This is a genomic window from Micromonospora solifontis (genome assembly GCF_003725545.1).
GTDB lineage: Bacteria > Actinomycetota > Actinomycetes > Mycobacteriales > Micromonosporaceae > Micromonospora > Micromonospora solifontis.
Map to the genome: position 1 here is coordinate 55,634 of NZ_RJLN01000005.1, position 55,244 is coordinate 110,877.

At 73.4% G+C, this 55,244-nt stretch carries 56 protein-coding genes and 2 pseudogenes (2 of these 58 running past the window's edge); 23 read left to right on the forward strand and 35 right to left on the reverse strand.

The genetic code is table 11. The annotated features are described in order from the left end of the window. A pseudogene (locus EFE23_RS03130) lies at window positions 1-341 on the reverse strand (helix-turn-helix domain-containing protein); it reaches 785 nt to the left of the window's first position. A 404-nt stretch (window positions 342-745) separates the two neighbouring features. Between EFE23_RS03130 and EFE23_RS29690 the strand changes: the two are divergent. The 4 genes from EFE23_RS29690 to mraY all read left to right on the forward strand — a co-directional run bounded on the left by EFE23_RS29690 (window position 746) and on the right by mraY (window position 4,138). After that, window positions 746-925, forward strand: coding sequence for a hypothetical protein (locus EFE23_RS29690; protein WP_233600839.1), 180 nt, complete (start codon window positions 746-748; stop codon window positions 923-925). Next, entirely contained in the window at window positions 922-1,230 is a 309-nt protein-coding gene (locus tag EFE23_RS29505) for a hypothetical protein (protein ID WP_123239352.1), read from the forward strand. The genes EFE23_RS29690 and EFE23_RS29505 overlap by 4 nt, the downstream gene beginning before the upstream one ends. A gap of 490 nt (window positions 1,231-1,720) precedes the next feature. After that, window positions 1,721-2,638: an NADP-dependent oxidoreductase gene (locus tag EFE23_RS03145; RefSeq protein ID WP_123239353.1), complete on the forward strand. Its 918-nt coding sequence runs from the start codon at window positions 1,721-1,723 to the stop codon at window positions 2,636-2,638. Between the two features lie 396 nt (window positions 2,639-3,034). Continuing rightward, window positions 3,035-4,138, forward strand: a complete 1,104-nt coding sequence (mraY, locus tag EFE23_RS03155; protein ID WP_123239354.1) for a phospho-N-acetylmuramoyl-pentapeptide-transferase — start codon at window positions 3,035-3,037, stop codon at window positions 4,136-4,138. A gap of 203 nt (window positions 4,139-4,341) precedes the next feature. Here mraY and EFE23_RS28380 read toward each other — a convergent pair whose 3' ends face one another. Beyond that, entirely contained in the window at window positions 4,342-4,509 is a 168-nt protein-coding gene (locus EFE23_RS28380) for a hypothetical protein (RefSeq protein ID WP_233600840.1), read from the reverse strand. A 369-nt stretch (window positions 4,510-4,878) separates the two neighbouring features. Between EFE23_RS28380 and EFE23_RS03165 the strand changes: the two genes are divergently transcribed. Next, window positions 4,879-6,084, forward strand: a complete 1,206-nt coding sequence (locus EFE23_RS03165) for a cellulose binding domain-containing protein (protein WP_123239355.1) — start codon at window positions 4,879-4,881, stop codon at window positions 6,082-6,084. A gap of 372 nt (window positions 6,085-6,456) precedes the next feature. Here the strand turns inward: EFE23_RS03165 and EFE23_RS03170 are convergent, their stop codons facing one another. Both EFE23_RS03170 and fdxA read right to left on the reverse strand, forming a co-directional pair. Then, window positions 6,457-7,212 carry a DsbA family oxidoreductase gene (locus EFE23_RS03170; protein ID WP_123239356.1) on the reverse strand — a complete coding sequence of 252 codons (756 nt, stop codon included), beginning with the start codon at window positions 7,210-7,212 and terminating at the stop codon, window positions 6,457-6,459. 31 nt (window positions 7,213-7,243) lie between these two features. After that, window positions 7,244-7,606 (reverse strand): ferredoxin, encoded by a 363-nt coding sequence (fdxA, locus tag EFE23_RS03175; RefSeq protein WP_123239357.1) that lies wholly within the window; start codon window positions 7,604-7,606, stop codon window positions 7,244-7,246. Between the two features lie 195 nt (window positions 7,607-7,801). Between fdxA and EFE23_RS03180 the strand changes: the two genes are divergently transcribed. Beyond that, a complete protein-coding gene (locus EFE23_RS03180) occupies window positions 7,802-9,427 on the forward strand; it encodes an FAD-binding oxidoreductase (RefSeq protein ID WP_123239358.1) in 1,626 nt (541 codons plus the stop codon). A gap of 53 nt (window positions 9,428-9,480) precedes the next feature. On the opposite strand, the gene EFE23_RS03185 is transcribed toward EFE23_RS03180, so the two are convergent. Further along, a complete protein-coding gene (locus tag EFE23_RS03185; protein ID WP_123239359.1) occupies window positions 9,481-9,822 on the reverse strand; it encodes an ArsR/SmtB family transcription factor in 342 nt (113 codons plus the stop codon). A gap of 209 nt (window positions 9,823-10,031) precedes the next feature. Further along, entirely contained in the window at window positions 10,032-10,952 is a 921-nt protein-coding gene (locus tag EFE23_RS03190; RefSeq protein WP_123239360.1) for a LysR family transcriptional regulator, read from the reverse strand. Window positions 10,953-11,055: 103 nt separating this feature from the next. On the opposite strand from EFE23_RS03190, the gene EFE23_RS03195 reads away from it, so the two are divergent. Then, on the forward strand, window positions 11,056-11,409 hold the full coding sequence (locus EFE23_RS03195; RefSeq protein ID WP_123239361.1) for a DoxX family protein: 354 nt from the start codon (window positions 11,056-11,058) through the stop codon (window positions 11,407-11,409). A 31-nt stretch (window positions 11,410-11,440) separates the two neighbouring features. Here the strand turns inward: EFE23_RS03195 and EFE23_RS03200 are convergent, their stop codons facing one another. Beyond that, window positions 11,441-11,938 carry a YcxB family protein gene (locus tag EFE23_RS03200; RefSeq protein ID WP_123239362.1) on the reverse strand — a complete coding sequence of 166 codons (498 nt, stop codon included), beginning with the start codon at window positions 11,936-11,938 and terminating at the stop codon, window positions 11,441-11,443. A 122-nt stretch (window positions 11,939-12,060) separates the two neighbouring features. Between EFE23_RS03200 and EFE23_RS03205 the strand changes: the two genes are divergently transcribed. Beyond that, window positions 12,061-12,858, forward strand: a complete 798-nt coding sequence (locus tag EFE23_RS03205) for an alpha/beta fold hydrolase (protein WP_123239363.1) — start codon at window positions 12,061-12,063, stop codon at window positions 12,856-12,858. A gap of 14 nt (window positions 12,859-12,872) precedes the next feature. Here EFE23_RS03205 and EFE23_RS03210 read toward each other — a convergent pair whose 3' ends face one another. Beyond that, window positions 12,873-13,589, reverse strand: coding sequence for a TetR/AcrR family transcriptional regulator (locus EFE23_RS03210; RefSeq protein ID WP_123239364.1), 717 nt, complete (start codon window positions 13,587-13,589; stop codon window positions 12,873-12,875). Between the two features lie 109 nt (window positions 13,590-13,698). Here EFE23_RS03210 and EFE23_RS03215 point away from each other — a divergent pair, with 109 nt between their 5' ends. Beyond that, the gene (locus EFE23_RS03215; protein WP_123239365.1) at window positions 13,699-14,682 is read left to right on the forward strand and encodes an NAD(P)-dependent alcohol dehydrogenase; all 984 of its coding nucleotides are present in this window, start codon (window positions 13,699-13,701) and stop codon (window positions 14,680-14,682) included. Window positions 14,683-14,800: 118 nt separating this feature from the next. Here the strand turns inward: EFE23_RS03215 and EFE23_RS03220 are convergent, their stop codons facing one another. Together EFE23_RS03220 and EFE23_RS03225 are read right to left on the reverse strand one after the other, a co-directional pair. Next, window positions 14,801-15,946: an RNA polymerase sigma factor gene (locus tag EFE23_RS03220; protein WP_123239412.1), complete on the reverse strand. Its 1,146-nt coding sequence runs from the start codon at window positions 15,944-15,946 to the stop codon at window positions 14,801-14,803. An 8-nt stretch (window positions 15,947-15,954) separates the two neighbouring features. Beyond that, window positions 15,955-16,362 (reverse strand): YciI family protein, encoded by a 408-nt coding sequence (locus tag EFE23_RS03225; protein ID WP_123239366.1) that lies wholly within the window; start codon window positions 16,360-16,362, stop codon window positions 15,955-15,957. A gap of 255 nt (window positions 16,363-16,617) precedes the next feature. Between EFE23_RS03225 and EFE23_RS03230 the strand changes: the two genes are divergently transcribed. Both EFE23_RS03230 and EFE23_RS03235 read left to right on the forward strand, forming a co-directional pair. Next, a complete protein-coding gene (locus EFE23_RS03230) occupies window positions 16,618-20,388 on the forward strand; it encodes a S8 family peptidase (RefSeq protein ID WP_123239367.1) in 3,771 nt (1,256 codons plus the stop codon). A gap of 183 nt (window positions 20,389-20,571) precedes the next feature. After that, complete coding sequence (locus tag EFE23_RS03235; protein ID WP_123239413.1) at window positions 20,572-21,261, forward strand: hypothetical protein; 690 nt, start codon at window positions 20,572-20,574, stop codon at window positions 21,259-21,261. Window positions 21,262-21,301: 40 nt separating this feature from the next. On the opposite strand, the gene EFE23_RS03240 is transcribed toward EFE23_RS03235, so the two are convergent. After that, on the reverse strand, window positions 21,302-22,240 hold the full coding sequence (locus tag EFE23_RS03240; RefSeq protein WP_123239368.1) for a helix-turn-helix domain-containing protein: 939 nt from the start codon (window positions 22,238-22,240) through the stop codon (window positions 21,302-21,304). A 97-nt stretch (window positions 22,241-22,337) separates the two neighbouring features. Between EFE23_RS03240 and EFE23_RS03245 the strand changes: the two genes are divergently transcribed. After that, window positions 22,338-23,399, forward strand: coding sequence for a saccharopine dehydrogenase family protein (locus EFE23_RS03245; RefSeq protein ID WP_123239369.1), 1,062 nt, complete (start codon window positions 22,338-22,340; stop codon window positions 23,397-23,399). Between the two features lie 56 nt (window positions 23,400-23,455). Here the strand turns inward: EFE23_RS03245 and EFE23_RS03250 are convergent, their stop codons facing one another. The 3 genes from EFE23_RS03250 to EFE23_RS03260 all read right to left on the reverse strand — a co-directional run bounded on the left by EFE23_RS03250 (window position 23,456) and on the right by EFE23_RS03260 (window position 26,644). Next, on the reverse strand, window positions 23,456-24,328 hold the full coding sequence (locus tag EFE23_RS03250; protein ID WP_123239370.1) for an alpha/beta hydrolase: 873 nt from the start codon (window positions 24,326-24,328) through the stop codon (window positions 23,456-23,458). Beyond that, window positions 24,325-25,959 (reverse strand): class I adenylate-forming enzyme family protein, encoded by a 1,635-nt coding sequence (locus EFE23_RS03255; protein ID WP_123239371.1) that lies wholly within the window; start codon window positions 25,957-25,959, stop codon window positions 24,325-24,327. Before EFE23_RS03255 ends, EFE23_RS03250 begins: the two co-directional genes overlap by 4 nt. A gap of 109 nt (window positions 25,960-26,068) precedes the next feature. After that, on the reverse strand, window positions 26,069-26,644 hold the full coding sequence (locus EFE23_RS03260) for a TetR/AcrR family transcriptional regulator (protein ID WP_123239372.1): 576 nt from the start codon (window positions 26,642-26,644) through the stop codon (window positions 26,069-26,071). A 144-nt stretch (window positions 26,645-26,788) separates the two neighbouring features. On the opposite strand from EFE23_RS03260, the gene EFE23_RS03265 reads away from it, so the two are divergent. After that, window positions 26,789-27,469 carry an NADPH-dependent F420 reductase gene (locus tag EFE23_RS03265; RefSeq protein WP_123239373.1) on the forward strand — a complete coding sequence of 227 codons (681 nt, stop codon included), beginning with the start codon at window positions 26,789-26,791 and terminating at the stop codon, window positions 27,467-27,469. Window positions 27,470-27,501: 32 nt separating this feature from the next. Here EFE23_RS03265 and EFE23_RS03270 read toward each other — a convergent pair whose 3' ends face one another. Beyond that, the gene (locus EFE23_RS03270) at window positions 27,502-27,963 is read right to left on the reverse strand and encodes a DUF5709 domain-containing protein (RefSeq protein WP_123239374.1); all 462 of its coding nucleotides are present in this window, start codon (window positions 27,961-27,963) and stop codon (window positions 27,502-27,504) included. A 251-nt stretch (window positions 27,964-28,214) separates the two neighbouring features. On the opposite strand from EFE23_RS03270, the gene EFE23_RS03275 reads away from it, so the two are divergent. Further along, window positions 28,215-28,973, forward strand: coding sequence for a peptidylprolyl isomerase (locus tag EFE23_RS03275; protein ID WP_123239375.1), 759 nt, complete (start codon window positions 28,215-28,217; stop codon window positions 28,971-28,973). Window positions 28,974-29,026: 53 nt separating this feature from the next. Here the strand turns inward: EFE23_RS03275 and EFE23_RS03280 are convergent, their stop codons facing one another. After that, on the reverse strand, window positions 29,027-29,416 hold the full coding sequence (locus EFE23_RS03280; protein ID WP_123239376.1) for a nuclear transport factor 2 family protein: 390 nt from the start codon (window positions 29,414-29,416) through the stop codon (window positions 29,027-29,029). Between the two features lie 131 nt (window positions 29,417-29,547). On the opposite strand from EFE23_RS03280, the gene EFE23_RS03285 reads away from it, so the two are divergent. Further along, a complete protein-coding gene (locus tag EFE23_RS03285) occupies window positions 29,548-30,366 on the forward strand; it encodes a helix-turn-helix transcriptional regulator (RefSeq protein ID WP_123239377.1) in 819 nt (272 codons plus the stop codon). On the opposite strand, the gene EFE23_RS03290 is transcribed toward EFE23_RS03285, so the two are convergent. The 3 genes from EFE23_RS03290 to EFE23_RS03300 form a co-directional block, all read right to left on the reverse strand. Beyond that, window positions 30,363-31,388 (reverse strand): GGDEF domain-containing protein, encoded by a 1,026-nt coding sequence (locus EFE23_RS03290; protein ID WP_123239378.1) that lies wholly within the window; start codon window positions 31,386-31,388, stop codon window positions 30,363-30,365. The genes EFE23_RS03285 and EFE23_RS03290 overlap by 4 nt on opposite strands. 168 nt (window positions 31,389-31,556) lie before the next feature. Beyond that, the gene (locus EFE23_RS03295) at window positions 31,557-32,216 is read right to left on the reverse strand and encodes a 4'-phosphopantetheinyl transferase family protein (RefSeq protein WP_123239379.1); all 660 of its coding nucleotides are present in this window, start codon (window positions 32,214-32,216) and stop codon (window positions 31,557-31,559) included. Further along, entirely contained in the window at window positions 32,213-33,046 is an 834-nt protein-coding gene (locus EFE23_RS03300) for a metallophosphoesterase family protein (RefSeq protein ID WP_123239380.1), read from the reverse strand. Before EFE23_RS03300 ends, EFE23_RS03295 begins: the two co-directional genes overlap by 4 nt. 214 nt (window positions 33,047-33,260) lie before the next feature. On the opposite strand from EFE23_RS03300, the gene EFE23_RS03305 reads away from it, so the two are divergent. After that, window positions 33,261-34,028 carry a hypothetical protein gene (locus EFE23_RS03305; protein WP_158675823.1) on the forward strand — a complete coding sequence of 256 codons (768 nt, stop codon included), beginning with the start codon at window positions 33,261-33,263 and terminating at the stop codon, window positions 34,026-34,028. A 21-nt stretch (window positions 34,029-34,049) separates the two neighbouring features. Here the strand turns inward: EFE23_RS03305 and pip are convergent, their stop codons facing one another. The 3 genes from pip to EFE23_RS03320 all read right to left on the reverse strand — a co-directional run bounded on the left by pip (window position 34,050) and on the right by EFE23_RS03320 (window position 37,072). After that, window positions 34,050-35,018, reverse strand: coding sequence for a prolyl aminopeptidase (pip, locus tag EFE23_RS03310; protein ID WP_123239382.1), 969 nt, complete (start codon window positions 35,016-35,018; stop codon window positions 34,050-34,052). A gap of 45 nt (window positions 35,019-35,063) precedes the next feature. Next, on the reverse strand, window positions 35,064-35,438 hold the full coding sequence (locus tag EFE23_RS03315; RefSeq protein ID WP_123239383.1) for a hypothetical protein: 375 nt from the start codon (window positions 35,436-35,438) through the stop codon (window positions 35,064-35,066). 167 nt (window positions 35,439-35,605) lie between these two features. Further along, window positions 35,606-37,072, reverse strand: coding sequence for a hypothetical protein (locus tag EFE23_RS03320; RefSeq protein ID WP_123239384.1), 1,467 nt, complete (start codon window positions 37,070-37,072; stop codon window positions 35,606-35,608). Window positions 37,073-37,220: 148 nt separating this feature from the next. On the opposite strand from EFE23_RS03320, the gene EFE23_RS03325 reads away from it, so the two are divergent. From EFE23_RS03325 to EFE23_RS03335, 3 genes are read left to right on the forward strand one after another with little or no spacing between them, the layout of a single operon-like run. After that, a complete protein-coding gene (locus tag EFE23_RS03325) occupies window positions 37,221-37,970 on the forward strand; it encodes a (Fe-S)-binding protein (protein WP_123239385.1) in 750 nt (249 codons plus the stop codon). Window positions 37,971-37,975: 5 nt separating this feature from the next. After that, window positions 37,976-39,406, forward strand: coding sequence for a lactate utilization protein B (locus EFE23_RS03330; protein WP_233600842.1), 1,431 nt, complete (start codon window positions 37,976-37,978; stop codon window positions 39,404-39,406). Continuing rightward, entirely contained in the window at window positions 39,403-40,029 is a 627-nt protein-coding gene (locus EFE23_RS03335; RefSeq protein WP_199736897.1) for a LutC/YkgG family protein, read from the forward strand. The genes EFE23_RS03330 and EFE23_RS03335 overlap by 4 nt, the downstream gene beginning before the upstream one ends. A gap of 5 nt (window positions 40,030-40,034) precedes the next feature. On the opposite strand, the gene EFE23_RS03340 is transcribed toward EFE23_RS03335, so the two are convergent. The 3 genes from EFE23_RS03340 to EFE23_RS03350 all read right to left on the reverse strand — a co-directional run bounded on the left by EFE23_RS03340 (window position 40,035) and on the right by EFE23_RS03350 (window position 42,606). Beyond that, window positions 40,035-40,997 carry a sensor histidine kinase gene (locus tag EFE23_RS03340; protein WP_123239387.1) on the reverse strand — a complete coding sequence of 321 codons (963 nt, stop codon included), beginning with the start codon at window positions 40,995-40,997 and terminating at the stop codon, window positions 40,035-40,037. Then, window positions 40,994-41,821 (reverse strand): MEDS domain-containing protein, encoded by an 828-nt coding sequence (locus tag EFE23_RS03345; protein WP_123239388.1) that lies wholly within the window; start codon window positions 41,819-41,821, stop codon window positions 40,994-40,996. Before EFE23_RS03345 ends, EFE23_RS03340 begins: the two co-directional genes overlap by 4 nt. 269 nt (window positions 41,822-42,090) lie before the next feature. Next, window positions 42,091-42,606 (reverse strand): 2'-5' RNA ligase family protein, encoded by a 516-nt coding sequence (locus EFE23_RS03350; protein ID WP_123239389.1) that lies wholly within the window; start codon window positions 42,604-42,606, stop codon window positions 42,091-42,093. 81 nt (window positions 42,607-42,687) lie between these two features. Here EFE23_RS03350 and EFE23_RS03355 point away from each other — a divergent pair, with 81 nt between their 5' ends. Then, window positions 42,688-43,197, forward strand: coding sequence for a mycothiol transferase (locus EFE23_RS03355; protein ID WP_123239390.1), 510 nt, complete (start codon window positions 42,688-42,690; stop codon window positions 43,195-43,197). Here EFE23_RS03355 and EFE23_RS03360 read toward each other — a convergent pair. Further along, window positions 43,181-44,149: a glycoside hydrolase family 88 protein gene (locus tag EFE23_RS03360; RefSeq protein WP_123239391.1), complete on the reverse strand. Its 969-nt coding sequence runs from the start codon at window positions 44,147-44,149 to the stop codon at window positions 43,181-43,183. The two genes, EFE23_RS03355 and EFE23_RS03360, sit on opposite strands and share 17 nt — an antisense overlap. Window positions 44,150-44,265: 116 nt before the next feature. Here EFE23_RS03360 and EFE23_RS03365 point away from each other — a divergent pair, with 116 nt between their 5' ends. Together EFE23_RS03365 and EFE23_RS03370 are read left to right on the forward strand one after the other, a co-directional pair. After that, complete coding sequence (locus EFE23_RS03365) at window positions 44,266-44,637, forward strand: SCP2 sterol-binding domain-containing protein (RefSeq protein WP_123239392.1); 372 nt, start codon at window positions 44,266-44,268, stop codon at window positions 44,635-44,637. After that, window positions 44,634-46,691 carry an amylo-alpha-1,6-glucosidase gene (locus EFE23_RS03370; protein WP_123239393.1) on the forward strand — a complete coding sequence of 686 codons (2,058 nt, stop codon included), beginning with the start codon at window positions 44,634-44,636 and terminating at the stop codon, window positions 46,689-46,691. Before EFE23_RS03365 ends, EFE23_RS03370 begins: the two co-directional genes overlap by 4 nt. Before the next feature lie 64 nt (window positions 46,692-46,755). Here the strand turns inward: EFE23_RS03370 and EFE23_RS03375 are convergent, their stop codons facing one another. From EFE23_RS03375 to EFE23_RS03385, 3 genes are all read right to left on the reverse strand, one after another. Then, on the reverse strand, window positions 46,756-47,445 hold the full coding sequence (locus tag EFE23_RS03375) for a Pr6Pr family membrane protein (protein WP_163599619.1): 690 nt from the start codon (window positions 47,443-47,445) through the stop codon (window positions 46,756-46,758). Between the two features lie 71 nt (window positions 47,446-47,516). Then, a complete protein-coding gene (locus EFE23_RS03380) occupies window positions 47,517-48,299 on the reverse strand; it encodes a hypothetical protein (protein ID WP_148058400.1) in 783 nt (260 codons plus the stop codon). Window positions 48,300-48,391: 92 nt separating this feature from the next. Further along, a complete protein-coding gene (locus EFE23_RS03385; protein ID WP_123239395.1) occupies window positions 48,392-48,898 on the reverse strand; it encodes a DinB family protein in 507 nt (168 codons plus the stop codon). Between the two features lie 121 nt (window positions 48,899-49,019). Between EFE23_RS03385 and EFE23_RS03390 the strand changes: the two are divergent. Beyond that, window positions 49,020-49,895 (forward strand): annotated as a pseudogene (locus EFE23_RS03390) (DUF72 domain-containing protein); the annotation flags it as partial. Window positions 49,896-50,424: 529 nt separating this feature from the next. Here EFE23_RS03390 and EFE23_RS03400 read toward each other — a convergent pair. The 6 genes from EFE23_RS03400 to EFE23_RS03425 form a co-directional block, all read right to left on the reverse strand. Continuing rightward, window positions 50,425-51,096 (reverse strand): hypothetical protein, encoded by a 672-nt coding sequence (locus EFE23_RS03400; protein ID WP_123239397.1) that lies wholly within the window; start codon window positions 51,094-51,096, stop codon window positions 50,425-50,427. Window positions 51,097-51,178: 82 nt separating this feature from the next. Further along, complete coding sequence (locus tag EFE23_RS03405; protein WP_123239398.1) at window positions 51,179-52,036, reverse strand: alpha/beta hydrolase family protein; 858 nt, start codon at window positions 52,034-52,036, stop codon at window positions 51,179-51,181. 49 nt (window positions 52,037-52,085) lie between these two features. After that, window positions 52,086-53,063, reverse strand: coding sequence for a glycosyltransferase family 9 protein (locus EFE23_RS03410; RefSeq protein ID WP_123239399.1), 978 nt, complete (start codon window positions 53,061-53,063; stop codon window positions 52,086-52,088). Beyond that, entirely contained in the window at window positions 53,060-53,755 is a 696-nt protein-coding gene (locus EFE23_RS03415; protein ID WP_373683953.1) for an SDR family oxidoreductase, read from the reverse strand. Before EFE23_RS03415 ends, EFE23_RS03410 begins: the two co-directional genes overlap by 4 nt. After that, on the reverse strand, window positions 53,752-55,155 hold the full coding sequence (locus tag EFE23_RS03420; protein WP_123239401.1) for a PfkB family carbohydrate kinase: 1,404 nt from the start codon (window positions 55,153-55,155) through the stop codon (window positions 53,752-53,754). Before EFE23_RS03420 ends, EFE23_RS03415 begins: the two co-directional genes overlap by 4 nt. After that, window positions 55,152-55,244: the 3' end of a D-sedoheptulose-7-phosphate isomerase gene (locus EFE23_RS03425; RefSeq protein ID WP_123239402.1), read on the reverse strand. It continues 702 nt past the right edge of the window; the window shows 93 of its 795 coding nt (coding positions 703-795); its start codon lies beyond the right edge, outside the window; it ends in the stop codon at window positions 55,152-55,154. Before EFE23_RS03425 ends, EFE23_RS03420 begins: the two co-directional genes overlap by 4 nt.

A 55,244-nucleotide genomic window follows, 5' to 3' on the forward strand; every position in this document is an offset into this window, starting at 1 on the left:
ACGCACCAGCCGAGCGGCTGTTCGGCGATGCCGCAGCGGTCCACCTGCTCGTCGAGGACCGCGGCGAGGATGAAGTCTGCCTCGGCGGCGTCGTCGAGGGCGGCGAGCAGGGTCACGTTCGCTCCGAGGCGACCGATCCTGCGCCGGACGGCGATCGACTGCCCGAGCGGCACCGCCGTGAATGGCCGGCGTCCGGATTCCCAGCTCTGCACGGTGACACGGTCGACGCCCAGGTCGGCGGCGAGTTGCTCCTGCGTCAGCGGGATGGACTCCCGGATCAGCTTGAGCAGGTAGCCCGTCACCTCGCCGCGCTGTGGTGCTGATCGTCCGCGACCTGCCATGCGTCATCCCTACGTTCACCGGTGGTCGACGTTCCCGCCCTGAAACAAACGGTGCGGCCGACATGTGGGCTGCTCACTCGTACTGCGGGTGAGTCCCACCGCCGTGGTCGTGATCGTAGCGTCGCAGTTACCGAACGTTCTAGATCCGGTCCCGTGGCTCGGGGTCGGCCATGAGGCGCTGCCCGGCGGAGGGGGCCAGTAATGCGGGACAGGACGCCACCGGGGCGACGAGTGTCCTACGACGAGTACCTGATCGCCGTAGCGATGACCTTGGCACGGCGACACCGACCGGCATGGTCGTGGCGCAAGTGGCGGTGGCTGTGCCGGTGCGGGGCCGACCTGCCCTGTCGGAACCGACACCGCATCCCGATCAACCGCAGGCACTGGCCGGCCAAGGAGGAGCAATGATCAACGAGGACGAGCGACGGATCCTGCTCGTGCATCTGCGAGGAGCGGACGGCATGTGCACCGGTTGTCGCGCATGGTGGTCGCGGCTGGCTCCGTACCCGTGCTGGCAGGTGGAATGGGCGACCAGCCGGCAGGCCCGGACGATCACCGACCGGTTCCTGGAGGGTGTGCGGTGACCGCCCATGGCCCGGTCATGCCAGTCTGGAGCTGCGGAGGTTGTGGACTTCCGTGGCCTTGCCCGACGCGGAGACGTGAGCTGCGGGCGGAGTACGCGGACGCTCCGGTGTCGCTGGCCCTCTACCTCGGCGCCTACCTCGTCCAAGCCACCGAGGACATGCCCTGGACGCCGGCCGGCGTGCTGCACCGCCGCTTCCTCGGCTGGACCAGGGCGGCCGACCAGGCCATGCCAGCAGTACAGCCGCGAAGTACAGCAGCCGTGCCAGCCGAACCGGGCCGAGAAGCACGCCAGCAGGCCGTTTGACCTCGTAAGTTAACAGCAGAATGGGAGCACGGCGCTCCCGCCTTGGTTGGCCTGGCATCCCCAAGGCCCTGGGCGAGCGTTCATCGGCGTGCTCCGGCTCCGACCATCGGTTGGCAAACTCCACTTGCGACCGGCCTGATCGCATCTCGCGCCGCCCGCAGCAACTGGAGTTCCACCAGCAAACCTGCTCGACCCATGGTTCGACGACCAAGCCAGTGCCGAGGCTGCGGCGGCCTTCCATATCGGGTGCCGGCATCGCCAGCGCGTTGGTTACGCCGAGGTAGGCCAGTCGAAGCAGCACGACCAGTCATCCTCGCCCAGTGGTTTTCGGCGATTCGGCCAGCCTGGGCACGTTGAGGAGGGCAAGATCTTTGTCGTCGTGGTCAAACCGGCCGTGGCCAGGGCGGACGTCATTGCCGGCACCGGCAGGGCTAGCAGGCCCAAACGGCGGCGCACAGAGCCGACGAGCACGAGATATACGGAGGCACCGATGAAGGCAGTCGTCGCGATGGATCAGGCCGCGGAAGCCGCCGGGATCACACTCGCGGAGCGGCCTGAGCCGACGCCGGCGATCAACGACGTCGTCGTTGAAGTCTACGCGTCGGGCTTCGTCTCCGCGGAGTGGGAGTGGCCCTCGACGTGGGTCGATCGCTCCGGTCATGATCGTGCCCAGCCGATCATCGGCCACGAGTTCGCCGGAGTGGTCTCCTCCCTCGGCTACGGCACGACGGGACTCTCGTTGGGACAGCGGGTGTTCGGGATCACGGACTGGCACCGCGATGGAACGCTGGCTGAGTACGCGGCCGTGGAGGCACGCAACCTTGCGCCGCTGCCGGGGAACGTCGACTTCACGGTGGGTGCGAGTCTGCCGGTCTCCGGCCTGACCGCGTGGCAGGGCCTGTTCCAGCACGGTCGTCTTCAGGCGGGGCAGAGCGTCCTCGCACACGGCGCCGCCGGCGCCGTCGGATCAGTGGTGACGCAGCTCGCCCGGGAGTTCGGCGCCTACGTCATCGGTACCGGTCGGGCGGCGGACCGCCAGGCGGCGCTCGACTTCGGCGCGAACGAGTTCCTCGACCTCGACCAGGAGGAGCTCGACGACATCGGCGGGGTCGATCTGGTCTTCGATGTCATCGGCGGTGATATCCAAAGGCGCTCGGCGAGCATCATCCGGCCTGGCGGGACGCTGGTGTCGGTGGTCGGACCTGTTGAGGCTCGCCCTGTGCACGGTTTGGCGGTCGACTTCGTCGTCGAGTCCGTTCCGAGTCAGCTGGTGGAGATCGTCGACCGGGTGCGAGACGGGCGCCTTCGCACGCACATCGGAACGGTCGCGACTCTCGACGACGCCATCCCCGCACTCAACCCGACCGAGCGGCGCATGGGCAAGACCGTCATTCGCGTGCGCCCCTGAGCGCCCTGGAACAGGCCAACAGAGCCGTCATGCTGACGCCTGAGTACCCCGCTTTGATAACCGCCTCTGCATACGTCGACCTGCGCGGAGATCCGGGCACTGTCCACGAGCGGGACCAGGTGCCGACGAAGGATCGAGCCATGCCAGTCATCGAGCGTCCCGGGCAAAGGAGCTGCTGATTCACCGCCAGGTGTCGGGTGTCAGCGGATCGTCAGGGAATGCGTACCGTGAGGTGCAGGGCTGCTCCGTTCGCCGTCGGATGGCAAGCTCGTGCCTCATGATCGATGATTTCGCTGAGGACCATCTGCACGGCCAGCTCAGGTCGATGCGTCAGGCGCTGATCTGGAAGCTGGCTGGGGAGGCCGTGAGAGGTCCGGATCTCGCGGGGGTTCGCCCGTGAGGGCGGTCATCGTCGCGGCCGCGGTCGCGTTCATCATCTCCCTGCTCGGTACGCCGGTGGCGATTCGCGTCTTCACCGCGCTCAAGGCCGGCCAGCCGATCCGATCCATCGGGCTCGCCAGCAACGAGGGCAAACAGGGTACGCCCGCGATGGGTGGCGTCGTCTTCATCGTGGCGACCGTCTTGGCGTACGTGGCCGGGCATCTCGCCCTGGCCACCCTGCCCGAGCGGCAGATCGCGCAGGAGGGCCCGACCATGACGGCCCTTGTCCTGCTCGGCGTGTTCGTCTTCTGCGGCGCGGTTGGCTTCCTCGACGACTACCTCAAGGTGCGCCGGCGCAACTCCGACGGCCTGTCCGCCAAAGGCAAGCTGCTCGGCCAGGCGATCGTCGGCGCCGGGTTCGGCATCGCCGCGCTCTACGTCGTCAGCACCAACGGCCAGACCGTGGCCAGCGAGCACATCTCGCTCATCCGCGACATCAGCTGGCTGAATGTCGGCAAGGTCGGCTCGGTCATGGTCTTCGTCTTCGTGATCACGGCGATGTCGAACGGCGTGAACCTCACCGACGGGCTCGACGGCCTGGCCACCGGCGCGTCGGTCCTGGTGCTCGGCGCGTACGCGCTGATCGGCTTCTGGCAGTACCGGCACTGGTGCGCGGACGACGCGTACGCCCGCGTGAACGACTACTGCTACCAGGTGCGGGATCCCCTGGAGATCGCCATCATCGCGGCGGCAGCGGCCGCCGCCTGCGTGGGCTTCCTGTGGTGGAACGCGTCCCCGGCGCGGATCTTCATGGGTGACGTGGGCTCGCTCGGCCTCGGCGGCCTGATCGGCGGGCTCGCGGTGGCGACCCGCACCACGCTGCTGTCGGTCATGATCGGCGGGCTCTTCGTCATCATCACGACGACCTGGGTGATCCAGATCGTCTCGTTCCGGACCACCGGCAAGCGTGTCTTCCGGATGGTGCCGTTGCACCACCACTTCGAGCTCGCTGGATGGAGCGAGGTCAATATTGTGGTCCGGTTCTGGATCGTGGCCGGCGTCTGCGTGGCGGTCGGCCTGGGCCTGTTCTACTCGGATTTCCTGGCGGTCGTCGGATGAGGGCGGCGCGACAAGCTGTGCCGTGCCACCGACCGCGACCCGCCAGGCAGCCTGGCCCCAAGGGGTGCCCGGGCGCCTGGAGGGTGCCGGAGAGATGTGGACACCCGGGCGGGTGCGGCCCTGCCACCGTCCGGCCCTCGCGCTGGGTCCCACGCTCTGATCCCGCGTCCTCGCTGACCAGCCGTTGCCGGGGTTGGCCATCGTCACTGTTGGTCGTACCTGTGGCGGACGTTCGGAAGCAGGGCGCGCCAGATCAGCCGCCAGGCTGTGCCGGGAAGGTACTTGCTGCGTTCTTCCTGCGCGACGCGTCCGCGGGGGTGGGCGGCCCACCGCGCCGAGCCGGGGTCGTAGTCGCGGCGGTACTCGATCACGCACACGTGCTTGACGCTCTTGTAGCCATAGTGGGCCGGGGCGACCAGGCGAACCGGTGCTCCGTGTTCGACGCTGAGGGGGCGCCGGCGAGGCGGTCGGCGAGCAGCACGTCGGGCTTTCGATCATGTCGCCTCCGCACTGGCCCGACGCCGGACGTCGCCGGCGGGAAACATTGACACTTTTCGTTGCCCCAGTGATAGTAACTGCTACAGATCCCATCGGATCGCCGGTGGGAACCGCGGTCGGACGATCGACGCGCGCCCATCCCGACTTGGCCCGTGGCCAGCGCTGACCACCATGGCTGGGGCGCGAATGACCATCGCCACCGCCAGGCAGGGAATGCCATCGCCACATCTGCTGGAGGGTGCATGAAAAGCAGATCGAAGATCTACGCGGGACTGGCGGCCATCATCGTCCCGGCCGCCTCCGTGATCATGGCGCTCGGCGCGACCCCGGCCGATGCCGCGGTCGGCGGTTCCGGTCCTTACCCCGCCGACTATGAGACCTCGGCGAGCCTGGCCAATCACACGATCTTCCGGCCCCAGACGCTCCCGTCGGAACGCCTGCCCATCCTCGTGTGGGGCAACGGCGGCTGCTCGGCCAACGGCCTCTCCCAGGGCAATTTCCTCCGGGAGATCGCCTCCTACGGCTTCCTCGCCATCGCCAACGGCGCTCCGTACGGCTCCGGCTCCACCAACTCCCAGATGCTCACCCAGTCCATCGACTGGGCCGTCGCGGAGAACTCCCGGCAGGGCAGCAAGTACTACAACAGGCTCGACACGACCAAGATCGCCGTCGCGGGCTACTCCTGCGGAGGCCTGGAGGCGTACGCCGTCTCCAACGACCCACGCATCACCACGACCGGCATCTTCAGCAGCGGCCTGCTGAACGATGCGGACGACTACCAGCTCTGGAGACTGACCAAGCCGATCGCCTACTTCATCGGCGGACCCAGCGACATCGCCTATCCGAACGCCATGGACGACTGGGGCAAGCTCCCGGCCGGGCTGCCCGCCTTCATGGGCAACCTGAGCGTCGGGCATGGCGGCACCTACGACCAGCCCAACGGCGGCGAGTTCGGCCGGGTGGCAGTTCTCTACCTCAAGTGGCGCCTGAAGGGCGACATCACCGCCGGCCGCAACTTCGTCGGCGTCGACTGCGGCCTGTGCCACACCGAATGGACCGTCCAGCAGAAGAACCTGACGCTCGACGGCGACACGCCGCCCAGCACCCCGCCGCCCAGCACGCCGCCACCGACCACCCCACCCCCCGGTGGGACTCCCACCTGCACCGCGGCTTATTCCGTACAGGACCAGTGGAACGGCGGGTTCGTCGCCAACGTCAACGTCACCGCGGGAACCGCCGCGCTCACCGGCTGGCGAGTCACCCTCACCCTGCCGAGCGGGGCATCGGTCAGCTCGTTGTGGAACGGGGTCGCCAGCGGCACCAGCGGCACCATCACCGTCGCGAATCAGAGCTACAACGGACAGCTGGCCGCGGGTCAGACCACAAGTTTCGGCTTCCAGGGCACCGGAAACGGCAGCGGAGCCACCGCCACCTGCACCGGAAGCTGAGGCTCCGCATATCTCGGCGCAACTCGTCGCCGCCGGCCGGGCCGATCCGGCGCCCGGCCGGCGGCGTCTTCACGGCTCCGGGGTCCGGGCCGGCGCCCGGCGGGCGCGGAACCGGGCACGGTACGCCTGGGGCGAGATCCCGAGCTCCCGGCGGAAGGTGTGCCGGAGGTTCGCGGTGGAGCCTGAACAACGGCGCCACCTACGAGTTCCGGGTGCGGTCGACGAACCTGGCCGGGACCAGTTCGCCGTCGAACAACGACACCACCCGGCCGATGCCGCCGTTCCCGAAACCGCCGTCCAGCCTGCGCGCGATCGTGCCCGGAGGCTGGCGGTGCCGGGCCGCCGGTCCTGGGCGTCAGCCGGCGGGAACAACTACGCGCCGTACTGCCCCTGACCAGAGGCGGCCAACGCGACGTCTGACCGCTCGGCTCGTCTCGCGCGGGGTGCTCGCGGACCGGTGAGTAGTTCGGCCAGGTATGCCAGCCCTCGAGTCCCCGGCAGCGCGGTGCCCTCGGGATCCACCACGACGGGTACGACGGGCCCGGCGGCGGCCAACCAGTCGGTGCGCCATTGCCGCGAGCGGCGCCAGCCGGTCGTGGTCACCGGAATCCCGTTGGGGGCGATCGTCGCGCCGAGGATCCGGGTGATGTGCAACGGAGCGGGGTCGCCGAATCCGGGCGGCGGCAGTTCCGGCGAGCTGAGGTAGGGCGCGAGGGGGTAGGGCGGATAGGTGATGCTGGCGACGAGGGCGCGCACGTCGTAGGCGTTGCTGAGGTGCCGGCCACGCACCCAGATGGCGTCGAACAGGAGACGGCGCAGGTCGTGCTCGACACCGTCGGTGACCGCCTCGGCGTATGCGGAGACGGCTGCCAGCGTGTTGCTGATCAGGGTGGGGGCCGCCTCGGGCGGTTGCTCGCCGGGTAGGGCGAGCAGCCGGCTCTCGTCCAACTCGCGTTCCCACCCGCCCGGGTCGGTGGCGACCGGGGTACCGGTCATCGACAGCCGCGGGTTGTGCTCGACCGCCCGCCAGGCGACCTCGGCGCGGCGCTGGCGCAGCAGCGCGTCGACGCGCTGGCTGGCCAGGTAGGAGTAGGGGCAGTTGAAGTCGGCGTAGACGATCAGACGCATCGGTACCTCCCAGGGTGGGCCGTCGCGGTGGCTACGTGTTCTCGCCGGTCAGGGTCTGCGGGCGGGGATGTCCGGCGACCAGTGGCGTGTCCACGGCCAGTCGGCCCACTTTGGCGGCCCCGCCCGGGGAGCCCAGCGGGGCGTCGGCTCCGGCCAGTGGCTCGGCGAAGAACCGGGCGTTGTCGTCGGTGAACACGGACCACCGTTCGGGCAGGTCGTCCTCGTAGAAGATCGCCTCGACCGGGCAGACCGGCTCGCAGGCGCCGCAGTCGACGCATTCGTCTGGATGGATGTACAGTGCCCGGTCGCCCTCGTAGATGCAGTCGACCGGGCATTCCTCCACACAGGCCCGGTCGACCACGTCGATGCACGGCTCGGCGATCACGTAGGTCATGGCACCTCCCGTAGTTTTAACTACGGACATCGTATAAAACGGCGAGGGTGCGGGTCGAGGTGATGTACGGCGCACCCGGCCGTCGGCGCAGCGTCGACGGAACCCAGGTCTGACGGCGCCGGCACGGCCGAGGTGGCGGCCGTCGAGTAAGTTACCGGCGAGTCGAGCTGGTGCTGGTGGACGGCGGGAGGCCGGATGGCCGGGAAACACCGTTCGTGGTGGGGCTGGGGGCACGTCGAGGACGCCGTGACCGGCGCGGAGGCCACGGCGTTGGCGGACCGGGTGCGTACCCTGCTGCCTGACGTCGACCTGGCCGAGCACGTCGCGCCGCCGGTGGCCGAACTGGGCCTGCGCCCGCCGCGCGTCGATCCGCCGGCGTCGCTCGCCGGGCTGTGTTCGACGGACCCGGCCGACCGGGCGGCGCACACCCACGGCAAGGCGTTCCGGGACGTGGTCCGCAACCTGCACGGGGACCTCCGCGACCCGCCGGACCTGGTGGTCCGGCCGGCGACCGAGCAGGACGTGGTCGACGTGCTGGACTGGTGCGCGGGCCGGGACATCGCAGTGATCCCCTACGGCGGCGGCTCGTCCGTGGTCGGCGGGGTGGAGCCGCGGCTGGACGAGGCGTATCCGGCTGCGGTCAGCCTCGACCTCGGACGCCTCGACCGGGTGCTGGAGGTGGACCCGACCAGCCGGGCCGCGCGCATCCAGGCCGGCGTGTTCGGCCCGGCGCTGGAGGACCAGCTCCGGCCGCACGGCCTCACGCTGCGGCACTTCCCGCAGTCGTTCGAGTTCTCCACCCTCGGCGGCTGGCTGGCCACCCGCGCCGGTGGTCACTACGCCACCGTCCTTACCCACATCGACGACCTGGTGGAATCGTTGCGGGTGGTCACCCCGGCGGGCACCAGCCAGTCGCGCCGGCTGCCCGGTTCCGGCGCCGGGCCGTCCCCGGACCGGCTGTTCCTCGGCTCGGAGGGCGTGCTCGGCGTCATCACCGAGGCGTGGATGCGGCTGCAGGACCGGCCACGCTGGCGGGCCGGCGCCTCGGTGCACTTCACCGACTACGACGAGGCGGTCGCGGCCACCCGGGCCATCGCCCAGTCCGGGCTGCAGCCGAGCAACTGCCGGCTGCTCGACCCCGCCGAGGCGCTGCTCAACGCCGGCGCCGCCACCACCGGCGGCGTGCTCGTGCTGGGATTCGAGTCGGCCGACCACCCGGTCACACCGTGGCTGGACCGCGCCGTCGAGCTGTGCCGCGACCATGGGGGAAGCCTGCCCGCGCCGCCGCGCGGCGACGGCGCGTCCGGCCCACCGCGGCGGACCGCCGCCGACGCCTGGCGGTCGGCGTTCCTGCGGATGCCGTACCAGCGCGACGCGCTCGCCGCCCGGTCGATGATCGTGGAGACGTTCGAGACCGCCTGCACCTGGGACCGGTTCCCCGCCCTACGGGCCGCGGTGCTCGACGCGGCCGGCGAGGCGCTCCGCTCCGTCGCCGCGACCGGCGTGATCACCTGCCGCTTCACCCATGTCTACCCGGACGGTCCCGCTCCCTACTTCGGCGTGTACGCCACCGGCCGCTGGGGCTCCACCCTCGCCCAGTGGGACCAGATCAAGCATGCCGTCTCCGACGCGCTGCTCGCCGCCGGCGGCACCATCACCCACCACCACGCCATCGGCCGCGACCACCGACCCTGGTACGACCGGCAGCGCCCGGACCCGGTCGCGCTCGCGTTGCGCGGCGCCAAGAGCGCCCTCGACCCCTCCTGGATCCTCAACCCGGGCGTCCTCGTCGATCCACCGGCCGGCGGCCCCACCGGGTGAGGCGGGGATGCGCGGTGTGGTCGGCACCGGGTACGCGAGAACGACCCTGCCGCTCAGCGAGTTTTCTTCGTCGCCCGCTTACGGGGCGGCGTCAACAGGTCGGCTATCGCCGCGATCGCGGACGGCACCACCCGGTAGTAGGCCCAGACCCCCCGCTTCTCGCGCTCGAGCAGACCGGCCTCGGTCAGGATCCGGAGGTGATGACTCACCGTCGGCTGCGACAGACCAAGCGGCGCGGTGAGGTCGCTCACGGACGCCTCGCCCTCCGGGGCGGACTGGATCAGGCTGAGCAGCCGTAGTCGAGCCGGGTCGGCGAAGGCCTTCAGCACTCCCGCGAGCCGCTCGGCATCGGCGCGCTTGATCGGTTCGCCAGCAAGGGGCGAGATCGAAGGCATAGAGGTTTTAGCAGCTCCCACGCCCCCATCGTCCCACCAACCCCATCGACAGGCTGGCGGAACCCGCTCCAGTACCCCGATGGCGATACTTCGAGGTCGGTGGCGAGGGAAACTCCGAAACCGGCCGGCGGGCGTCGGCTAGGCCCAGCCGATATCCACTTCATGGGTCATCGACGCTGGCATCAGGTGGCCCGCGCCGCGGCCGTTGTTCAGGTCATGCGATCGGGATGTGGTGGTGGCGTGTTGTCCAGGCAGCAGCGGATGAAGTCCTGGATGACGGGGTTGGTGTCGGCGGTGACCGGCCAGGCGACTCCGACCTGGCTGGGGCTGACGCCGCTGACGGGCCGGTAGGTGATGTCGGGGCGCGCGTAGTAACGAGCGGCGGATTCGGGGGCCAGGGCGATGCCGTAGCCGTTGGCGATGGCGGTCAGCCAGTCGTCGGGCTGGCCGCTGTCGGTGACCGCTCCGATGGTGACCGGGTGGCCCTCCCGCTCGCCGGTGGCCAGCCACCAGTCGCGCCACCAGCCGGTGTCGGCGGGGGCGGCGACGAACGGCTGATCCCACAGCTCCCGAAAGGAGATGTGGTCGCGCCCGGCCAGCGGGTGGGTCACGGGCAGCGCCACCCAGCGGGGCTCGGTGAGCAGCACCTTGGTGTGCAGGCTGTCCTGGCCGGGGAAGGGCAGCCGCAGCAGGGCGACGTCGGCGTCGCCGCTCGCGAGCCCGGCGGTGGGGTCGGTCCAGGGAGCGGCCCGCATCTCCACCCGCCAGCCGGGCCGACGGTCGCCGAAGGCGGCGATGATCTGCTGGGTGGCCTCGTTGGCGGCACCGGCCAGGAAGCCAACCCGCAGCACCCGGGCGGCGCGGCTGGCGACGCTCTTGGCCTCCTGCAGTGCCTGGTCGAATCCGACCAGAACGGCGGGAACCCGGTCGGCGAGTGCCCGGCCTGCCGCGGTGAGCGTCATCCCGGCCCGGGAGCGGGTGAACAACCGCACTCCCAGCTGGCTCTCCAGTTGCCTGATCTGCTTGGTCAGCGCCGGCTGGGACACGAACAGCCGTCGTGCCGCGTGGGTGAGATTCCCTTCTTCGGCGACGGCGGCGAAGGAGCGGAGCAGCCGGGTGTCGACGTCCATGCCATCAGGTTATGGATGCGTGTATTGGACGCGCTCCTCGCGCCCGGCCAGGCTTGATTCAGTCGCCGCTGGAACCGGCGCGGACCCGGGAAGGAGTGAGAAGGTGTTCGCCGCTTACGTGATCATCACCGTCGTCACGATCGTGGCCAACGCGTGGGTGGCGGTCGCCGATCTCACGCGGGCCGGATTCGTCCTCGCCAACATGGCGGAGGTAGGCGTGCGGCGATCCTGGCTGGTGCCGCTCGGAGTCCTCAAAGGCGCCGGAGCAGTCGGCCTCCTGGTCGGGCTGCTGGGCCTGCGGCCCCTCGGGGTCGCAGCCGCGATCGGACTCGTCCTGTTCTTCGCCGGAGCCCTCGCCGTCCACGTCCGTGCCCACGTGTTCCACAACTTCGCTTTTCCCGGAGCCTACTTCGCGCTGGCCATCGCCTCCGCCGTCCTCGCCATCGGCGCCTCTTGACGCCGGCCGGGTGAGGGGCAGGAGAGTGAGTTCACCGGGGCGGGAGCAGCCCGCGTCCGGCCATGAACGCTCGCAGCGTCTCGGCGTCCTCGGCGGACATCAGGTGGCGTGGGATGACGGTCGCCGGCATCCGGCCGACGTACACGATCCAGAAGTCAGGGGTGTCCTTCACCCGGGCGACCCCGTCCCAGGCGATGCCGCCGGATTCCGAGCCGCTGCGCATCATGATGTTGTCGTCGGTGATGTCGTAGGCGCCCTCGACGGCGTAGCGACTGGAGCGGCGCCGGGCGCGCGACCGCACCCACGGCGAGTAGAGCATCGACAGCAGGCCAGCCACGACCATCGCCAGGCACAGCGGCGTGATCCGGTCGCCCCCCGCGAACGCTTGCGACACGGCGAAACCGATCGCTCCGACCGCCGCCAGCACCGCCCCGACGTAACCGTACTTGCGCAGCCGGACACTGCTGAGCGCAGCGGCCACGCGGCCTGGGTAGGCGGGATCGGCGGGGACGTCAAAGCGGATGTGCACGCCCGAACGATAGTGCCTTCGCCCGCCCATCTCGGCCATGACCGCGCGGCGCCGCGGTCGGTCGCCGTCCGCCGCGATCCGGGCGGTTGAGGATGCCCGCTCGGGATGATCGAATTCGCGGGATGAAGAGGGCGGAGGTACGCCGGGACGGGGTTGTCCTGTCCTGCCTCGACGGCGGGTCCGGCGACGACGTGATCGTGCTGTTGCACGGCTTGGCCGGCAGCGGGCAGGAAATGGTGCCAACGGCCGAGGCGCTGCTCCCGGATCATCACGTGATCGCGGTGGATCAGCGCGGACACGGTCATTCGACCCGCCGGCCGCAGGACCTCTCTCGCCGCGCCTACGTCGAGGACGTGGTCGCCGTCGTCGAGGAACTCGCGGGCGGTGGACCGGTGACGGTCGTGGGTCAGTCGATGGGTGGGCACACCGCGATGCTGCTCGCCGCCGGGCATCCCGACCTGGTGGACCGGCTGGTGATGCTGGAGGCCGGAGTCGGGGGCAGCGACCCTGAGGACAACTATCCAGCCAGGCTCGGCGACTGGTTCGCGTCGTGGCCGGTGCCGTTCGCCGATCTGCGTGGCGCGGCCGAGTTTCTCGGCACCACCCCGATCGCCCGGTCCTGGCTGCGCGACCTGGACAGGCGCGCGGACGGGCTGTGGCCGCGCTTCGAGCCCGACGTGATGCGGGCCGCCATCGCGGCAGTCGCCGAGAGCGCCCGATGGGATGAATGGCAGCAGGTGAAGGCCCCCACCTTGCTGGTGCAGGGCCAGCACGGCACCATCGCGGCCGCTGAGGTGCGACGGATGTTGTCGTTACGCCCGGACGTCGCGCACGTCGTCATCCCCGACGCCGGTCATGACGTACACCTGGAACAGCGAGTGGCCTTCGTACGGGCGCTACGGATGTTCCTCGGCCGTTGAGGCGGTGCGTCGTTTCACCGGGGTCCGCGCGACGATGTCCAGCCTTGCTGGTGCAGCCGTTCGATGCCGTCGAGCAGCAGGTCCAGCGCGAACTCGAACTCGAACTGGTCGTCGCAGCCCTGTCCCACGACCGACTCGTCGTCGTGGGATGCCGCCGCGGCGATCGCGGCGAGGTGCGGGAAGCGGGCGGCGACCTCCGGTGGTAGGGCCGCCGGCGGGTCGGGGTTGGTCGTGCCGGACCGGCCGGCGCGCCGGGCGGGGTCGAACAGTTCCTGGCTGAAGCCCAGGATCCGGCTGCCCATCGCGTGCATCACGTGGTGGGCGAGGTCGGCGGAGAACCCGCCGGCCTGGAACGTCCCGACCATCGAGTCGAGGTAGGCGAGGACGGCCGGCGTCGCCATGTTCCGCGACTCGATCGCGAGCGGCGCCCAGGGGTGGCGGCGCAGCACCTGCCGCGCCGAGAGGATGCGTCGACGGACCGTTGGTTTCCAGTCGGTGTCGGGCGTCGGTGGGTCGATCTCGCCGACGACCACGTCGATCATGCCGTCGAGCAGTTCGTCCTTGTTGGCCACGTGCTTGTAGAGCGCCATCGGCACGACGCCGAGATCCTGGGCGAGGTTGCGCATGCTGAGGGATTCGATCCCGGCCTCGTCGGCGAGCGCGACGGCGGCACGCAGGATCCGGTCCCTGCTCAGCGGCGTCCGGCGCAGCGTCTCAGCCTGCTCAGCCATCTTCTTCCTCGTCTTCCAGCGGTGGTTGAACCATAACGGCCTTGACTGGTGTACGGCGTACACCTACCGTGGTTCTGAGGGTGTACGCCGTACACCTAAGGGAGGGACAATGAAAGCGATCGTCCAAGATCGGTACGGCCCGCCGGAAACGCTCACGCTCGCAGATGTCGCCGCGCCGGTGCCGGGCGCCAACGAGGTGCTCGTGCGGATCGAGGCTGCCGCGCTCAACGCGTACGACTGGCATGCCATGCGCGGCGATCCACGGCTGGCACGGCTGGCCATGGGCCGGTCAAGGCCCCGGGTGCGCATCCGGGGCCGCGACTTCGCCGGCCGGGTCGAGGCCGTCGGGGCCGACGTCCGACAGGTGCGCCCGGGCGACGCCGTCTTCGGCGACCTCGGCGAGGCCAACGGCGCCTTCGCCGAGTACGCGTGCGTGCCCGAGACCTCGGTCGCGCCGAAGCCGGCGAACCTGACGCCGCAGCAGGCGGCCGCCCTGCCGTTGGCCGGCATCACCGCACTGATGGGACTGCGCGACGTCGGGCGGGTCGAGCCCGGCCACCGCGTCCTCATCAACGGAGCCTCCGGCGGCGTCGGCACCCTGGCGGTCCAACTGGCCAAGGCGCTCGGCGCGAGCGTGACCGCGGTGTGCAGCACCCGCAACGTCGACCTGGTCCGCTCGCTCGGCGCCGACCACGTCGTCGACTACACCCGCGAGGACTTCACCCGCGACCCGCGCCGCCACGACGTCCTGTTCGACCTGGTCGGCAACCGCTCACTCACCGCGCTCCGGCGGGCGCTGACCTCGACCGGGACGCTGGTGCTCTCCGGCGGCGGGGTGTACCGCGGCGGCAGCCTCGTCGGACCGGTCTGGCTGATCGCGCGCGGACGGCTGCTGGCGCCCTTCGTCCGGCACCGCATCGTCACCCTCGCGGCGGCGCCCAGCCGGGAACATCTCGACACGCTCCGCACCCACGTCGAGGCCGGCCGCCTCGCCCCGGTCATCGACCGCACCTATCCACTTCACGAGGTGCCTCAGGCGATCCGGTACCTGGAGAGTGAGCACGCGCGGGCCAAGGTCGTCATCACCGTCTGACGTACGGGACGGACGTCTGACGCCCGCCGGCGGCCGGTGACGATCGGCGCGCAGTGCGGCCTTCGCGGTGGCCGCCGGGACCGGGCGGGTCGCCGAGGACTGCCAGGGGCAGGATCGGTCAGCGACCGCGGCGGGCGTTGAGCCGGGCGGCCTGGCGGGTCAGGTGGTCGCGCTCGGGGAGGTTGGGTGCCCGGCGGGCCGCCTCGGCGTACAACCGGGCCGCCGTGGCCAGGTCGCCGTCGCGTTCGTGCAGGTACGCCGCCACCGCCGTGTGCCGGGGCAGGGCGTCGTCCAGCGCCGCGAGCGCCGCCAGCCCGGCGCGCGGACCGTCGGCCTCGCCGACGGCCACCGCGCGGTTGAGCCGGACGATCGGGCTGTCGGTCAGGCGCGCGAGTTCGTCGTACCACTCGACGATCTGCACCCAGTCGGTCTCGCCGGCGGTGGGCGCGTCGGCGTGCAGCGCCGCGATGGCGGCCTGGGCCTGGAACTCGCCCAGCCGGTCGCGGGCGAGGGCGGCCTGCAGGATCTCGACGCCCTCGGCGATCGACCGGGTGTCCCATCGGCTGCGGTCCTGCTCGGCGAGGGGCACCAGGCTGCCGTCGGGCGCGGTCCGGGTGGCGCGCCGGGCGTGGTGCAGCAGCATGAGCGCGAGCAGCCCGGCCACCTCGGGATGGTCGATCGTGGCCGCGAGCTGTCGGGTGAGCCGGATGGCCTCGGCGGCGAGGTCGACGTCGCCGGAGTAGCCCTCGTTGAAGACCAGGTAGAGCACGCGCAGCACGGTCGCGACGTCGCCGGGCTGGTCGAAGCGCACGCCGGAGACGGTGCGCTTGGCCCGGCTGATGCGCTGCGCCATGGTCGCCTCGGGCACCAGGTAGGCCTGGGCGATCTGCCGGGTGGTCAGCCCGCCGACGGCGCGCAGCGTGAGCGCCACCGCGGAGGACGGGGTCAGGGACGGGTGGGCGCACAGGAAGTAGAGCTGGAGCGTGTCGTCCACCGCGGGGGTGGGCCCGGGTGCCGGTTCCTCCTCGACGAGGTCCTCCCGCCGCCGGCGGGCCGCGTCCGCCCGGGTCGTGTCGAGGAACTTGCGCCAGGCGACCGTGACCAACCAGCCCTTCGGGTCCCGTGGCGGGTCGGCCGGCCAGACGCGGACCGCCTCGACCAGTGCGTCCTGGACGGCGTCCTCGGCCGCCGCGAAGTCGGCTCCGCGGCGGACGAGGATGCCGAGAACCCTCGGCGTGAGGCTCCGGAGCAGGGCCTCGTCCATCTGCGAGGTCACTCCCGGATGGTGGGCGGCGCGGTCAGGAAGGGGCGCAGCTCGAGCCACTCGTGGATCGGCTTGCCGCCCGCCCCGGGGGCCGCCGACAGCTCCCCGGCCAGCTCGACGGCGCGTTCGTAGCTGTCGACGTCGATCACCATCCAGCCGGCGATGAGGTCCTTGGTCTCGGCGAACGGGCCGTCGGTGACCGGCGGGCGCCCCTCGCCGTCGTACCGGACGAACGTCCCCTCGGGGGCGAGCGCCTGGCCGTCGACGAACTCGCCGGTCCCTTCGAGCCGGGCCGCGAAGTCGTGCATGTACTGCATGTGCGCCGAGATCTCCTCCGGCGTCCACTGGTCCATGGGCACGTCGTTGACCGCGGCCGGAGCGCCACGGTAGTGCTTGAGCAGCAGGTACTTGGCCATGGTGGTTCTCCTCGGTGCTGGTGCGACCCATTGTGGTCGCGTTCATCCCGGGGACGGAGCCGGCCACGCGTTCTCGACATCGTCGTCCGAACTTTTTTGGCTCTCGTGGCGGAGCGCCTTCTTCCGCCGATGTCGTGCGGCGGCGGCGCTGGCGGGTTCCCGTCACGGCGCATCCCCGCCCAGCCGACCAGCGCTTTCCCCGCCATCGGGCTGTAAAGATCCTTCGCATCCTCTGGTCGCCGAAAGAAGGCCACAATGTCCATCCCCTCGCTCTGGCGACGCGCCGGCACGATCGGTGCCGCCGGCGTGGTCATCCTCGCCGCTTCGACCATGTCCGTCGCCCCGCCGGCCGCCGCCCGCGCCGACCTCGCCCTCGGCGCCACCCCGACGGCCGGCACCCAGGTCACCCTCATCAGCGGGGACCGGGCGCTGGTGGGTAAGGACCCCGCCGGCCGCGAGACAGCCACGGTCCTGCCCGGGCCGCACGCCGACCCCGGCGGTTACGTCACCCGCGCCTTCCGGGGCGACGTCTACGTTTTCCCGTCCGCCGCGGTGCCGCTGATCAACGCCGGGCGCCTGGACGAGGAGCTGTTCAACGTCACGGGGCTGGCCCGCCAGGGCTACGACGACCGGGCCAGCGACAGCCTGCCGCTGCTGGCGACGTACGGAGGATCCGTCGCCCGTACCAGGCAGGCGCCGCAGCCTCCGGACGGCGCGGACGTCGTCTCGACGCTGACCGCGGCCGACGCGGTGGCCCTGTCTGTCGACAAGCAGGACACCGCCCGGCTGTGGCAGGACCTCACCGACACCGACGGGCCGCGGATCGCCAAGCTGTGGCTCGACGAGCGGGTCAGCGCGGACCTGGCCGACAGCACCGCGCAGATCAACGCGCCGAAGGCGTGGGCGGACGGTTTCGACGGTACGGGGACCACGGTGGCGGTGCTGGACAGCGGCTACGACGCCACCCATCCCGACCTCGCCGGCCAGGTCATCGACGAGAAGAACTTCACCAGCGAGGCCGGCGGCGCGGTCGACCGGCACGGGCACGGCACCCACGTCGCCTCCACCGTCGCGGGCACCGGCGCGGCGTCCGGCGGGGCGGAGAAGGGCGTCGCGCCCGGCGCGAAGCTGCTGATCGGAAAGGTCCTCGACCGGGCCGGCAACGGCCAGGAGTCCTGGATCATCGCCGGCATGCAGTGGGCCGTCGACAAGGGCGCGGACGTGGTCAACATGAGCCTGGGCGGCAGCATCGGCACCGACTGCACCGACCCGATCGGCGTCGCGGCGCAGCGGCTCACCGCACAGGCCGACACCCTGTTCGTGCTGGCGGCCGGCAACTCCGGGCCCGGCGCGCACACCCTCGGCTCACCCGCCTGCGCCGACGCGGCACTGACCGTGGCCGCCGTGGACGCGGCCGGCGCCACCGCACCCTTCTCCAGCCGCGGCCCGGTCACCGGCTCGCACCGGGTGAAGCCGGAGATCTCCGCCCCGGGCGTCGGCATCGTCGCCGCCCGCAACGGCGGCGGCACCAGCGACCCGTACACGTCCATGTCCGGCACGTCGATGGCCGCGCCGCACGTGGCCGGGGTCGCCGCGCTGCTCACCCAGCGCCACCCGGCGATGAGCGCCCAGCAGCGCAAGGCCGTGCTGGTGTCCTCCGTCGCCCCCGGCGCCAGCGGCGGCGTGTACGCCCAGGGCGCCGGCGTGGTCGACGCCTTCCGCGCGGTCACCGCCGACGTCTACGGCCCGGGCACGGTCGACGCGGGCTCGTTCAACTGGCCACACCTGCACCAGCAGCCCGCCACCACGAAGGTGACGCTCACCAACGACGGCGCCGCACCGGTCACCTTCGCGCTGTCGATCGAGGGCGCCACGGGTGAGGACGGCACCCCGCTGCCCCAGCGGACGCTGACGACCGGGCTCGACACGGTGACCGTGCCCGCGCACGGCACCGCGGACGTACCGGTGATCCTCGACCCGGCCGTCCGCCAGACGGCGTCGGCCTACGGGACGATCGGTGGGCGCCTCGTGGCCCGCGCCGGCGACGGCACCACGGTCACCACGGCGATCGGCGCCTGGCTGGAGCCGCACACCGTCACCGTCACCCTGCACCTGATCGACCGGCGTGGCCAGGCTCCCGCCACGCCGTCCTTCGTCGACGTCGTCGATGTCGACCGGCTCACCGGCCAGCGCTTCACCACCTTCGATGAGGACCCGGTGCTGCGCCTGCGCGAGGGCCGCTACTCGATCGCCGCCCTGATCGCGAGCCACGACGACGGCACCACGGGCGAGGCGGGTCTGGTCAAGTCGATCACCTTCATGGGCGACCCGGACCTGGTCGTCAACCACGACGACACCGACCGGACCATCACCTACGACGCCCGCACGGCGATCCGCCAGAAGGTCGACGGGGAGCGCCCGCTCGAGGCGCAGAACATCACGATGCAGTACGGCCGCTGGTGGGACGGCGCCTACCTGTCCGCCTCGTACACCGGCGGCAAGTCGGTCGACGACGTCTACGTCGGGCGGACCACGCCGGTGCACTCCGGCGGCTTCGAGCTGGACACCTTCTACCGCATGTACGCGCCGGAGCTGGACCTGCGTACCAGCGGCGGCGTCATCCTGACCCCGGAGTACCTGGGTGCGCCGTTCACCCAGCCGTCGGCGGCGGTCAAGTTCGACGGCAACGGGTCGGCTCCGCTGACGTTCGCCGGTGCGGGCACGGCGGCGGAGTTGGCCGCGGCCGGCGTGGCGGGCAAGGTCGTGCTGGTGCACGACGCCGCCGACCCGACCGCCGTGCTGTCCGCCGCGGCGACCGCCGGCGCCAAGGCCGTGCTGTTCGGCCGCGACGCCGCCGGGCGCTGGAACAGCGTCGCCGCCGGCAACACGATTCCGGGACTCACCATCAGCGGGGCCGAGTCGACCGCACTGCGCGAGGCGCTGTCCGCCGGACCGGTCACCCTCGAGTGGAAGGCGGTGGCGGCCAGCCCGTACGCCTACAACCTGGCGTTCGTCGACGACGGGATGACCCGCCCCGACGTGGTCCGGCACGTCCGCGACCGTGATCTCGGCCGGGTCGACGAGACGGTGTACTCGATGCGTACCGACCGGGCCGTGTTCGAGGTCCTGCAGGCGTACCGGCCGTCGTTCCCGACGGTCGCGTCGATGGCGTCCGTGCCGCAGCGCGCACCCTTCACCCGTACCGCGTACTTCACCGCCGACCAGCAGTGGCGGCAGCTGATCGGCGGCGCCGGGGTGTTCGACGAGTACATGGTCGACCTGCCGCGCACGTACGCCGCGGGTTCGGCACGCCGGGCCGAGTGGTACCGGGGGCCGGTGCGTTCGGTCGGCACCCGCCGCGCCGACCTCTCCCCGGAACACATCGGCGAGCGGCAGGAGGACCTCATCGGCATCGCCATGCTGCCGTTCGGCGACAGCGACCCCAACCACTACAGCGCTGGCGGTGGCTTCGGTGACGCCGGCAACGTGCAGGTCTACCGCGACGGGGTGCAGATCGGCTCCTCCCCGTTCCCGAGTGGAGCCTGGTCCGTTCCGGACGAGGCGGCCGACTACGAGCTGCGCGTGACGACGATGCGGTTCAACCCCGGGCCGCCGTACCACCCGAACTGGAACCTGTTCCACCGCACGGACACCTCGTTCCGGTTCCGCTCCCAGCGGCCGGCCGACGACGGGCTGCACGCGCTGCCGCTGCTGGTGCCGTCCTACGACATCGCCGTCGACGAGCGCAATCTCACCCCCGCCACCGCCGACTTCAAGGTCGGGTTCGGGGCTGCGGGGCAGCGCGACTACGACGCGGGCCGGATCGTCAGCGCCCGGATGTGGGCCTCCTTCGACAGCGGAACCACCTGGTCCCAGGTGCCGGTGGCGCAGAGCGGCGCCGGATTCACCGCCACCGTCGACCAGTCCGGCCAGGCGGGCCGGGACGCGTCGCTGCGCGTGGAGCTCACCGACGAGCACGGCAGCACCGTCGAGCAGACGCTGATCAAGGCGTACGGGGTGCGGTAGGCGCCACCGTCGAACCGCTGCCCGGGTGACCGCTCCAGGTCGCCCGGGCAGCGGCCGTTCCGCCCTCGGCGGCCAGGACGGCGGGGCGGGGGCGACCCCGGCCCGGGGCAGGAGTGTCGGTCGTCGGCGTCAGAATGACCCCCACGCCGCGCGGTGGCGGTGCTGTCCTGCTGGAAGGTGGCCATGAGCTTCGACCTGTTCGTCTGGCACGAGCCGACCCCGATCAGCGCGGCCGAGGCGCGGGCCAAGCTCGACCGTTGGGGCGACGACGATCGAGGCGTCTTCGCCGCTCATCCCGCGGTGCTCCGGTTCCACGAGGCGCTGTTGCGGCGGTTTCCCGCCCTGGAGGACCTGACGGAGCAGGACATCGACGCCCTCGGGGTGTGGAGCATGACACCCGATCGGTCCGACTCGATCGTGGTGGCGTCGTGCGTGTGGTCGCGCGCCGACGAGGTGTGGGACGCGGTCGTCGATCTCGCGACGGAGCACGGCCTGGTGTGCTACGAGCCGGGGTATCACCTGCTGAACCCCAACGCCCCCGGCTACACGCCCGCGTTCGTGCTGACCGCGGCGGGCCTACCGACCATTCCGGACCCGGACGGCCCACGGTTGCAGTGGACGCTGCGCCGGCTCGACAACGACAACCACTTCGCCGTTCTGGACCGGGCCGACGGCTGGTGGGCACAGGCGGGCTACGGGCCGCGCGCCGGCGCGGCCGGCGGGACCTGGGCGATCGAATACCGGGAGGGCGCCGAGGGCCCCCACTACCGGACGGAAACCACCGACATCAGCGAGGCCGTCGAGTTCCTCCAGGGATTCCTCACCGGCGACAGTTCGGTTCGGCAACGCCATGCGTGGCAACGTCTGATCTGAAGGTCCGTGTCCGGCTGCCGTGCGGGCCGGGAGCGGCAGGTCAGGCGCTGCGGAAGGTGCGACGGTAGGCGTCCGGCGGCACGCCGACGGTGCGGTGGAAGTGCCGGCGCAGGGTCGTGGCCGTCCCCATGCCGGCCGCTTCCGCGATGGCGTCGATGCTGTCGTCGGTGTTCTCCAGCAGTTCCTGGGCCCGGCGGATCCGCTGCGTGGACAGCCACTGGAGCGGTGTGGTGCCGGTGACCGACTTGAAGTGGCGGGCCAGGTTGCGCGAGCTCATGTTGGCCTGGCGAGCCAGGTCCTCCACGGTCAGCGGACGGTCCAGCCGTTCCAACGCCCAGGGGAACAGGCTGGCGAGGGGATGGTCGTCGCGGGCGGGCACCGGGGTGGTGACGAACTGGGCCTGGCCGCCGGCGCGGTGCGGCGGCACGACCAGGCGGCGCGCGACGGCGTTGGCGACCGTCGAGCCGTGGTCGCGGCGGATCAGGTGCAGGCACAGGTCGATCGCGGCGGCCTTGCCGGCGGAGGCGAGCACGTTGCCGTTGTCGACGTAGAGCACGTCCGGGTCGACCTGCACCTGGGGATAGCGGGCGGCCAGCGCCTCGGTGTGGGCCCAGTGCGTGGTCGCCCGCAGCCCGTCCAGCACGCCGGCGGCGGCCAGCACGAACGCGCCGGTGCACAGCGAGACCATCCGGGCGCCCGCCTGATGGGCCGCCCGCACGGCGTCGAGCAGGTCGGGCGGCACGTCGGCGTCGACGTCCGCCACGGCGGGGACGATCACGGTGTCGGCCCGGGTGAGCCGGTCCCACCCGTCGTCGGGTGCCATCCGGAACCTGCCGATCCGGACCGGGCCCGGGCCGCAGACCACGAGGTCGTACCACGGGTCGGCCAGGCCGGAGGGGTCGCGGGTGAAGACCTCGCAGGCCATGGCGAGCTCGAAGTGCAGCATCCCGTCGGTGGCGGCGAGCGCGACAGTAGCCATGTCCGAAATTGTACGGGGCATGGCGTTCCAGACACTGGCCCGGGTCCGGCCGCGGCCGGGAGGATCTCCTCAGTCGATCTCTTGAGGGGAAAAGCAGATGGGTACGGGTCAGACGGTGGCGGTGTTCGGGGCGTACGGGCACACCGGGCGGTTCGTGGTGGCGGAGTTGGCCGATCGCGGGTTCGTCCCGCTCCTCCTCGGGCGCGACGCGGGCAAGCTCCACGAGCTGGCGGCGTCGCGGCCGGGGCTGGCACACCGGGTGGCGTCGGTCGACGATCCGGCCTCGGTCGACCGGGCGGTGCGGGGCGCGGTGGCGGTGATCAACTGCGCCGGCCCGTTCGCCTCGACCGCGGGGCCGGTGATCGAGGCCGCCCTGCGCGCCGGGATCCCGTACGTGGATGTGGCGGCCGAGATCGAGGCCAACGTCGACACGTTCACGCACTACGCCGAGCGTGCCCGGGCCGCGGGCGTCGCGGTGGTTCCGGCGATGGCCTTCTACGGCGGGCTCGGTGATCTGCTGGTCACCACGGCGATGGGCGACTGGACGGCGGCCGACGAGGCGCACATCGCGTACGGTCTGAGCAGTTGGCATCCCACGGCCGGGACCCTCGCCTCCGGCGTCGTCTCCCGGGAACGGCGCGACGGCCGTCGGGTCCGCTACACCGGCGGCCGGCTGGAGTACCACGTCGACGAGCGCGACCTGCCGACCCTGGACTGGGACTTTCCGGCCCCGCTGGGCCGCCGGACGGTCCTCGGCGACTTCTCGATGGCCGACGTCGTCACCGTCCCCAGCCACCTGTCGATCCCCGAGGTACGCACGTACATGACCACCGACGCGGCCCGGGACCTGGCCGCTCCGGACTCACCCGCACCGGCTGCGGTCGACGAGCGCGGCCGGTCCGCGCAGACCTTCACCGTCGACGTCATCGTCCGCTCCGGCGACACGCGGCGACGCGTCGCCGCCAGCGGCCGCGACATCTACGCCATCAGCGCGCCGCTGGCGGTCGAGGCGGTCCACCGGATCCTGGACGGCCGGACGAGGACGAGCGGGGTCGCCTCCGCCGGCGAGATCTTCGACGCGCCCGACTTCCTCCGCGCGCTGTCCGCGCACCTCTCGCTCGAGCCGGGCCACGACGTTCGCGCACCGCAGTTCGCCTGATCACCCCGGCGCAGCCGTCAGCCCGGACCGGCCCACGCCCGCGACCAGGACGGGCCTCACGTCATCCGGGCGATGTGGTCGGCCACCCGGCTGGCGCCCCGGGCGGAGAGCAGGACCGTGTAGTGGTTGACGTCGGGCACCTTCTCGACCGTGACCCGGCCGTGGTCGAGGCCGGCGACCTGGAGGCGGACCTCGTCGTACAGGCCCTGCGGTTCGTCGAGGATGCCGCGCTCGCACCACAGGAAGGTGGCCGGACACGGGATCCGATGGACCGCGGTTGTCGTCTGCTCGTCCAGCAGCGTGTCGGTGGCGTCCCGGCGTACCGCCTCGAGGGAACAGGAGGAGTGCAACGCCGGGGGCTCACCGACCAGGTCGCGCAGCGCGTAGTCCCGTACGGCGGGTGACCAGTCGGCGGACAGGGCCGGATGCTTGCGCCAGAAGTCCAGGTACGTCCGCTCGCTGTCGAACGTCATCTGCAGGCGGCGCATGGCCGGGCCGATGACGGCCGCCAGGACCTCGTCGATGTCCGCTCCCTCGGGCACCTGCAGCGTGACGCCGCCGTCGACCAGCAGCACCGACGAGACGCGGTCCGGGTGGCGCAGCGCGGCGACGGCGGCGACGAACGCGCCCATCGAGTGCCCCACGACCGGTGCCCGGTCGAGGCCCAGGTGGTCGAGGACGGTGACGAGGTCGTCGGCGTGCTGGGCGAGCCCGTACGGACCGGGCAGCGCGGCGCTCCGCGCGCGGCCGCGCAGGTCGGCGGCGACCAGGGTGGCGCGGCCGGCCAGGGACTCGGCGACCGGTGCCCAGGACATGGCGTTGGCGGTGATGCCGTGCGCGGCCAGCACGGTCGGGCCGGTCCCGCCCGGCCAGCGGCACACCCGCAGGGTGCCGCCGGTGACGGGGACGTCCAGTTCTTCGGGGCTCACCGCTGCTCCTCGGAGGCGACCTTGGGACGACGGAAGGCGACATCGCGGTACGCGGCGAGCTCGGCGGCGAGGCGGCTCTTGAGTTCGAGGCGCTTGGCCTTGCCGGTCGCCGTGTAGGGCACGTCGTCACCGAAGACGACGACCTTGGGCTGGTGGGCGAAGTCGAGCCGGGCCGCGCAGTGGTCGAGGACCTCCCGTGCGGTCAGGGGCCCGGCGGCGACGACGTACGCGGCGATCTCGTCGCCGTAGACCCGGTGCTCGAACGGCACGGCGAGGGCGAACGCCACCCGCGGATGGGTACGCAGCACCTCGTCGATCTCGAACGGCGAGATATTGTGCCCGCCTCGGATGATCAGCTCCTTCATCCGTCCGGTGATGAAGAAGACCGGGTGCCCGTCCGGACCGGGACGCCAGAAGCCTTCGTCACCGGTGTGGAACCACCCGCCCCGGAAGGCGTCGGCGGTGGCGTCGGGGCGTCCGGCGTACTCCCGCATGATGATCGCGCCGCGGACCGCGAGCTCACCGCGGACCTCGGCGGGCAGTTCCGCACCGGTGACCGGGTGCAGCACGGCCATCCGCGCGTGCGGCAGTGCCCTGCCGATGCTGGGAAAGCCGAAGTCGGCATGCCAGTGCCGCCGCTGCTCCGCCGGAAGGGCGGGCATGGCGGCGGCGACGCAGGTGGTCTCGGACAGGCCGTAGATGTGCCGGATCGGAACGGTGAAGCGCTGCTCGAAGTCGAGAGCGGTCTCCACCAGCAGCGGCCCCGCGCCGCACAACACCTCGGCGAAACCCTCGGGCGCCTCGCCGTCGGCGGCGAGCAGGAACTCCAGCAGGGTGGGCACCAGGCTGGCGGTGGTCGCCCGCTCGGCGGCGATGTCGGCCCAGAAGCGCTCGGTGCGGAACCGGTCGGTCAGGACTGTGGAGGCGCCGGTGTGCCAGGGCAGCAGGCTGGAGATGACCAGGGCGTTGGCGTGGTGCACCGGCAACACCGTGTAGACCCGCGTGTCGCGACCCCAGGTGACGGTGTGCGCGAGGGCGTCCAGGTCCGTCAGCAGGTTGCCGACGGTGGTGATGATGCCCTTCGGCTCCCCGGTGGTGCCGCTGGTGTAGAGCCGCAAGGCCGCCACGTCCAGACCGACTGCCGCGTCCGCCACCTCGGTCCGGCTTTCGGTCGGCAGCCCGTCGGTGTGGTGCAGCGGCAGGGCGGTGGCCTCGGCCAGGGCGGCGGCCCGCTCGGCCTGCTCCGGCGCGTGCACCAGCAGGCGCGCCGCGGAGTCGCGCAGTACGAACACCTGCCGGTCGGTGGCCTCCTGGGCGTTCAGCGGTACGCAGCACGCCCCGATCAGCCAGCACCCGTACGCCACCGCGAGCGCCTCGGCGGTGTTGCCGGCGAGGGTCGCCACCGCGTCTCCGGAGCCGATGCCCTGCCCGCGCAGCCAGTCCGCCGTCGCCTCGACCCGGGACCGCCACTGGCCGACCGTCCATGCGTGCCGGGTGTCCCGCGCGTGGTGCAGCTCGGTCAGGTACGGGGTCGGGAGGTCGGTCCGGTCCCGGAAGAAGGCGGCGAACCCCGACCACCGCGGCCGGAAGTCGTCAACGGGCCGGCGCGGGTCGGGTCGGCTGGGCTCCATGTACGGAACCTAGGGCCGGACAGCGCGCCGGGCGATGGTGGAGGCACACACTACTGGGCCAGCTCGATGGGGGAGTGCACCACCAGCGGGCGCAGGCGTGCGCGGTGCGCTAACCGCCGGGGCAGGCGGCGTCCACGAGCGCGCGGCCGGCCGTTTTGGCGGCGGCCGGCGTGGCCGGGTCGGCGTCCAGCACGCCGGCGGACAGGCCGCCGTCGAGCAGCAGGGTCAGCTGGCGGGCCAGCAGGTCGGGGTCGGTGGCGCCGGCCCGGCGGGCGAGGTCGGCAACCCACGCCAGCACCAGGCGCTTGTGCTCGACGGTGCGGGCGTGCACCTCGCTGCCGGCCTCGCTCTCGGCGGCCGTGTTGATGAACGCGCAGCCGTGGTAGCCCTCCCGCCGGCACGCGGACCCGAGCGCGTCGAACATCCCGACCAACTGGTCGCGCGGATCGGCGCCCGCCGCGCGGGCCGCCGTGCGCAGCTGCCCGAACCACGCCTGGTCGACCTTGTCCAGGTACGCCAGAACGAGGTCGTCCTTGCGGGGGAAGTGCTTGTACAGGGTCGCCTTGGCCACCCCGGACTGGGCGATGACGGTGTCCACACCCACGCCGCGGGGCCCGTGGGCGTAGAACAGCCGGAACGCCGTGTCGAGGATGCGCTCCCGCGCCGGCTGCGCTGACTGCTTCATCCGTTCACCTCCGTGGCAGGGCTCTCATCGTACAGACAAGTCTGTGCAATTCGTCCCCGGGTCTCCCGCTCGCGAGCCTTTGCGATAGACAGACCTGTCTGTTAGTTTGGGTGGGCCACCGAGCCTTCACGAGGGAGCAGCAGCATGAAGATCGCAGTTCTGGGCACCGGCATGGTCGGCCAGGCGCTGGCGGGCCGTCTCGCCGAGCTGGGTCACGAGGTGACCGTCGGCACCCGCGACGTCGCGGCGACGCTGGCCAGGACCACCCCGGACGGGATGGGCAACCCGCCCTACGCGGCGTGGGCCAGCACGCACCCGCAGGTGCGCCTGGCCCCCTTCGCCGAGGCCGCTGCCGGCGCCGAGTTGCTCGTCAACGCCACCTCCGGCAACGTGTCGATCGCGGCGCTGCGGGCCGCCGGCGCCGACAACCTGGCCGGCAAGATCCTCATCGACGCCGCCAACCCGCTGGACTTCAGCAACGGGTTCCCGCCCACCCTGTCCGTCAAGGACACCGACAGCCTCGGCGAGCAGATTCAGGCCGCCTTCCCGCAACTGCGCGTGGTCAAGACGCTCAACACGCTCACCGCCGCCCTGATGGTCGACCCGCGGGCGCTCGCTGGCGGCGACCACTCGGTCTTCCTGTCCGGGAACGACGCCGAGGCCAAGAAGACCGTGACCGGCATCCTGGAGTCCTTCGGGCACACCGACGTCATCGACCTCGGTGACATCACCACCGCCCGCGGCACCGAGATGCTGCTGCCGGTGTGGCTGCGCCTGATGGGCGCGCTGAACACCGCGATGTTCAACTTCAAGATCGTCCGCTGACGTCCAGCGGACACCCGGTCCGGTGCGCGGCCCTACCGCAGTGGGCCGTCGCCCGGGCCGTCCGGGTCGTCGACCAGGTGGATCGCGGCCTCCTCCGCGCTGGCCCCGCCGCCGTCGATCCCGGCGTCCCAGGCGACCGAGTCCGCCTCCTCGTCCTCGCCGAAGCCCTCGTCGGGGGCGACCAGGCGGCCCGTCCGCGCCTCCCGCTCGTACCCCCGGCGGGTCAGCTCGTCCTCGTCGTCGGCCGGCTCGGCGTACGGGTCGACGTCCGGTTCCTCCTGGGCGAGCAGCTGCGCGAGCGACTCACCGGCCCGCTCCTCCGCCGGCGTGGTGCCGAACCGGTTCGCGGCCGTCCAGTGGTCCGCGGCGACGATGCCGGTGTCGAGAGGATCGGGCACCCGGTCGTCGTCGAGGGTGTCCGAGGCGTCCAGGACGCCGTCGTCCTCGGCCACGTTCCACTCGTCCGCGAAGTCCGTGCGCTCCGTCTGGCTCATGGCGTTGCCTCCCTGGTCACGACCCCCGTGCCTACCTCAGCCTAGGCCCGCGCCGGTGACGGCGGAACCGCGGCCCGCCGGGGACGGCGCAGCCGCCCCGTCGCGGTCGACGCCGGCGCGGTGCGGCCGCTCGACCCCGCTGCCCGATGTGGGCCGGCGGCCGGCCCGGACAGGTCGACGGTTGTCGACATCGGGTCGACGGGTCCATAGACTCCGGTCTTTCTGGTACCACGAGTCCAGGGAGGACCCACGTGTCGAGCGAAACCCGACCGCACGTCGCCCCGTCGCTGCTGTCCCGCCTCGCCGGCGTGGCGGTGATCTCCGCCGCGCTGGTCGCCACCGGAGGCGCCGCCGCGAGCGCCGCCCCGCCCGCCCCGCAGCAGCCCACGCCGGGGCCGTGCGCGTACACGCCGACACCGGACGAGCCGGCGGCCCGGCCGGTGCCGCTGCCGCCCGACCCGCGGCGGACGCCCGACCACGGCACGGTCCGGGTCACCCTGCACACCAACCAGGGCCCGATCGGGCTGACCCTCGACCGGGAACAGGCACCGTGCACCGTGCAGAGCTTCCTGCACCTGGCCCGGCACCGGTTCTACGACCGGACGCCCTGCCACCGGCTCACCGCGTACCCCACGCTGAAGGTGCTCCAGTGCGGCGACCCGTCGGGCACCGGCGAGGGCGGCCCGGGCTACCGGTACGCCGACGAACTGCCCACCGACCTGCCGCCCGCGCCGACCGACCCGACCGGCGTCCGCCGGCTCTACGCCCGGGGCACCCTGGCCATGGCCAACGCCGGCCCGGACACCAACGGCAGCCAGTTCTTCCTGGTCCAGTCCGACTCGGCGCTGCGCCCCAACTACACCGTCTTCGGCACCGTGGACGCGGCCGGGCTGGCCACCCTGGACCGGATCGCAGCCGGCGGCATCGCCGCCACCCCGGAGGACCCTGCCCCGATCGACGGCGCGCCGGCCCTGCCGGTGGAGATCTGCCGGGCCACCCGCGGCCACTGACCCCGGTCTGCCCGGCGGGGCGGTGATCCCGCCCCCGCCGGGCAGCGCTCGGGTCAGTGGTGGGCGTGCGGGTCGAAGCCCTCCGGCGCCCGGTCCAGGAAGGCGGTGATCTCGCTGATCCGGCCGTCGTTGTCGAATACCAGCACGTCCGTGCCGGTGGCGAAGGACTTCCCGTCACCCACCTCGATCTCCCACCGGACCCGGCCCCGGTCGTGGTGGAGCTGCGGCTCCCCACGGTGCCGGAGCACCGCGTCGGTCATGTGCCCGGTGAACTGGTCGTGGAAGTCGATCAGTGCCTGCCGGCCGCGGAACACCCCGATCACCGCGTGGTACGCGACGTCGTCGGTGAACGTGTCGGTGGCCAGTTCCTGCTGCTCGTCGGGCTTGCCGGTGTTCCAGAACCGGAGGTAGCGCTGGACGGTGGCCTGGTTCGTGGAGGTCATGATGCTCCCGCTTCCTGTCGACGGTCTGCTGCGGCGGCTGCCGCACCAGGAACCCTGCGTCCCGCCTCCGGGTGGTGTCGATTACCTCCGAGGTCATTGCCCCGCGTCCCTGGGCGGGTGAGGCTGGTGCCATGACCAGGACCGAACCGGTGGGCGTGCTGATCCGGCGCTGGCGCGAGCGGCGGGGCCGGTCGCAGCTCGACGTGTCGGTGTCGGCCGAGCTGTCCACCCGGCACCTGAGCTTCGTCGAGACCGGACGGGCCAACCCGAGCCGCGGCATGATCGAGCGGCTCTGCGAGGAGCTGGACGTGCCGCTGCGGGAGCGGAACGCCCTCTACCTGGCCGCCGGGTTCGCGCCGGTGCACCCCGAGCGGCCGTTCACCGATCTCGGCGTCGCCCGAGCCGCCGTCGAGGCCGTCCTCGCCGGGCACGAACCGAATCCGGCCCTGGCCGTCAACGTGCGGTGGGAACTGCTCGCCGCGAACCAGGCCATGGCGATGTTCCTGCAGGGTGTGCCGGCCGAGCTGCGCACGCCACGGGTCAACGTGCTGCGGGCGACGCTGCACCCGGACGGCCTGTCCCGGCGGATCGTCAACCTCGCCCAGTGGCGGGCGCACGTGCTGCGCCGGGTCCGCCGGCAGCTCGCCCGTACCGCGGCCGAGGGCCTGGCGGAACTGCTGGCGGAACTGGAGAGCTATCCGGCGCCGGAGCCGGCCGGCGGCGCCGCGCCGACCGAGGACCTGGTGGTCCCGCTGCGGTTCACCACCGAGTACGGCGAGCTGGCGCTGCTCTACACGATGACGATGTTCGGCTCGCCCCGCGACGTCACGCTGGACGAGATCTCCATCGAGACGTTCTTCCCGGCGGACGCCGCCACGGCCGAGCTGCTGCGGGCCATGGCGACCATGGCCGCGCCGCCGACCGGGATGGTGGAGAGCGGCGTGCGCTAACCGGGCACGTCGGAGCGGCCGGACAGCAGGGGCCGGCCCTCGGCGGCGCGGCGGCGTTCCTGCTTGGCCCGGTAGAGGTGCCGGTCGGCCGCCCGGATCAGGGTGTCCAGGGTGTCCCCGTCGGCCGGGGCGGTGGCGGCGCCGATGCTGATGCCGGCGACCTGCCCTACCGCGGTGTCGAGCCGCGCCGCGACCGTCCGGGCGGTGCTCTCGTCCGTGTCCGCCAGGACGACGACGAACTCGTCGCCGCCGACCCGGGCGATCGCGTCCTCGGCCCGCAGCGCCTCCCGGGCCACCGCCACCACCCGGCGCAGCAGGTCGTCCCCGGCGGCGTGGCCGTGGCGGTCGTTGACCAGCTTGAAGTTGTCCAGGTCCAGGCAGAGCAGGGACGGCCCGGGCCGGCAGCCGTTGCGGAACAGGTGCCGGGCGAACTCGGCCAGCCCGCGCCGGTTCAACGCACCGGTGAGCGGGTCCAGCGAGGCGAGGGCCCGCAACTGCGACCGCTGGCGGGCCAGCGTCCGGGTCTGCGTGGCGAACACGGAGACCAGGACCAGCATGCCGGAGACGTAGACGAAAACGTACCCGGGCGGAGCCGGCCGGAAGGTGGCGACGGCGAGGTACGCCCCGACGGTGAGCACCTCCAGTCCCAGCATCAGGCGCAGCTCGGGGGTGTAGCCGGCGACGAAGACGGCCGTGGTCACGAAGCCCAGTGCGGCCGGTGACGTCACGCCGCCGTCCCAGTACGCGCCGAACGCCGCGACCACCAGCGTGATCATCAGCAGGGTGAACGAGACGCGGTAACCGGACGCCTTCGTGGTCACCCGCGTCGCCGCCCACAAACCCGCGATGCCCGCCAGCAGGGCGCAGCCGTACGCGGCGAGCATCGGGTCGCGGTGGGGCTGCGTGAGCGTCAGTAGGCAGTAGACGACGGCGACCGAGTGTGAGACGGCGTGCAGGGCGGCGCTGAGCGCCGTCCTGCGGCGGCGCTCGCGTACCCCGCTCTCCACCGCACTCACCGCCACCCCGACGACCGTTCCGGTGGGAACACGACCCCGACCAGTCGAATTCAAGGGTGTGCATCAGGTCACAGTCAATACCCGGGCCGGGTCGGCCTCCCGACCATCACCCAGCGTCACCCAAGGTGCGACCGATGGTGCGTGACCTGCGGCGGGTCGTCGGCGCGGTGGCGGTCAGCGGGGCACGGTGACCGCCGTGACGATGAGGCCGCGGGCGATCAGCCAGCGGCCGTGCAACACGGCCAGCGGCGGGCCGCCGTCGATCCGGCCGCCGTCGACCAGCACCCGGGCGGTGAAGCCGCCGCCGGCCGGGTCGATGGACAGCTCCGCGTCCTCGAAGCCGAGCCAGCGCCCGGTCAGCGGATACCACGCCTTGTAGACCGACTCCTTCGCGCTGAACAGCAGCCGGCCCCAGTGGCGGGTCGGGTCCTCCCGGTCGAGCCGGCGCAGCAGGTCCGGCTCGCCGCCGACGGTCACCGTCTCGCCCACGCCCTCGGGCAGCGCCTCGTGCGGTTCGGCGTCGATGCCGAGCCCGGCCAGGTCGGTGCCCCGGGCGACCGCCGCCGCCCGGTAGCCGGCGCAGTGTGTGATGCTGCCGACCACGCCGGCCGGCCACACCGGCTCGCGGCGCGGGCCGGAACGGATCGGACCCGGGACGTGGCCGAGCTTGCCCAGCGCCTCCCGGGCGCAGCGCCGGGCCGTGACGAACTCCCGGCGGCGGGTCTCCACGGCCCTCGCGACCAGGTCCTGCTCGCCCGGGTACGGGGCCTCACCCGGAATGTCGGCGAACGCGTGGACGGACACGACCGCCGGCGGCAGCAGCGTCTCGATCACTGCTTGCCCCCCAGGATCCGGCGCATCGGCTGCGGCTGCCCGCCCCGGCGGCGCCACTCACGCGGGTAGCCCAGCGACACCTCCTCGAAGCGCACCCCGTCGTACTCGGTGGTGCGGGGGATGTGCAGGTGCCCGTAGACGGCCGCGACCGCACGGTGCCGGACGTGCCAGTCGGCGGTGCGCTCGGTGCCGCACCACTGGGCGAACTCCGGATACCAGAGCACCTCGGTGGGCTGGCGGACCAGCGGCCAGTGGCTGACCAGGACGGTCGGCAGGGTCGGGTCGACGGCGGCCAGGCGGCGCTCGGTCTCCGCCAGCCGGGCCCAGCACCACGACTCCCGGTCCGGGTACGGGTCCGGGTGCAGCAGCACCTCGTCGGTGCAGACCACCCCGGCGTCGTACGCCCGGCGCAGCGACTCCTCCTTCGTGCTGGTGCCGGGGGCGCGGAAGGAGTAGTCGTAGAGCTGGAACAGTGGCGCCACCACCACCGGCCCGTCCTCGGACTGCCAGACCGGGTAGTCGTCCTCCGGGGTCAGCACGCCGAGGCCACGGCACATCGCGACCAGCGCCGCGTAGCGTTCCTGCCCGCGCAGGGCCACCGGATCGGACGGGTGCGTCCACAGCTCGTGGTTGCCCGGTGCCCAGATCACCTGCGCGAACCGGTCGCGGAGCAGCCGCAGCGTCTCCTCGACCGAGGCGAACAGCTCGGCCACGTCGCCGGCCACGATCAGCCAGTCGTCCGGCGACTCCGGGTGCAGGCGGTCGACCACCGTGCGGTTCTCCTCGTACGACACGTGGAGATCACTGACCGCGAACAGCGCACCCGTCACCCGGTCGATCCTGCCACCGGCGGGCGCCGCCGGGGTAGCTCACGAGGGGTCGCCCGGCCGACGGAAACCCGACCGCTACGGGGCCGGGCAGGGGGTGCGCCACGGCGGCGGGCGGGCCAGAATGGGCGGCATCGGTGTCGCGACCCCGGCGGCGGTGCAGGGCCGTACGGGCTGAAACGTCGACTCTTCACGGAAGGGACGACGGATGCACCCGATGCTGCGTCGACTCGACGACCTCGCCGCCCATCTCGCCACCCGGCCGGACACCCTGGCGCTGCTCGGCCTCGGGTCCGCCGGCGCCGAGCACGACCGCCTCGACGCCCACTCCGACCTGGACTTCTTCCTCGTCGTCGCGGACGGGGCGGTGGCCGGATACGTCGACTCGGTCGACTGGCTGGCGGCGCCCTGCCCGGTGGCGTACAGCTTCCGCAACGAGCGGAACGGGCGGAAGGCGCTCTACGCCGACGGCATCTTCGTCGAGTACGCGGTCTTCACCGTCGACGAGCTGGCCCGGCTGCCGTTCACCGGTGCCCGGGTGGTGTGGCAGCGGGCCGACGCCCCGGCCGGGCTGGCCGAGTGCGGCCCGCCGCCCCGGCCCGCCACGCCGTACGACACCGTCGAGTTCCACCTGGGCGAGGCGTTGACCAACCTGTACGTGGGCCTGCACCGCGAGCTGCGCGGGGAGCGGCTCACCGCGTCCCGGTTCATCCAGTCGTACGCGGTGGACCGGGTGCTGGCGCTGCTGCGGCTGACCGCCCCGGAGGCGGCCGCGCACCGGCGGGACCCGTTCGACCCGAGCCGGCGGGTGGAGCGGGCGTACCCACCGGAGGTGCTGCCGCTCGTCGAGATGGTGCCCGGGTACCGGCACAACCGGGCGGCGGCGCGGGTGACCCTGGACTGGCTGGCGGCCCGGTTCCCGGTGGACCCGGTGATCGGCGACGCGATCCGCGCGCTGCTGGCCTCCGCTGCTCACTCCCGGTGAGCGGCCGGCGCTTGGGGCAACCTATCCGGCGAGCCGGGCGGCGAACTCGTCGGTGGCGCGCAGCAACGCTCCGGCGATGCCGGGCTCGGCCGCCGAGTGCCCGGCGTCGGGCACGATCCGCAGGTCCGCCTCCGGCCAGTGCCGCGCCAGGTCGTACGCGGACACCGGCGGGCAGCACAGGTCGTAGCGGCCGTTGATGATGACGGCGGGCAGGTGCCGGATCCGGTCCACCCCGTCGAGCAGTTGCGTGTCGGTGTCGAGGAAGCCGCCGTGCCAGACGTAGTGGGACAGGATCCGGGCGATCGGCAGGGCGTGCGCGTCGGCGGTGAAGTGGTCGAGCAGGCCGGCGTCCGGCACCAGCGACGAGTTCACCGCCTCCCACCGCCCCCACGCCGCCGCGCAGGCCCGCGCCTCGGCCTCGTCGGGCCCGTGCAGCCGCCGGTGGTACGCGCCCAGCACGTCGTCCCGTTCCGCCGCCGGGATCGGCGCGACGAACCGCTCCCACTCCTCCGGCTGGAGGTGGCGCAGGCCGCCCTGGTAGAACCAGTCCCGCTCGGCGCGGCGCATGAGCAGCACGCCGCGCAGGATCAGCCCGGTGACCCGGGTCGGGTGGGTCTGCGCGTACGCCAGGCCGAGGGTGACACCCCACGATCCGCCGAACACCAGCCACGCGTCGATGCCGAGCCGCTCGCGGATCACCTCCAGGTCGTCCACCAGGTGCCAGGTGGTGTTGCCGCGCAGGCCGCCCGGCGGGGTGCTGCGGCCCGCGCCGCGCTGGTCGAACAACACGACCCGGTAGCGGTCCGGGTCGAAGAACCGCCGGGCCGCGGGCACCAGGCCGCCGCCCGGGCCGCCGTGCAGGAAGACCGCCGGTACGCCGTCCGGGCGGCCCACCTCCTCCACGTACAGTTCGTGGCCGTCGCCGACCGCGACCCGGTGCGTGGCGTACGGCTCGACCGGCGGGTACAGGATGCGCTCGATGCTGCTCATGGCCAGCCATCCTGCCCGCTCGGCTCCACCGACGCGGGGCGCCGGTCAGCAGGCGATGCCGCTGCCGAGGCCGTCCAGCAGGGCGTCGGCGACCCAGCCGGACACCCCGGTCGTGGTGTCCTTCAGGTACGTCCAGGTGTAGGTGGTGTGGCCGTTGGCGCTGACCCGGTCGCCGCTGGTGAAGCAGTGGAAGTCGACGCTGTGGCTGAGCTGCCCGTAACCGAGCGACCCGCAACTGGTGTGCGGCCCGGTGCGGATGTTGATGTTGCTGCCGTTGAAGAGCTGGCCGTACTTGTTGTCGATGTTGGTGTGGTAGTGGCTGCAGGTCGCGCTCGCCGGCGCCGCCGCGCCGATCACCGCGACGCCCGTGCCGGCGACGGTCAGCAGGACGGCCGCCCCGATCGAAGAAACCTTCCGCACGTCGATCAACCCCCCGAATTCGGAGACACACGCAAAGTGATCAAATATTGACATGCTTCAAGGTCGAGGGCAAGGCCCGGAGGCGGCCGGTTGCAGAATGCACGTGCGGTCCGGCGGGCCGGCCGGTTCCTGACCGGCGCCGGTGCGACGCCGGTCAGGACAGGCGGTCAAGCGTTGGCCGGGACCCCGGCGTCCGGGCCGGCGGTCGGCTCGCCGCTGGTCTCCGCCTCGGGGGCGGTACGCGGCGCCGGCGTCCGCACCGCGAAGGCGTTGAAGCTGCCGCCGTCCAGGGCCGCCCGTTCGGGGACCGGCTGCAGCGCGGGCCGCTCCGCCGGTGCGGGAACGGCGGGCCGCTCCGCCGACGCGGGGACCACCGGCTCGGCCGGTGTCCGCGCCGCCACCGTCGGGTACTCGGCGGTCTCCCCGCCGCCCGCCGCGGCCGCCATGACCGCCGCCGCGGCCAGGTCGGCGACCCGCTTCGCCTCGCGCTGCACCCGGGCCCGGGTCTCCTTGGCGTGCTGCTCGGCGAGGTCCGCCGCCCGCCGCGCGTCCTCCAGCCGCCGGGTCTCGGCGGCCAGGTCCCGGCGCACCTCGACCAACCGCTCCTCCAGCGCGGCACCCTCCTGCTCGACCGTCCCGATCTCCCGCCGGGTCCGCTCCAGCTCCTCGGTGACCGAGTCCAGCTCCGTCCGCAGCTGCGCGAGGCTCTCCTGCCGCTGCTGGATCTCCTGCTGCACGGTGGACAGTTGCTCCTGGTGGGCGGCGTTCTCCTCGTCGGCCCGCTCGCGGACCTCGGTGGCGTACTCCTGGGCCTCGGCGACCAGGGCGGCGATGTCCCGCTCGGCGGCGCTGGCCCGGTCGGCCAGCTCCTGCTCGGCGGCGGCCCGCCGCTCGTCCAGCTCGCGGGCCATGGTGGCCTGCCACTGGGCCAGCTCCTGCTGGGCCTTGCTCCGGTTCGCCTGCACCTCCTGCTGGATCTGGGTACGGGCGGCCTTCACCAGCGCCTCCGACGCCGAGCGGGCCTGCTCGACCTGCTGGACGCTCTGCTCGGTGATCCGCTTCGCCTCCTGCTGCGCCCGGTCGTGGGCGGCCTGCCCCTCCGCGCGCAGCTTCTCGGCCAGCTCCCGGATCGCGGTCAGCTCCGCCTGCGCGGCGGCCCGCCGCTCCTCGTCCGCCCGCTCCGCCTCGGCGCGGCGGGTGGACAGCTCCTCGTCCAGCTCGCGACGCTCCCGGGCGGCCTCCTCCTGGGCCGTGGCCAGCACCTTCTCGGCCTGGGCCTGGAGGTCGGCGGCGCGCTTGCCGGCGGCCTCGGTGATCTGCCCCGCCTGCCGCTCGGCCAGGTCGAGGATCTGGTCGACCATCGGACCGAGGTCGCGGAAGGACGCCCGGTCCACCGGGGCCGGCCGCTGCCGCAGCTCGGCCGTCTCGGCCTGGAGCTGCTGCAACTGCGCGGTCAGCTCCCGCGCCTGCGCGTACGCCCGGTCCCGGTCGGTCGTCACCGCCGACAGGTCCCGGTCCAGCTGCTCGACGTACCGGTCCACCTGGCGCTTCTCGTAGCCACGCAACGCCGTCTCGAACCTCGGCCGCCCCGACGCGTCGTCGTGGGGTGCGAACGGTTCCTCGCCGTTGGACATTCGCCATCCTCCGTCGGTTCGCCAGCGCCAGGCCGGCGGATGACCGCCCCAAAGGGCATGATGAGGCGCAACGGTACCGCCGTCGGCGCGCGGGTCCCAGCCCCACCCCGTCCTCGGCGGATCCGGACCCGACCCGGGAGGGCTGGACATGCGGATCGCCCTGTTCGTCACCTGTCTCGCCGACACGCTCTTCCCCGAGGCGGCGAAGGCGACCGTACGCCTGCTGGAGCGCCTCGGCCACGAGGTCGTCTTCCCCGCCGACCAGACCTGCTGCGGGCAGATGCACGTCAACACCGGCTACCCGGACGAGGCGCTGCGGCTGGTCCGCCGGCACGTGCGGGCCTTCGCCCCGTACGAGGTGGTGGTGGCGCCGTCGGGATCCTGTGTGGGGTCGGTGCGGCACCAGCACGCGATGGTGGCCCGCCGGGCCGGGGACGAGCGGCTGGCGGTCCGCGCGGAGGAGGTGGGCCGGCGCACGTACGAGCTGTCCGAGCTGCTGGTGGACGTGCTCGGCGTGACCGATGTGGGCGCGTACTACCCGCACCGGGTGACGTACCACCCGACGTGCCACTCGCTGCGGATGCTGCGGGTGGGGGACCGGCCGCTACGGCTGCTGCGCGCGGTGCGCGGGCTGGACCTGGTGGAGCTGCCGCAGGCGGAGCAGTGCTGCGGCTTCGGCGGCACGTTCGCGGTGAAGAACGCGGACACGTCGACGGCGATGCTGGCGGACAAGATGCGCAACGTGCTGGCGAACCGGGCCGACGTGTGCACGGCCGGGGACGCGTCCTGCCTGATGCACATCGGCGGCGGGCTGTCCCGGTTGCGGGCGGGGGTACGGACGGTGCACCTGGCGGAGATCCTGGCCGCCACCGGGACGGTCGGAACGACGAGGGGGTGAGCGGAGTGCGGACCTTCCTGGGCATGCCCACCACCGCGCCGGCCGGGGTCGGGCACCTGCGGGGCGACGAGCCCTTCCCGGCCGCGGCCCGCAAGGCGTTGGGCGACGCGCAGCTGCGCCGTAACCTGCGGCACGCCACCACCACCATCCGGGCCAAGTCGGGGGCGGTGATCGACGAGGTGCCGGACTGGGCGGAGCTGCGGGCCGCCGGCCGGGCGATCAAGGCCGACACCATGGCCCGGCTGCCGGAGCTGCTCGAGCAGTTGGAGGCGGCGGTCACCGCGGCCGGTGGCGTCGTGCACTGGGCGGCCGACGCGGTCGAGGCGAACCGGATCGTCACCGAACTGGTCCGGGCCACCGGCGCCGACCGGGTGATGAAGGTCAAGTCGATGGCGACGCAGGAGATCGGTCTCAACGAGGCTCTCGAGGCGGCCGGGATCGAACCGGTCGAGACGGATCTCGCCGAGCTGATCGTGCAGCTCGGCAACGACAAGCCGAGTCACATCCTGGTGCCGGCGATCCACCGGAACCGGGCGGAGATCCGGGAGATCTTCCGGCGGGAGATGCCCGGCGTCGATCCCGACCTGACCGACGAGCCAGCCGCGCTGGCCGCCGCCGCGCGCCGGCACCTGCGCCAGACGTTCCTCAGCACGAAGGTGGCCGTGTCCGGGGCGAACTTCGCCGTCGCCGAGACCGGCACCCTCGCGGTCGTCGAGTCGGAGGGCAACGGGCGGATGTGCCTGACCCTGCCGGAAACGTTGATCACCGTGATGGGCATCGAGAAGGTCATTCCCACCTGGGCCGACCTCGGGGTGTTCCTGCAACTGCTGCCCCGGGCCTCCACCGGGGAGCGGATGAACCCGTACACCTCCATGTGGACCGGGGTCACCCCCGGCGACGGGCCGCGGCAGGTGCACCTGGTGCTGCTGGACAACGGCCGCAGCGCGGTGCTCGCCGACCCGGTCGGCCGGCAGGCCCTGCACTGCATCCGCTGCTCCGCCTGCCTCAACGTCTGCCCGGTCTACGAACGCACCGGCGGGCACGCCTACGGCTCGGTCTATCCGGGACCGATCGGGGCGGTGCTCTCCCCGCAGCTCACCGGGGTCGCCGACAACGCCTCCCTGCCGTACGCGTCGTCGCTCTGCGGTGCCTGCTTCGACGCCTGCCCGGTGCTGATCGACATCCCGTCGATCCTGGTCCACCTGCGCGGCCAGGCACCCCACCCGCGGGCGGAGGCGGCGGCGATGGCCGCGGCCGCGTACACCATGGACCATCCCCGGCTGTACGCGGCCGCACAGCGCGCCGCGGGCCTCGGGCGGGTCGCCGGCCGGGCCCTGCCACCACCGTTGAACGGCTGGACCGCGAGCCGCGACCTGCCCGCCGCGCCCCCGCAGACCTTCCGGCAGTGGTGGGCCGAGCGGGGGAGCGGATCGTGAGCGCCCGGGAGGAGGTGCTGGCCCGGCTGCGTGCCGCCCTGGCCGGGGCGCCGCCGGTCGTACCCGCGCCGGGGCCCGTGCCCCGCCGGCAGGGTGACCGGCCGCCCGGCCGCCCGGAGTTGGTCGAGCTGCTGCGCCAGCGGCTGGTCGACTACCGGGCCGAGGTGCACCGGGCGGCCGGCGCGGACGTCGCCGGCACCGTCGCCGCGATCCTCGCCGCCGCCGGCGCGCGGACCCTGGTGGTGCCGGCCGGGCTGCCCGCCGACTGGCGGCCCGGCACCGTCGAGGTGGTGGTCGACGAGGACCTGCCCGCCGCACGGCTGGCCGGGTTGGACGCGGTGCTCACCGCCGCCGCGGTTGCCGTCGCCGAGACCGGGACGATCGTCCTCGACGCCGGCGCCGACCAGGGGCGGCGGGCCCTCAGCCTGCTGCCCGATCTGCACGTCTGCGTGGTCCGCCCGGCACAGGTGGTCGGCATCGTGCCGGAGGCGCTCGACCGGCTCACCCCCGGCCGCCCGCTCACCTGGATCAGCGGTCCCTCGGCGACCAGCGACATCGAGCTGAGCCGGGTGGAGGGCGTGCACGGCCCGCGCCGGCTGCACGTCGTGCTCACCGACGGCTGAGCCGGTCAGACCGGGAAGTACGGGTTCCCGGCGGTGAGCCGGACGGTGAAGCCGTCGTCGTGCCGGTGCAGCGCCACGTGGTTGCAGGACTGGTGGCTGATCCACAGCCCGAGCCCGCCCGTCGCGCCGTCGCCCGCCGGCAGCAGGCCGGCGTACGGGTCCTTGGGGCCGTCGCCCCGGTCCTGCACGGTCACCACGATCCGGTCCGGCCCGCTCCACAGCCGCATCCGGGTCGGCGGCTGGCCGTGCCGCAGCGCGTTGGTCACCATCTCGCTGACCGCCACCTTCAGGTCCTCGACATCGTCGGCCGGGACCTGGCCCCGGTCGGCGGCCTGGACGGCGGCGCGGGCCTCGGCCGCGGTCGGGTCGGTCAGTTCGACCAGCGGGGCCGTCCGCTGCACCGGGTCGAGCAGCATCGCCCGCGGCTCGGCCAGGAAGCTGGTCGGCTCCGTGTAGTCCCCGATGGGCAGGTGACTGCCGTCCGGCCGGGCCTCCCGCGGGTGGGTGCGCGCCACATCCGCCAGCACCTGCGGGGAGGCGACCCGGGTGTCGTACGCGCACATGCTCCAGAGCGGGAAGTCGTCGTAGGCGTGGTTTATCGCCGCCTCGTAGCGGGCCCACCAGTCCCAGGTCGCGCCCAGGGTCTGCGGGGGCAGCTCGCCGACGATCCGGATCTGCGTCGCGCCCTCGGCGACGTACCCCGCCAGCAGCTTCCGGTACGCCCGGATCGCCGAGGTCGGGCGGGCGTAGACATCGCCGCCGGGCAGGAAGGTCACCCCGGAGCCGGCGGGCAGGGCGCGGCGGACCAGCTCCGCGTTGCGCGCGCCGAAGCCCACCACCGCCGGTTCACCGGCCTCGACGCCGCCGAGCAGGAACGGCACCACCACGGCGAGCAGGTGCTCCTCCGAGTCGAAGAGGATCGCCTCGTGGTAGTAGCCGACGTGGCCGGCCGCCGCCCCGGTCCTCATCGCCGCACCTCCACCCGCACCTCGGGGAGGTCCAGCAGCTCGGCCAGCCGGGCGGCCGCGGGGTGGGCGGTGCGCAGCACGAGCGTCGCGCCGTGCCGCCGGGCGTGGTCGCGCAGGTGCAGCAGGCTGCGATGGTCGACGAAGCGCAGCCCGGTCGCGTCGACGACCAGCCGGCCGTCGGCGGGCCGGGGGTCGGCCCGATCCAACGCGGCGGCGAACAGGCGGTGGTTGGACGGGTCCAGCTCGCCGCCGAGCGCCACGACCGCCTCACCGGCCGTCGCGTGCAGCCGGAACAACACGTCCGCGTTGGTCTCCGGGTGCATGCAGGCCAGTTCCGCGATCGCCGCGTCGCCCAGCTCGCGCCGGTCGTAGGCGCAGATCGCCGACATCGGCCGGTGCCGCATGAAACGGTCGATGAGGTGCTCGTAGCGGGTGAACGCGTCGCGCTGTGCCGGGGTGCGGACCAGCGGGGTCGCGTAGGCCAGCACCCGCAGGCCGGCGTACCCGGCGGCGAGGGCCTCCGTCGTGGCGGCGTCATACGCCCGGACCTGCGCCAGCGGGTCGATGACCGCGTCGGAGCGGTACATCTGCTCGATGGAGAGCAGGCGCAGCGCACCCCGGCGCAGCGCGGCGTCGCGGCCGGGCAGCCGGCCCAGGCGGCGGGCCAGCTCGTCGCGGCTACCCGGGGCGATCAGGGCGACCCGCTCCCCGGCCGCGAGCCCGGCGGCGAGGAACGGCACCGCCCGGGCGTCGAGCGCGGCCGGCTCGTCGTAGGCGAGGCAGACGTGACCGTACGCCGCGGACGGCGCGCTTTCGCTGATCACCTGGTCTGCCTCACCCGGCCAGTGTATGCCTGACCGTCGGAACGGCCAGCCGGGCGTATCCGTGAGGGCGGACCCGGGTATGCGCCGCCTGTCGAGCTGATGTCACGAACAATTCACTCGTCCGCGACGGGCGCTGGCCGGCGGCCGGCGGGCGTGGATCGCCGCGGCGGCCGTGCCCTTGAGCCGTTCCGGACATCAGCTCGACAGGCGGGCCCGAGACGTCGCCTCAGGGCGCGGCGCGCCGGGCGACGCGGGGCCTGCCCCGCCGGTCAGGGGAGCGGGTGGGCGATGCCCCGGGCGTGGTCGGTGACGGACGCGCCGACCACGGTTGCGGTCAGCGGCAGCACCTCCAGGCAGCGGCGGACCGCGGCGGCCATCAGCGCGTTCGGCACCCGCATGGAGAGCGTGCAGTGCGGCACCCACCGGCCCGGCTGGTAGTGCTCGACCAGGTCGATGCCGGCGCGGGCGAGCCGGTGGTGCACCTGCGCGTGGTGGGACAGCAGCTCGGTCGTGGGGGCCGGCCCGAGCCAGAGCACCCGCCCGACGAACTGGCCGGCGTGCTGGAACTCCAACCGCAGCGGGGCGGCCACCACCATCCCGGCGAGCGCCTCGGCGACCCGGTCCGGGTCGAAGCGCGGGGCCACCGCGAGCGAGACGTGCGGCCGGTGCCGCTGTTCCAGCAGCGACCTCATGCTCTGCACGCCCTCGGACTCCAGCGCGTCCCAGAGCACCCGGATGCGCCGGGTGGCGTCGGTGTCGAGATACAACTCCAGCGCCGCGACCACATGATCAGCCTAGGGCGAGGTTTGCCCGCCCGTGTGCGCGGTACTGCCCAGGTGGCATCGACGGCGGAGGAGCGTGGACCCGTGGACGTGAACGACCTACTGACCGAGGCGTACGGCCGGCTGCCCGACCTGGTCCGGTCGGCGGTGGACGGGCTGAGCGCGGAGCAGCTGCGGCAGGCCCCGGCGGCCGGCGCGAACCCGGTGGGCTGGCTGGTCTGGCACCTGACCCGGATCCAGGACCACGGCGTCTCCGGCGTGCTGGGCGAACAGCAGCTCTGGGTCACCGGCGACTGGGCGGGCCGGATCGGCCTGACCGCCGATCCCGACGACACCGGCTTCGGGCACGGGCCCGACCAGGTCGCCGCCGTCCGGCCGGAGAACGGCCAGGTGCTCGTCGACTATCACCGGGCGGTGGTCGACCGGACGCTGGCGTACCTGCGCGGCCTGCGGCCGGCCGACCTCGACCGGGTGGTCGACGAGAACTGGGACCCACCGGTCACCCTCGGCGTGCGGCTGGCGAGCCTGCTGGAGGACGATCTCCAGCACGCGGGTCAGGCCGGCTACGTGCGCGGGCTCATCCAGTCGGGGTGACCGCCGCCCGGGCCCGGTCCAGCGCGGCATGGGCGAGCAGGTGGAACGCCTGCGCCTCGGGGGAGGTGCCGGGACGCGCGAAGTCCGGCGCCCCGCTCACCCCGGTAACCCGCCCGTACCGGTCGACCCGCCGGTCCGCCGCGGCCAGCAGCTCGGCCCCGGTGTCCCGCCACGACGGCGGCAGCCAGCCGTCGGCCGCTCCGGTCAGCGCCGCGTACGCCAGCATCTGCGCGGTGTTCGCCTCGCGGAACGTGCCGGGGTCGTCCAGCACGTCGCAGAAGAGCCCGTCGTCGGTGCGGTACGCCAGGCAGGACTCCAGCACCGCCCGGGCGTGCCCGGCCAGCTCGTCGCGGAGCCCGGCCGGCCAGCCCGGCGCCAGGCGCAGTGCCCGGGCGATCCCGGCGACCACCCAGCCGTTGCCGGTGCCCCAGGGCTCCGGCCGGTCCAGCTCGCCCCGGTCCTCGTCCCAGCGCGCCGCGTAGAGGCCGGTGCGTTCGTCGTGGAGCCGGCGCTGGTGCCCGGCGAGCTGCGCCGCGGCCAGCTCGGTCCGGCCGCACAGGGCGAGCAGCGGCACCACCATGTAGACGGTGTCCGCCCAGACCTGACGGTTGTCGAGCAGGTGGAACAGCGTGCCGTCGGCGGCCCGGGGCGCCCGGGTCACCAGCCAGTCGAGCTGCGCGTCGAGCGCCGCCGACCAGCGTGGATCCCCGTCGGTCGTGGCCGCGTACCGGACCGCCTCACCGCAGGCCGCGCCGTTGACCGCCCCGGCCTCGCCGGAGACGTCGCCGAGCCGCCCGTCCGGGTGCTGCCGGGTGACCGCCGCGTCGGCGACCAGCACCGCCGCCGCACCCAACCCCAGATCGAGCAGGGCGTGCCCGGTCACCCCCTGTTCCCACGACTGGCGCTGCATGGCGAGCAGCGCGTGCAGCACCCGGTCCAGGTCCCTCGTCATGCCTTCTGGTCTACCCACACCGCGGGATCTTGACCAGCCCTCACCCGGACCGGGTGAGTTGGACTCACCCTCTCGGCGGGGACCCTGCGGGGACGACCGGACACCGGGAGGGACCGATGGGTATGTCGGCGGCGGAGTACCTGGCGGAAAACGTGGCCGGCGGGCACCCCGAGCTGCCGGAGAACACGACCGGCACGCTCCGGCTCGACGTGCGTGACGGCGGGCGCACCGAACACTGGTGCCTGATCATCGACCGGCAGGAGGTGCGGGTCTCCCGCTCCTACAGCGAGGCCGAGCTGGTCGTCCGCGCCGACCGGGAGGTCTTCGACCGGATGGCCGAGGGGCACCTGCACCCGGCGGCGGCGCTGCTGCGCAACGACCTGACGGTGCAGGGCAACCTGCGGCTGCTGCTGGCCCTGCGCCGGCTCTTTCCGGGCCCGCCCGGGGCCCGGCACCCCCGGACGAGCTGCCGAGGGGACGGTCGATGAAGCAGGAGCTGCTGCACATCCTCGCCGGCAACTCCTTCGCGATGGGCGACGCGCAGGGCGACATGGAGGTGAACCCGTACGCGCCGATCGGGCTGTGGTCCTTCGACACCCGCTTCGTGTCCCACTGGGTGCTCACCGTCGACGGAGAGCGGCTGCACGCCCTGTCCCGGGACGAGCTCGCCTCCTTCGAGACCCGGTTCGTGCTGGTCCCCGGCACCGCGACCCACTACGTGGACGCGACCGCGTCGGTGATCCGGCACCGGTCCATCGACGACAGCTTCAACGAGCGGATCACGCTGCTCAACCACTCGTCCGAGCCCGCCGAGTTCACCGTCCGGATGGAGATCGGCAGCGACTTCGCCGACACCGCGGAGATCCGCCAGCCCGCTCCGCGCCGGCCGACCGTCACCGCCGACTCGGTCCGGCGCCAACTACGACTCCGGTACCAGCGGGAGCGGTTCATCCGGGAGACGCTGGTCACCAGCACGGAACCGGTGGAGGTCGACGCACGGGGGATGACCTTCCGGGTCCGGGTCGCGCCGAACGGCGAGTGGCACACCGACCTGCACGTGGTCACGATCATCCAGGGCGCCGGGGGCAGGGACCTCCGATCCGGCCTGGAGACGCACCGGCAGCACGTGCGGCGGGACATGCGCGCGGACCTCGCCCGCTGGCTGGACCGGGCCCCGCAGCTCGTCGCCGACCGCGGGTCCCTGGGGCCGGCGTACACGCAGGCGCTGACCGACCTGGCCGCGCTGCGCTACCTGCCGCTGGCGTACCGCGAACGGGTGCCGGTGGGGGGCCTGCCCTGGGCGATGGCGCTCTACGGCCGCGACGCCATGATCACCTGCCTGCAGACGCTGCCGTTCACCCCCGAGCTGACCCCGGCGACGCTGCGCCTGCTCGCCCTGCTCCAGGGCGGCCGGCTCGACGACTTCCACGACGAGGAACCGGGGAAGATCCTCGCCGAACTCCGCTACGGCGAGGCGGCCGCGTTCGGCGAGCAGCCCACCGCCGTCTACTACGGCGCGGCCGACACCACCCCGCTCTTCGTGGTCCTGCTCGACGAGTACGAGCGCTGGACCGGCGACGTCGAGCTGGTCCGCCAGCTGCGCCACCCGGCCCGGATGGCCCTGGACTGGATCGACGAGTACGGCGACCTGTGCGGCGACGGCTACCTGCGCTACCAGCCACGCAACAGGGTCAACGGGGTGGCCAACCAGACCTGGCGGAACTCGCCGGAGGCGATCGTGGACCGGTACGGCCACGAGCCGGCGTTTCCCCGGGCAACCTGCGAGCTGCAGGGGTACGCGTACGACGCGAAGCTGCGCGGCGCCCGGCTGGCCCGGAAGTTCTGGGACGACCCGGCGTACGCCGACCGGCTGGAGGCCGAGGCGGCCCGGCTGCGGGAGCGGTTCAACCGTGACTTCTGGCTGCCGCACCGCGAGTACTACGCGTTCGCCCTGACCCCGGACGGCGCGCCGGTCGACGCGCTCACCTCCGGCCTCGGCCACCTGCTCTTCACCGGGATCGTCGAGCCGGAACGGGCCGACGCGGTGGCGGCGCATCTGTGCGGACCGGACCTCTTCTCCGGCTGGGGGGTACGGACGTACGCCGACCGGCAGCGGCCGTACAACCCGGTCGGCGCGCACCTCGGTGCGGTGTGGCCGTCGGACAACGCGCTCATCGCGGCGGGCCTGCGCCGCTACGGGTACGACCGTGAGGCGGCCCAGATCGCCGCCGGGATGTTCGGCGTGGTGGAGACGCTCGACGGCTCGGTGCCGGAGGTGATCGCCGGCTACCCCCGCACGGTGACCAAGTACCCGGTCCAGCTGCCGGCCGCCGGCCGGCCGCAGTCGTGGGCCTCCGGCGGGCTGCTCATGCTGCTCGCCACGATGCTCGGGCTGCGCCCGTGCGGCGACAACCTGCTGGTGGACCCGGCGATCCCCGAGGGGTACGGCCGGATCGAGCTGCTGGACGTGCCGGGCCGGTGGGGGCGCGCCGACTCGTTCGGCCGGGCCCGGGAGGCCCACCGCCGGCCCCGGCTGCGCTGACCGCTGCCTCAGCCGGGCGGCAGGTGCCGGCCGGTGGCCGGAGCCGGTGCGTGGGGTCGGGGCCTCACCGCGGCGCCGCCGGGGTCCGGCCGGGCTCCGCCGCGTCGGCCGGTGCCGGCGCCGGCCGGGCCCGTCGGGCCAGGCCCCGGTCGACCCCCACGAAGAGGAGCCCGAGCAGCCAGAACGTGAAGGCGAAGAAGAGCGAGGAGAGGCCGACCCCGGCGTAGCCGAGCTGGCCGGCGTCGAGGAACGGGTACGGGTAGCGGTGCACGATCAGCCCGCGCACCAGGGCGAATCCGAGGTACGCCAGCGGGAACGCCAGCCACCAGGCCGCGTACCGCGGGCGCAGCCGGCCGCGCCGGTCGAACAGTGCCCAGTCGGCGATCGCCAGCAGGGGTACGACGGTGTGCAGGAACTGGTTGCCCCACCACTCGCCCGGCTCGCGGTGCGGCTGCACCATCGCGAACGGGCTGGCCGGGTTGGCCAGCACGAGGTGGTAGACCGTGCCGGTGATGGTGATGTAGAGCGTCACCGCGCCCTTGAGCGCCGACGGCGGCTCCGGGCGGTCCTGCCAGGCCCGCCAGGCCGCGTACCCGGCGAAGACACCGACCGCCACGTTGCTCTGGATGGTGAAGTAGGGCAGCAGGCCGGTCACCGTCGCCGGGCCGAGGGCGGTGAGCACGATGCCGGCCGCCACGCTGAGCACGATGGCCAGGCGGAAGGGGATCGCCAGTCGTCGACGCCGCGGAGTCACCGGGGCAAGTTACCAGCCCGTACCGTGCCGGGACGGCACGGCCGGGCCGCCCCGGCCCGTTGTGCCGCGGCTCAGTGTTGCGTCGGGCCGACCGAGGCGGGCCGGTTCGCCGGGTCGGCCGCTTCGCTCGGTCGCGACGTCGGCGTGACGGTGACCGCCGGGGTGGACGGGGTGTGCTTCGGCTGGCCGGTGCCGTCGTCGCTCGGCCGCGGGTCCGGCCGCTTCGTCCCGCCGGCGTTGGAGGCGCTCGGCTTGCCCCGCTCGCCGAGCAGCCGGTCGCAGTAGCCGGCCACCTCGTCCCGGCCGCCGGCCGCCGTGACCAGTTCGGCGAAGCGCGGGGATTCCAGCGTCTTGTGCGCGTTCCCGCCCGGTTCGTTCCGGTAGGAGTTGCAGAGCCCCGTCAGCGAGGCGCTGTTGCCCGGCCGGGCCGTCCGGTCCGCGCCCGGTGTGGCGGAGGCGTCCGGACCGGACGGCCGGCTGGGATGGCTGCCGGCGCCGGCGCTGGGCGTGGTGTCCGGCCCGTGGCCCAGCGGGCCGGGCAGCGTCCCGGTGGCCGCGGCCAGTGCCACGCCGCCGGTGGCGGCGGCGAGCAGGGCGGCCAGCGCGACCTTGGCGCCGAGCAGGCCGGTGAGCCACCGCCGTTCCGGCCGGGACGCCGGCACCACCGGGGAGCCGGCTCGGGCCAGGCGGAACGCCTGGAGGGCGGCGGCCTCGCCGGTCAGTTCGTGCGGGTGGGGGGCGGCGCGGACGGCGGCGAGGAGTCGAACGAGCACCTCCGGACCGCCCGGCGCGTCGGCGACAGAACCGATGAGCAGGCGCTCGACGGTCTCCTGGTCCATGCGGTGTGCGTTCATCTCGTGTCGATCAGCGCCACCCCCCGTCGGGACGTCACATCGCCGCTCCGCCCGCGACCGATCTCGACCAGTGAGGTCCGTCACTCCCCGGCTCAGCCCATCGTCTTCGTCCCGTCGATCGACTCGCGGAGGATGTCGGCGTGACCGGCGTGCTGCGCGGTCTCCGCGATCACGTGCAGCAGCACCCGGCGCACCGACCAACTCGCCCCCGCCTCGAACCACGGAGCGACCGGCAGCGGATGCGCCGTGTCCAGGTCCAGCGTGGCGACCAGCGCGTCGGTGGCCGCGGCCACCCGGTCGAACTCGGCGAGCAGCCCGGCGAGGGTCTCGCCCTCCACCATCCGGAACTGATCGACCCAGTCGATCGGCTTGCTCTGCATCGCCTCGGCGCCGCCCACGGCGAACCACATCCACCGCTCCTCGGTGGTCGCCACGTGCTTGATCAGCCCGCCGAGGCAGAGCTCGCTGGCCGTGCTCCGCCGGGCCGCCTGCTCGTCGATCAGACCCCGAACGGTCTGTCGGAGGAAGTCGCGCCGACTGCGTAGCGAGGCGAGCAGATCCGCCCGCTCACCGGTGACGATCTGTTCGGAGACGCTCATGCGAGCCCGCCCTTTCATCGAGGATCGCGGACACCGTACGCGCCGCGACCGACATTTCCGGGCCTTCGGCCCGGCCCGCTCCCGGTTGCCGATTCGTCCGGATCGGGGTGCACTGAATTACATGGGTGTCATCAAGGTGGGCACGTCCTCCTGGGCCGACCAGATGCTGGTCCGCTCCGGCTGGTACCCCCGCGCCGTCAACACCCCCGCCGGCCGGCTCGGGTACTACGCGGAGCGGTTCGGGCTGGTCGAGGTGGACACGTCGTACTACGCGATCCCGCTGCCGGAGACCGCCGCCGGCTGGGTGGCCGCCACCCCGCCCGGGTTCACCTTCGACGTCAAGGCGTTCCGCCTGTTCACCGGCCACCACACGCCGGTCGCCGCGCTGCCCCGGGAGCTACGGCCGGCCGGCGGTGCGACCCGGATCCGTTGGCGCGACCTGTCCGCCGGGGCGTACGACGAGCTGTGGGACCGGTTCCACGCGGCGCTGGCGCCGCTCGCGGCGGCCGACCGGCTCGGCGCGGTGCTGCTGCAGTTCCCGCCCTGGCTGGCCCGGGGTGACGCGGCGAAGCGGCGGATCCTGGCCGCGGCCCGGCGGTGCCGGCCCTTCCGCGTCACCGTCGAGCTGCGCCACTCGTCCTGGTTCGCCGAGGACGTGGTGGTGGACACGGTGACGTTCCTGCGCGAGCACGGCCTGGGCTACGTCTGCGTGGACATGCCGCAGGGACACGTCTCGTCGGTGCCACCGATCCTCATCGCCACCACGGACCTCGCGGTGGTCCGCTTCCACGGGCACAGCCGCGCCTGGGAGAGCGGCGACAAGCAGGAGAAGTTCCGGTACGCCTACGGCGCGGAGGAACTGCGCCGCTGGTCCGTGCTGCTGCACGAGCTGGCCGACCAGTGCGCGGAGCTGCACGTGCTGATGAACAACTGCTGCGACGACCAGGCGCCGCGGGACGCCGCCCGGCTCGCCGGACTGCTCCGCGTCGCACCCGCCGGTCAACCGCGCCGGCGGAACCCCTCGGGGTGCATGCCGGTGGCCTCCTCCAGCGCGTTGTCCGCCAGGTCCCCGTCCGCGCTGTCGTCCGGGAAGGTGCGCCCGGACGGCGCCGGGTCGGGCGGGGCGCCCGGTCCCGCCTCCGGGTAACGGGTGGGCTCGACGGAGCCGAACCCGTGCCGGCCCGCCTTCGGCCCGCCCGGAGCGGCACCGGCCGCGCGGCGCTCGCCACGGCGTCCCTCCGGGACCGCGTTCTCCTCGCTGCCCTCGTCCATCGGCGCGTCCTCGCCCGCGCCCCACGGCGGATCCGCGTCGAAACCGTCCGTGGTGCCCCACGGCGCGACCGACTCCGGCCCGCCACCCGTACCCGCTCGGTCCTTCTTGGTCATGGTCACCTCACCTGCCTCGGTTCCCGTGCCCGCGCTGATTGCCCGGCGACCGCCCGGTCAGGCCGCGCGCCGGATCCGGTCCCCGGTACGCCGCGTGGCCGACGACCCACCCCGATGTGGGTCGCCGGCCACGCGACGGGTCACCGGCCCGCCATCATCAGGCGGCGCTTGGCCGCGCCCATCGCGGCCATCCCGCCGATGGTCTTCGGCCCGGGCGTGGCCACGGCCGCGACCTTCCCGAGCGCCATGGGCGCGGACATCAGCCCGCCCGCCCGGCCGAGCAGCCCCCGGAACACCTGGCCGGGCTTCTGCTGCTCGCTCATGTACGCGGTCACCACCACCAGCGAGCCGGTCAGCGCCGGGATCGCCCACTGGAGCAGCTTCATCTTCCGCTGGCAGGAGGCGACGTTCGCCGGGGTCTGGTAGTTCGGTTCGGTGGTCCCCTCGACGGACGGGCCGCCCGCCCGCTCCAGCTTCATGCCGAGCAGCCGGCTGTAGCCGGTCACCACCAGGGCGCCCACGGTCAGCGCGGTCTTCACCGCGCTCATCCGCGCCACCCCGGACTGGGCGGCCACCCGCGGGCTCTCGGTGACCAGCTCGCCGACCGCGCCGGCCAGGTGGGCGCCGATCGCCGCCGCATTGACCGGGGTCCACCGCGCCCAGCCCGCCGAGGCCACCGGCAGGCGTTGCGTGGAGTCCTCGAGCTGTGCCGCCGCCCCGTTGACGCCGAGCGCACCCATCAGTGACCCGCCGAACCAGGCCGCCAGGCCCAGATCGTGCATGGAGCGCAAGGCCGTGTGCCGTTCGGACATCTGATCCCCCTCCGCCGTGTTCGGGCGGTGCCGCATACCCGCCCCGCGGCCGGCTACGCGCCCGATTTCCGGGGAGGAGGGCTCAGCGGGGTGGCAGGGCGGTGGCGAACGCGGCCACCCGGGCGGCCAGCGGGGTGGCGGCGCGTACCCAGGTGAAGTGGTCCAGCGGGCCGCCCGCCTCGGCGACGGTGTAGCGGTGCCGGGTAACCGGGGCCGCGACCAGCTTGCCGCAGAGGTGGTCCATCGTCTCGTGCGGGGTGTACTGGTCGTCGTCGACGCTCACCGCCAGCACCGGGGTGCGTACCCGGGCTACCGCCGCCTCGGCGTCGACCCCGTCCAGCACCGGGAACCGGCCGGTCCGCGCGGTGTACGCCCAGTCCCGGATCACCCCGCGCGCCTGCCGGCCGCCGAACCCCCAGCCCGGCCAGACGCCGAGCAGTCGGGCGACCCCGGCGATCCCCTGGGTGTACGGCAGCACGCCCCAGCCGCGCAGCCCCGGGTACCCGCGCCACCACGGGATGCCGACCGCCACCAGGGCCAGCCCGTCCACCCGGTCCGGGTCGTGCAGCGCCTGGTGCAGCACCGCGACCTGCCCGCCGAGGGAGTGCCCGAGCAGCAGCCGGGTGCGCCCGTCCAGCCGCGGCTTGAGCGCGTCCAGCACCGCGCCGACGTCGGCGGCCAGCTCGGCGTAGCCGTACCGGCAGCTGCGGGCGGGCGTCGGGGTGCTCTCGCCGGTGCCGCGCAGGTCGGCCGCGATGACGGCGAGGCCGGCGTCGCGCAGCGCGGCGGCCAGCGGCCGGTAGTAGCGCGCCCGGACGCCCATCGCCGGCCAGATCAGCACCACCGGCGCGCCGGGCGCCCCGGCTGGCTCCGGGTAGACCTGCACGCCGATCCGTGCCCCGTCGACGTCCACGAACTCCTGGGTGTACTCCGCGCTCACCGGCTCAGCGTACGGTGGAAAGCTACCGGCAGGTAGTAATGGGGGCGGCTCAGTGGGCGGCGGGTACCGCGGGCGCGGCCTGGCGGGGCCGGGGCGGCCGGTGGGGCGCGGCCCGCTCCACCCCGTCCACCGCCGCCAGCACGCTCGGCACGTCCAGCTCGGCCAGGGCCGGGTGCACCGCCGTACCGGCGCCGGGCGGCCGGGGGCCCACCCAGAGCGCCTCGTGCCACGGGCGGTCCGGCGGCGGGCCCCACTGCGCGGGCGGGACCGGGCCGAAGAGCAGCACCGACGGGGTGGCGTAGCCGGTGGCCAGGTGGCCGATGCCGGTGTCGCCGCAGACCACCAGCCGGGCGTGGGCCACCAGGGCGGCCAGCTCGCCGAGGTCCGTCGTCCCGGCCAGCACCGCGTCCGCCGGCAGCCCGGCCCGCCGGGCCACCTCCGCGGCGACGTCCCGCTCGGCCGGGTTGCCGGTCACCACCACCCGGTGGCCCCGCCCGGCCAGCTCGCCGGCGACCGCCGCGAAGCGGTCCGGCGGCCAGCGCCGCTGCGGGGCTTTCGCGCCGGGGTGCACGATGCTCACCCCGGTCGGCAGTCCGCCCGGCGCGGGGCGGCGCAGCGCCAGGTCGGCGCGGTCGGCCGGGACGCCGTACCAGGCCAGCAGCCGGCACCAGCGGTCCACCTCGTGCTCGTCGGCCCGCCACGGCGGCCCGTCGCGGTGCCCGCCCTCGGCGTTGCGGTAGGCGAACAGCCGGCGCGGCCGGGCCTCGGCCAGCATCCGGTGCGACTGCGGGCCCCGGCCGTGCAGGTTGACCGCCAGCGCCGGCGGCGGGCCGGACCACCGCAGGTGGCCCAGCCCGTCCGCCTCGACCAGCCGGTCCACCCCGCCGACCAGGTCGACCAGCGGGGTCAGCCAGCGCGGCGCGACCAGCGCCAGCTCCTCGCCGGGGTACGCGGCGCGCAACGCGCGCAGCGCCGGCACCCCGGTCGCGAGGTCGCCGACGCCGAGCGCCCGGAGCACGAGGATCACGGGTACGAGGACTCCTGGTCGGCGCAGACCACCAGCTCGCGTACCGCGCAGCCGGGCGGCTGGGCGAGGGCGAACAGGACCGCCTCGGCGGTGTCCGCCGGATCGTTGAGGATGGCGTCCGGTCCGGGCTTGTACCGCTCGTCCCGCTCGTCGAAGAAGGCAGTCCGCATGCCGCCCGGGATGAGCAGGGTGACGCCCACCTTGCCGGCCAGCTCGGCGGCGAGCGCCCGGGTGAAGCCGACCACGCCGAACTTCGCGGCGCAGTACGCGGTGGCGTCGCTGACCGCCTTGACGCCCAGGGTGGACGCCACGGTGACCACCGTGCCGTGCGACCGCTCCAACTCGGGCAGGGCCGCCCGGATCACGGCGGCGGTGCCGAGCAGGTTGATCGTCACGATCCGGTCCCAGGTCGCGCCGTCGATGTCGGCGAGCCTGCCGGGTACGTCCATGCCGGCGGCGGTGACCAGCCCGGCCAGGCCGCCGGCCTGCTCGGCCAGCTCGCGGGTGGCCGCCTCGGCGGCCCGGGTGTCGGCCAGGTCGCACTCGACCCAGGGCACCCCGTCGGCCGGCGCCTGCCGGTCCAGCACGTACGGCCGCCCGCCGGCCTTGGCCACCGCGGTCACCACCGCCGCGCCCAGCCCGCTCGACCCTCCGGTGACGAGGACGGCCCGCCCGTTCATGTCCCTGCTCATACGGCTCCCTTGACGAGGTGGAGGCCGCGCGTGCGCGCGGCGGAGATGGTGCCGGTGGTGGACCGGCCGGCCAGGTAGGGGACGGTGACGACCTTCCCGCCCCAGCGGTGGACCAGTTCGGCCTCGGGCAGCTCGGCGCCGCCGTCGCCGTAGTCGCCGCCCTTCACCCAGACGTCCGGGCGCAGCCGGGCCAGCACCTGGTACGGGGTGGGCTCGTCGAAGACCACCACCGCGTCGACGCAGTCCAGCGCGGCCAGCAGCCGGGCCCGGTCCTCCTCGCGGTTGACCGGCCGCTCCGGGCCCTTGAGCCCCCGGACGCTCCGGTCGGAGTTGAGGCAGACCAGCAGGCAGTCGCCGAGGCGGCGGGCCGCCTGGAGGGTGGCCAGGTGCCCGGCGTGCAGGATGTCGAAGCAGCCGCCGGTGGCGACCACGGTGCCGCCGTCGGCGCGTACCTTGGCGACGAGTTCCTCGGCGGTGCGCGCCGGCGCGGGCCGCGATTCCGGCGCGCGGTGCAGGCCCGCCGCGCCGCCCGCCGCCACGTACGCGGACGCGGCGGCCACCGCCTGCCGCGTCGCCTCGGCGACCGACGCGCCGTCGGCCAGCGCGAGCGCGGCGGTGGCGGCGAACCGGTCCCCGGCGCCGCAGGTGTCCTCGACGTGGTCCAGGGTGGACGGGGGCGGGACCGCCAGCGGGGTGCCGCCGGCCTGGCAGAGCACCGCGCCGTCCGCGCCCATGGTCGCCGCGACCGCGCCGACCCGCCAGCGGCGGCGCAGCTCGTGCCCGGCCCGGGTGGCGGTGGAGAGCGCCGAGCCGGCCCCGGCGTCGCCGGTGAGCTGTCGCAGCTCGCCGAGGTTCGGGGTGGCCAGCCGGGCCCCCGGCACCGCGGCCGGGCCGCGCGGGTGCGGGTCCCACACCACCGGGGCGGACGCCCCGGCCAGCGCCGCCCGCAGCGCCGGCTGCCGGAGCAGTCCGCGACCGTAGTCGCTGACCAGGATGGCCCGCGCCCGGGTCAGCACCGCCAACGCCGCCTCGGGCGGCTCGCCCGGCGGCTGCGGGTCGCCACCCCGGTCCAGCCGGAGCAGGGTCTGCCCGCCGGCCCGCAGCCGGATCTTCTCGGCGGTGGCGCCGGGCAGGTGCATCGGGTAGACCTCGATCCCGGCCTCGCCCAGCAGTTCGGCCAGCCGGGCCCCGGCGGTGTCGTCGGCCAGCCCGGTGACCAGCGCGACCTCGGTGTCCTGCGCGGCGGCGAGCAGCGCGGCCAGCCCGGCCCCGCCCGGCCGGTCGGTGGCCGAGCGCTCGTCCAGCACGGGTACGGGCGCGTCCGGGGCGACCCGGCCGACCGCGCCGGTCACGTCCCGGTCCAGCAGGGCGTCGCCGACCACCACGAGCGGCCCGCTCACGACTGCGCCCACCCGGTGCCGGTGGGCCCGTGCCCGTTGTGCGCGTGCCCGTTCGTGGCGTGACCGTTCGTGCCGTGCCCGTTCGCGCG

Coding starts and splice junctions, on each gene's coding strand:
- EFE23_RS29690 (WP_233600839.1), top strand. CDS start 746: ATGATCAACGAGGACGAGCGACGGATCCTGCTCGTGCATCTGCGAGGA.
- EFE23_RS03145 (WP_123239353.1), top strand. CDS start 1,721: ATGAAGGCAGTCGTCGCGATGGATCAGGCCGCGGAAGCCGCCGGGATC.
- EFE23_RS03165 (WP_123239355.1), top strand. CDS start 4,879: ATGAAAAGCAGATCGAAGATCTACGCGGGACTGGCGGCCATCATCGTC.
- EFE23_RS03170 (WP_123239356.1), bottom strand. CDS start 7,212: ATGCGTCTGATCGTCTACGCCGACTTCAACTGCCCCTACTCCTACCTG.
- fdxA (WP_123239357.1), bottom strand. CDS start 7,606: ATGACCTACGTGATCGCCGAGCCGTGCATCGACGTGGTCGACCGGGCC.
- EFE23_RS03180 (WP_123239358.1), top strand. CDS start 7,802: ATGGCCGGGAAACACCGTTCGTGGTGGGGCTGGGGGCACGTCGAGGAC.
- EFE23_RS03185 (WP_123239359.1), bottom strand. CDS start 9,822: ATGCCTTCGATCTCGCCCCTTGCTGGCGAACCGATCAAGCGCGCCGAT.
- EFE23_RS03190 (WP_123239360.1), bottom strand. CDS start 10,952: ATGGACGTCGACACCCGGCTGCTCCGCTCCTTCGCCGCCGTCGCCGAA.
- EFE23_RS03205 (WP_123239363.1), top strand. CDS start 12,061: ATGAAGAGGGCGGAGGTACGCCGGGACGGGGTTGTCCTGTCCTGCCTC.
- EFE23_RS03210 (WP_123239364.1), bottom strand. CDS start 13,589: ATGGCTGAGCAGGCTGAGACGCTGCGCCGGACGCCGCTGAGCAGGGAC.
- EFE23_RS03215 (WP_123239365.1), top strand. CDS start 13,699: ATGAAAGCGATCGTCCAAGATCGGTACGGCCCGCCGGAAACGCTCACG.
- EFE23_RS03220 (WP_123239412.1), bottom strand. CDS start 15,946: ATGGACGAGGCCCTGCTCCGGAGCCTCACGCCGAGGGTTCTCGGCATC.
- EFE23_RS03225 (WP_123239366.1), bottom strand. CDS start 16,362: ATGGCCAAGTACCTGCTGCTCAAGCACTACCGTGGCGCTCCGGCCGCG.
- EFE23_RS03230 (WP_123239367.1), top strand. CDS start 16,618: ATGTCCATCCCCTCGCTCTGGCGACGCGCCGGCACGATCGGTGCCGCC.
- EFE23_RS03235 (WP_123239413.1), top strand. CDS start 20,572: ATGAGCTTCGACCTGTTCGTCTGGCACGAGCCGACCCCGATCAGCGCG.
- EFE23_RS03240 (WP_123239368.1), bottom strand. CDS start 22,240: ATGGCTACTGTCGCGCTCGCCGCCACCGACGGGATGCTGCACTTCGAG.
- EFE23_RS03245 (WP_123239369.1), top strand. CDS start 22,338: ATGGGTACGGGTCAGACGGTGGCGGTGTTCGGGGCGTACGGGCACACC.
- EFE23_RS03255 (WP_123239371.1), bottom strand. CDS start 25,959: ATGGAGCCCAGCCGACCCGACCCGCGCCGGCCCGTTGACGACTTCCGG.
- EFE23_RS03260 (WP_123239372.1), bottom strand. CDS start 26,644: ATGAAGCAGTCAGCGCAGCCGGCGCGGGAGCGCATCCTCGACACGGCG.
- EFE23_RS03265 (WP_123239373.1), top strand. CDS start 26,789: ATGAAGATCGCAGTTCTGGGCACCGGCATGGTCGGCCAGGCGCTGGCG.
- EFE23_RS03270 (WP_123239374.1), bottom strand. CDS start 27,963: ATGAGCCAGACGGAGCGCACGGACTTCGCGGACGAGTGGAACGTGGCC.
- EFE23_RS03280 (WP_123239376.1), bottom strand. CDS start 29,416: ATGACCTCCACGAACCAGGCCACCGTCCAGCGCTACCTCCGGTTCTGG.
- EFE23_RS03285 (WP_123239377.1), top strand. CDS start 29,548: ATGACCAGGACCGAACCGGTGGGCGTGCTGATCCGGCGCTGGCGCGAG.
- EFE23_RS03305 (WP_158675823.1), top strand. CDS start 33,261: ATGCTGCGTCGACTCGACGACCTCGCCGCCCATCTCGCCACCCGGCCG.
- pip (WP_123239382.1), bottom strand. CDS start 35,018: ATGAGCAGCATCGAGCGCATCCTGTACCCGCCGGTCGAGCCGTACGCC.
- EFE23_RS03320 (WP_123239384.1), bottom strand. CDS start 37,072: ATGTCCAACGGCGAGGAACCGTTCGCACCCCACGACGACGCGTCGGGG.
- EFE23_RS03325 (WP_123239385.1), top strand. CDS start 37,221: ATGCGGATCGCCCTGTTCGTCACCTGTCTCGCCGACACGCTCTTCCCC.
- EFE23_RS03340 (WP_123239387.1), bottom strand. CDS start 40,997: ATGAGGACCGGGGCGGCGGCCGGCCACGTCGGCTACTACCACGAGGCG.
- EFE23_RS03360 (WP_123239391.1), bottom strand. CDS start 44,149: ATGACGAGGGACCTGGACCGGGTGCTGCACGCGCTGCTCGCCATGCAG.
- EFE23_RS03365 (WP_123239392.1), top strand. CDS start 44,266: ATGGGTATGTCGGCGGCGGAGTACCTGGCGGAAAACGTGGCCGGCGGG.
- EFE23_RS03370 (WP_123239393.1), top strand. CDS start 44,634: ATGAAGCAGGAGCTGCTGCACATCCTCGCCGGCAACTCCTTCGCGATG.
- EFE23_RS03380 (WP_148058400.1), bottom strand. CDS start 48,299: ATGAACGCACACCGCATGGACCAGGAGACCGTCGAGCGCCTGCTCATC.
- EFE23_RS03385 (WP_123239395.1), bottom strand. CDS start 48,898: ATGAGCGTCTCCGAACAGATCGTCACCGGTGAGCGGGCGGATCTGCTC.
- EFE23_RS03400 (WP_123239397.1), bottom strand. CDS start 51,096: ATGTCCGAACGGCACACGGCCTTGCGCTCCATGCACGATCTGGGCCTG.
- EFE23_RS03415 (WP_373683953.1), bottom strand. CDS start 53,755: ATGAGCAGGGACATGAACGGGCGGGCCGTCCTCGTCACCGGAGGGTCG.